Here is a 57,086-nt window from a genome sequence, read left to right as displayed (position 1 = left end):
TTTGGCTCTACCGGCTTGTTATCGGCACACGGCAGATCTTCACCATATGGGTGGGGGATCGGGTCGATTTTGCCCGGCATATCGATGATGCGGGAATCCACCCCGCTCCAGCCTGGCAGCGCCTCTTTCACCATGATCGCGGTATTGCGCACGTCGCGGATGCTGCTCACCGGCTCGCCCTGCGACAGACGGTGCGCCACTTCCACCAGCGGACGCTCACCGTTACCGTAAATCAGCATGTCGGCTTTGGAATCCACCAGCACCGAACGGCGCACGGTATCTGACCAGTAGTCGTAGTGCGCGGTGCGGCGCAGGCTCGCCTCGATGCCGCCCAGGATCACCGGCACGTCTTTCCAGGCTTCTTTGCAGCGCTGGGTATAGACCAGCGTGGCACGGTCAGGACGTTTACCCGCTACGTTATCCGGGGTGTAGGCATCGTCATGACGCAGCTTACGGTCGGCGGTATAGCGGTTAATCATCGAGTCCATGTTGCCTGCGGTCACGCCGAAGAACAGGTTGGGTTTACCCAGACGCATAAAGTCGTCTTTGCTGTTCCAGTCAGGCTGGGAGATGATCCCCACGCGGAAGCCCTGCGCTTCAAGCATACGGCCGCAGATGGCCATGCCGAAGCTCGGGTGGTCAACGTAGGCATCGCCCGTGACCAGAATGATATCGCAGCTGTCCCAGCCCAGTTGGTCCATCTCTTCCCGGGACATCGGCAGGAACGGCGCCGGTCCAAAGCAGGCCGCCCAGTACTGGGGCCAGGAGAAGAGGTCACGATCCGGCTGGATCAGGGAAATTGCGCTCATAATGCTTCCGAAGAAAAAATAGACAAAAGGAGCCGGATTATACGCTGTTCATCCGCCAGATTTGAAGAAAAGGATGCAGCAAGCAGGCAGATATTCGCAGAAGTCGTTAAAATACGCCGCCCTGATAATTTTGAATCATAATATTCACTATATTTTCCGGTGATTTGCCCCGGAATACGTGTTTGCGCGGAGCTCACCTGTGAAGCCCAACGATTCGTTACATGTCTCCCAACTGCGGGTGGTCCTTCACCTCTGTGGTTTTCTGGTGCTGCTGTACAGCCTCTCCATGCTGCCGCCGATGGTGATCGCTCTGCTGAACAAAGAGCGAACCTACTTTGCGTTTTTGACCACCTTTTTGACCTTTTTCAGCCTCGGTGGGATGGCCTGGCGGGCCACCCGTCACGCCGGTATACAGCTGCGTACCCGCGACGGTTTTGTCATTATCGTCCTGTTCTGGCTGCTGTTCTCATTCATTAGCGCCATGCCGTTATGGATGGATGACGGCCTGCAGCTCTCCTTTGCTGACGCGCTCTTTGAAGGGGTTTCCGGGATCACCACCACGGGCGCCACGGTCATCGGGGACGTTAGCGCCCTGCCTAAGTCCTACCTTTATTACCGCGCACAGCTCAATTTCATAGGCGGGTTAGGCGTTATTGTGCTGGCCGTCGCGGTTCTGCCGCTGCTGGGCATCGGTGGCATGAAGCTGTACCAGTCAGAAATGCCGGGGCCGTTTAAAGAGGAACGCCTGACGCCCCGGCTCGCCGATACCGCACGCACGCTGTGGGTAACGTACTTAGCGCTGGGGGTGGCCTGTACCCTGGCCTACTGGCTGGCGGGAATGTCCTTTTTTGACGCAGTCTGTCACGGGCTTTCAACCGTATCGTTGGGGGGATTTTCAACCCGCAGCGAAAGCATCGGTTTTTATGACAGCCACGCGATTGAGCTGGTCGCCGGTGCGTTTTCCTTGCTCTCCGCCTTCAACTTCACGCTCTGGTATGTTGCTATTGCCAGACGCACGCTTAAGCCGATTCGTCGCAGCCCGGAGGTCAAATTCTTTCTGAGCAGCGCTGGGGTGATTATTCTTATCACCGCCTGGCAAGTCTGGCACGCCGGGATGTATGGCGCCACGGATAGCCTGGTGCACGCCTTCTTCCTTGCCAGTTCGATGATGACCGATAACGGCCTTTCAACAGCGGATTATGCCCACTGGCCTGCGCACACCATTTTCCTGCTATTGAGCGCCAGCTTTTTTGGCGGCTGCGTAGGCTCGACCTGCGGCGGGATCAAGGCCCTGCGTTTTCTGATTATGTTCAAACAGAGCATTCAGGAGATGAATCAGCTGGCGCATCCGCGGGCGCTGCTGAGCATCAAGGTTGGCAACAGCGTAGTGAATGAGCGCGTCCTGAGATCGGTATGGAGCTTCTTCTTTCTCTACGTGATGATTACGGGCTTTTTCGTCTGGGCACTCAATCTCATGGGCTACGACCTGTTTACGTCATTCGCGACGGTTGCCGCCTGTATCAACAACATGGGGTTGGGCTTTGGCGAAACAGCCTCAACCTTTGGGACGTTAACAGAAGGGGCTAAGCTGTTGATGTGCGCGGCGATGATCTTAGGACGTCTGGAAATTTATCCGGTGCTGATTCTGTTTTCGCGCTTTTTCTGGCGGGCTTAAAACATTCCCGGCGAACCGGGAATGTCAGAGGTTATGGCGCAGGATTGATCAGCATTTGCCCCACGGAGCCCCTGTCCATCATCTCCAGCGTCTGGCTGTGGAACAGGAACGGGAAGTGCGGCCACGAAGGCTGACCATAGTAGACGAGCAGTTCAACCTGACCATCCACCCAGACGGTATCTTTCCAGCCGCGGTCTTCCGGGAACGGCATCGCACCGTTCACGTTGCGGATCAGGAATGACACGCCTTCAATATGGAACGACTGCGGCATGTCCGAGCGAACAATCCAGCGCTCCCAGGTGCCCTGCTGCGCGGTAATGTCGATACGGTTGACGTCCCACAGCGCGCCGTTGATGCCCGGATCGTCGCCCAGGCTGATATCCCGGCTGCGCACCGGCGAACCGCTCATGATCTCCTGCGGCAGCAGGCGCATGGGCAGGCTGTCGGTCACCAGCGGCAGCAGGCCGGTTGGGCGCAGGGTCAGCACCAGGGTGGAAACCAGAATACTCGACGGCTCAAAGAACCCGCGAATACGGTCCACAATGCTCGCCGCTTCGCCGCAGGTGACAGAAACTTCATCCCCGTTGGTCATATCAATGAGGATTTCGCGGCGCTCACCCGGCGAGAGGGCCAGCTGTTTAACGGACACCGGTGCCGGTAAAAAGCCCTGATCGCCGGAGATGACGTGCAGCGGACGGCCATCGCTCATCTGGAGCTGATAGCGGCGCGAGTTAGAAGCGTTGAGCAGACGCAGGCGTACCCAGCCGCGCGAGACTTCTACGTAAGGGCTTTGTGCGCCGTTGACCAGCAGCGTATCGCCCACAAAGCCACCGCTGCCCGGCTCGCTGTATTCCGGCGTACCGAAGTTATCCAGACGTTTGTCCTGGATAATAATCGGGAAGTCGTCCACACCGTAGTGGTTCGGGATCGGCAGAGATTTACTGACCTCATCTTCCACCAGCCACATACCGGCCAGGCCGTTATAGACCTGCTGCGCCGTACGGTTAGGGGTGTTGGCGTGGTACCACAGGGTGGCCGCGCTCTGACGGATCGGCAGCACCGGCGCCCAGTCGGCGTTAGGCGACATCATGCGCGCCGCGCCGCCAATCAACGGACCCGGAACCTGTAAACCGCTGATGGTCATGGCGACATTTTCAGACGTACGGTTGCTGTAGATGAGCTTAACGTCATCGCCATTCCAAACGCGGATGGTCGGCCCAAGGTAACGTCCGTTAATGCCCCAGACCGGCGCGCGGGTTCCCTGGGTAAAGGACCAGTGGCTGCGCTGCAGCGTCAGGAAAAGCGGCTGACCGCGACGGGATTCAATCAACGGCGGAATGGGCAGCGGCGGCTGCTGCCCGGCGGCGCTGGCTGTCAGCGGCATCGCACCCGCACAAAGGGCGATCCCCGAAGCCTGAATAAACTGACGCCGACTGAGTGACATATAAGCTCCATCTGAAACGACTAACAACGCGGGAATTCGTTTTCCCTTCAACGCCGGGTTAAATCTTACCGGCGGCTTCTCTCTCTGCGACTTCTTTGTCGAGCAGCGCAATATGCTGAGCCATCAGCTCGCGGCAGTGTGCTGCCAGCTCGCGCACCTGATCTTTACCGTATTTGCTGGTATCAACGGGTGGCAACATCTCGACAATCACCAGCCCGTTATTCAGGCGGTTAAGATTAATCTTATTAGAAGTATTGGAAACGCACACAGGAATAATTGGAACACCTGCCGCAATTGCGGCATGAAACGCCCCGGTTTTAAACGGCAGCAGGCCACGGCCGCGGCTGCGCGTTCCTTCCGGGAACATCCAGATTGAGATTTTGCGCTTTTTAAAATGGTTCACCACTTCCGCAATGGTGCTGTGCGCTTTTGCACGGTTATTACGGTCGATCAGCAGGTTGCCGGTAAGCCAGTACAGCTGACCGAAAAACGGGATCCACAGCAGGCTTTTTTTCCCCACCGTCACGGTCGGCGGAAGGACAATATTGGAGGCCGTCACCATATCGTAGTTGTTCTGATGGTTAGCGATATAGATGGCGTTACCGAAATTCTCCGCCCCTTCAGGCAGACGTTTTTCAACCTTCAGACCGAACAGTGGCGCCAGACGACCGAACATATGACCAAAAGTGGCAACATGCTTCGGATTACGCGGGCTGAACAGGCAATAAACAGAGCCGAAAACACAGACCAGAATGCAGTAGATAACGGTAAGAATGAGACGAACAATGTATAGCATAGCGACCTCTGAAGCCCTGACAGCTGACAATTATACTTCACCTGTGGCCAGGTAAGGACTTTATTACGAGCGCGTATTGTTAATCGCAACGCACGAATTAACAACGATTTTACGGGAAATTTTATTGAAATTCCCCCTCCGGACAGAGGGGGATATCACGACATCACTCTTCGCTGTCACCCGCGGAGCTGCGTGCAGGAGAGTCAATCTCCACGCGGTCGATACGCTGCAGGCCGCGCATCAGCGAGCCGCGGCGACCGCGCTCACCCACCACTTTCTGCAGCTCTTCCGGACGAAGTTTGATTTTACGCTTGCCGACATGGATGGTCAGCGTGCTCTGCGGCGGCAGAAGGAAGAGGTGCGCCAGGCCATCTGCGCCTTTCGCGGCTTCCGCCGACGGGATGTTGATGATCTTGTTGCCCTTGCCTTTTGACAGCTCCGGCAGATCGCTGACCGGGAACATCAGCATTCGTCCGGCGGTGGTGATCGCCAGCAGCATATCGCTTTCGTTTTCGATCACCAGCGGCGGCATCACGTGAGCGTTGTCCGGCAGGCTAATCAGCGCCTTACCGGCACGGTTACGCGAGACCAGATCGTTAAAGGTACAGATAAAGCCGTAACCCGCATCAGAGGCCAGCAGCAGTTTCTGGTCATCGGCTTCCATCAGCATATGGTCAACCGTCGCCCCCGGCGGCAGCGTCAGCTTACCGGTCAGCGGTTCGCCCTGCCCGCGCGCGGATGGCAGCGTAATCGGGTCGATGGCGTAGCTGCGACCGGTGGAGTCGATAAACGCCACCGGCTGGTTGCTCTTACCTTTCACCGCCGCTTTGAAGCTGTCGCCCGCCTTGTAGCTGAGCCCCGGCGCGTCGATATCGTGCCCCTTGGCGCTGCGCACCCAGCCGCTCTGCGACAGGACAATGGTCACCGGCTCGGACGGCTGCATGTCGTGCTCGTTCATCGCCTTCGCTTCTTCGCGCTCGTGCAGCGGAGAACGGCGGTCGTCACCAAACGCGTCGGCATCGGCCTGCAGCTCTTTTTTCAGCAGGGTATTCATCTTGCGTTCGGACGCGAGGATCGCCTGCAGCTGATCGCGCTCTTTTTCCAGCTCGTTCTGCTCACCGCGGATCTTCATCTCTTCCAGTCTGGCGAGATGGCGCAGCTTCAGTTCGAGGATCGCTTCGGCCTGGGTTTCGCTGATGCCAAAACGCGACATCAGGGCAGGTTTCGGTTCGTCCTCGGTACGGATGATCTCAATCACCTCGTCGATATTGAGGAACGCCACCAGCAAACCTTCGAGGATATGCAGGCGTTTAAGCACTTTCTCCAGACGATGGTTCAGACGACGGCGAACCGTATCGCGGCGGAACGTCAGCCATTCGGTGAGGATCTCCAGCAGGTTTTTCACCGCCGGGCGTCCGTCGAGGCCAATCATGTTCAGGTTGATGCGGTAGCTTTTTTCCAGATCGGTGGTGGCAAACAGGTGGTTCATCACCTGCTCCATGTCCACACGGTTAGAGCGCGGCACAATCACCAGACGGGTCGGGTTTTCGTGGTCGGACTCGTCGCGCAGATCATCCACCATCGGCAGCTTTTTGTTGCGCATCTGGGCGGCGATCTGCTCCAGCACTTTAGCACCGGAGACCTGATGCGGCAGCGCGGTGATCACCACGGCGCCGTCCTCTTTGGTCCACACCGCGCGCATGCGCACGGAGCCGCGACCGTTCTGGTAAATTTTACGGATTTCCGCGCGTGAGGTGATGATCTCGGCTTCGGTCGGGAAGTCCGGCCCCTGCACGATATCCAGCAGCTCATCCAGCGAGGTTTTCGGTTGCTCAATCAGGGTGATGGCGGCATTCGCCACTTCACGCAGGTTGTGCGGCGGAATGTCCGTCGCCATACCAACGGCGATACCGGTGGTCCCGTTCAGCAGGATGTTCGGCAGACGCGCAGGCAGCATCTTCGGCTCCTGCAGCGTGCCGTCGAAGTTTGGCACCCAGTCAACGGTACCCTGCCCCAGCTCGCCCAGCAGCACTTCGGCATATTTAGACAGACGGGATTCGGTATAACGCATCGCCGCGAAGGATTTCGGATCGTCCGGCGCCCCCCAGTTCCCCTGACCATCCACCAGCGGATAGCGGTACGAGAACGGCTGGGCCATCAGCACCATTGCTTCATAACAGGCGCTGTCACCGTGCGGATGGTATTTACCCAGCACGTCACCGACGGTACGGGCGGATTTCTTGAACTTGGCGGTAGCATTCAGCCCCAGTTCGGACATCGCATACACGATGCGGCGCTGTACGGGCTTCAGGCCATCCCCGATAAACGGCAACGCCCTGTCCATGATGACGTACATGGAGTAGTTCAGGTAGGCGTTTTCCGTGAATTCATGTAGCGCGAGGCGCTCTGCCATATCGCTCATTACGTGTGATTCCTCAACTCAGAAACCGATGGGTTTCAGGCAATATTGCCGCAGATACTACCCTATCTGACGAGTTGAGTCACAAAGAAAAAGGGCCGCTCAGGCGGCCCTTTCCGGGTTATTTGTTCAGCTTAATGATCTGCTTCACGTCGATTTCAAAATCGTTCCACTCTTTATCGACCTTGCCCTGGATTTCAACTTTATCCTGCGGGGTGACGGTCACGCCGTTCCAGCGCTTGTGGTCAATCTCCACGTTTACCGTGCCGGTCTCATCGCGGAAGGTGTAGCGGTCGTCGGACAGACGCTGGGTAATGTTCCCGCGCAGCTTCACCCAGCTGTCATCTTTCATCTCTTTAACCTTCACCGCGGTGGTGAGGTTCGCGTCATTATCAACAAACCCGCCTGTCTGCGCGTGAGTTTGAGTTTGCGTGGCTGACGGGCCGTTAAATCCGCCCTGGGCAGCAAAAACAGGGGCAGTGGTCATCATCATGATGGCAGCAATCGCAGCGAATTTTTTCATATTAACTCTCCCTTTAATCTGGTTTCGCAAACCATTTAACAGGGTAATCCTTAACAACTTCTTAAGGGGAAAATTTATTTATTTTTACTGTACAGCAGGCGGATTCAGAGGGTTTACTGACGGCATCAAGGAGGGAATATGCGCATTTTACTGGTAGAAGACGACAAGCTCATTGGCGACGGCATCAAAACGGGCTTAAGCAAAATGGGCTTTAGCGTGGACTGGTTTACCGATGGAAAAACCGGCCAGGCCGCACTCTACTCTGCACCTTACGATGCCGTGGTGCTGGACCTGACGCTGCCGGAAATCGACGGTCTTCAGATCCTGCGCGCATGGCGAGAAAGCGGCCGCAGCGAACCGGTATTGATCCTGACCGCGCGGGATGCGCTTAACCAGCGCGTCGAAGGGTTGCGCCTGGGCGCGGATGATTATCTCTGTAAGCCGTTCGCGCTGATCGAGGTGGGTGCCCGCCTCGAAGCGCTGGTCCGCCGCAGCCACGGCCAGACGCGCAGCGAGCTGCGCCACGGTAAGGTCACTCTCGACCCGACAAGCCTCGTCGCCACGCTGGAGGGGGAAACGCTGACGCTCAAGCCCAAAGAGTTCGCCCTGCTGGAATTGCTGATGCGCAATGCAGGCCGCGTGCTGCCGCGCAAAGCGATCGAAGAGAAGCTCTACACCTGGGACGACGACGTCTCCAGCAATGCGGTGGAAGTCCATGTCCACCATCTGCGCCGCAAGCTTGGCAGCGAATTTATCCGCACCGTGCACGGCATCGGCTATACCCTGGGTGACGCATGAAACTGACGCAACGCCTGAGCCTGAAGCTGCGCCTGACGCTCCTCTTTTTAGCGCTCTCCCTGACAGCATGGTTTGCCGCCAGTCTGGTGGCCTGGCAGCAGACGACCCACAAGCTGGATAAGCTGTTTGATACCCAGCAGATGCTGTTCGCCAAACGGCTGCTGACGATGGATCTGGACGAGATCCGTGCCCCTGAGCGCATGCGCGAGATCCCGAAAAAAGTGAAACATGGTCGTCTGGATGACGACGCGCTGGCTTTCGCCATTTATGCCGTCGACGGCAAAATGATCCTCAACGACGGCGAAAACGGGCGCGATATCCCGTATCACTATCGTCGCGACGGGTTTGCTAACGGAAGGCTTAAAGACGATAACGATGAATGGCGTTTCTTATGGTTAACGTCACCCGACGGGAAATACCGCGTGGTGATCGGCCAGGAGTGGGAGTACCGTCAGGAGATGGCGCTGGACGTGGTCAGTTCACAGCTCACGCCCTGGCTGGTGGCGCTGCCGGTGATGCTGCTGTTGCTGATTGTCCTCCTGAGCCGGGAACTGAAGCCGCTGAAAAAGCTGGCGCAGACCCTGCGCGTCCGCTCCCCGGATGCCACCGATACTCTGCCGACGCAGGGTGTCCCTGCGGAAGTGCGCCCCCTGCTTGACGCGCTGAATCATCTCTTCGCACGTACCCAGGAGATGATGACCCGCGAGCGTCGTTTTACCTCCGATGCCGCTCACGAGCTGCGCAGCCCACTGGCGGCCCTGAAAGTGCAAACTGACGTGGCGCAACTCTCTCTGGATGACCCGCAGGCGCAGGAAAAAGCGCTTTCGCAGCTTCATGCGGGGATCGACCGCGCCTCCCGGCTGGTGGATCAGCTTCTTACGCTCTCGCGTCTGGATTCGCTGGACAATCTGGAAGATGTCGAACCCATCACGATGGCCGATTTACTGCAGTCAGCGGTGCTGGATATCTGGCATCCGGCTCACCAGGCGGGCACGGATATTCGCCTGAACATTCATGCCCCGGAGGTGACACGCACGGGTCAGCCACTGCTGATGAGCCTGCTGGTACGTAACCTGCTGGATAACGCGATTCGCTACAGCCCGCGCGGCAGCGTGGTGGACGTGACGCTGGACGCCCGGAGCTTCACCGTGCGCGACAACGGCCCGGGGATTTCCCCCGAGGCGCTGGCGCGTATCGGCGAGCGGTTTTATCGCCCGCCCGGCCAGGATGCGACGGGCAGCGGGCTGGGGTTATCCATTGTGAAACGTATTGCTGCGCTACATGGACTGCGTGTCTCGCTGAACAATGCGCCGGAAGGGGGCCTGGAAGTCAGGGTCAGCTGGTAAGGGATTATTGCGTTTAATGCAAAAGACTTTGCACATTTTGCTCATTTTACCGTCCCGCCCTCGCGCGTAGAATACTCGCCATACTCTCATCGACGAGGACAAATAATGAGCAACATTCTGATTATCAACGGCGCGAAAGAGTTCGCGCACTCGAAAGGCCAGCTGAATGACACCCTGACCGAGGTCGCGGACGGTTTCCTGCGCGACGCCGGGCATGATGTTAAGGTCGTGCGCGCGGACAGCGATTACGATGTGAAAGCCGAAGTGCAGAACTTCCTGTGGGCTGACGTGGTGATCTGGCAGATGCCTGGCTGGTGGATGGGTGCGCCGTGGACCGTGAAAAAATACATGGACGATGTCTTCACTGAAGGTCACGGCTCGCTGTATGCCAGCGACGGCCGCACCCGCTCAGATGCGTCTAAAAAATACGGTTCCGGCGGCCTGATTCAGGGCAAAAAATATATGCTGTCGCTCACCTGGAACGCCCCGCTGGAAGCTTTTACAGAGAAAGATCAGTTCTTCGAAGGGGTGGGCGTTGACGGCGCGTACCTGCCGTTCCACAAGGCTAACCAGTTCCTGGGCATGGATCCGCTGCCGACCTTTATCGTCAACGACGTGATTAAAATGCCTGATGTCCCGCGCTATATCGCAGAATATCGCAAGCATCTCGCGGAAATTTTTGCTTAACTGGTAACCTGGAATTAAAGGAGTAGTCACAATGCTTACCGTTATTGCAGAAATCCGTACTCGTCCAGGTCAACATCACCGCCAGGCGGTGCTGGATCAGTTCGCGAAAATTATCCCGACCGTACTGAAAGAAGAAGGCTGCCACGGCTACGCGCCGATGGTGGATGCCGCCACTCACGCCAGCTTCCAGGCGACCGCACCGGACTCGATCATCATGGTTGAGCAGTGGGAAACCGTCGCGCACCTTGAAGCGCATCTGCAGACCGCGCACATGAAAGCGTGGAGTGATGCCGTGAAAGGTGACGTGCTGGAAACCCACATCCGCATTCTGGAGCAAGGGGTTTAAATTTGTGGAATTTGCCGGGTGGCACTGCGTTTACCCGGCCTACAAAACCTGAACCGTAGGCCCGGTTAGCGCCAGCGCCACCGGGCTTTGTTGTTTTTAGCTGCTTTTCTTCCCCGGTTTTAACCCACGGTGTAGCTCGTTAATGCGCTTCATGGACCTGATGGTTCGCTGCGGCTCGGTGGCGGCGACGGATAAAATGAGCATCTCCAGACACAGCAGCACCGTGCCATGGAGCGGAATTTTACCCTTTTCACCGCCGCGCGGGACGTGGATCACTACGCTTGCCTCTTTACTGAAACGTGAATCCAGCGCGTTGGTCAGCAAAATGGTGGGGATGCCCAGACGTTTCGCTTCACGCAGCGTAGTTTGCCCTTCCCGGTGCGCGGATTTCTGCGCCATCATCACCAGCACGTCGCCGCGCTGAAGCGCTATCAGCTGTTCAGCAAGGCCTATTCCGGTGCGATTAAGCGGCGTGGCGGGCAGCCCCATCCGGCTGAACAACCTGGCGGTGTACTCGGCCAGAATGCCGGAGGCGCCAATCCCAAACAGGGCGACCTGCCTCGCCTGTGCCAGCAGTGAGACCGCCTGGGCCATCGCGTATCGGTTGTGCGGTTGCGACAACACCTCGCAGGTGTGCTGGTGCCCTTCCAGCACAAAATCGATACTCGCATTCACGTCGCTGGTGAGCGTATTGACCGTAGACGAGATTTTTTCGCTCGAGGTCACCACCGGACCAAACCACTGCTCCAGGGTCTGCTTGAGATCGCGCAGTCCGGCAAAGCCCAGCGCCTGGATCGCGCGGACCACCGTGGCGTCTGACGTTTTAAGCTGCGTGGCGATCTCCATTGCCGTCTGTTCCATCACCGCTTCGCGATTGTCATGAATATAGCGGGCGACCTGCAGCAGACGCGGTGTCAGCTGATGCGCCCGCGCGCGAAAACGTTCGCCATAAACATCCACGCGACCTTTCTCTTTGCGGATCACCGTAATGCCTCCGGCAGCGGACGCCCGGCAATCTGCGACTGCACCTGCGCGGCCATCAGCCCTAACGAGGCGAACGAATTCGAGATGGCCTCCTCGCGCGAGATCAGCACGTAGTGTCCGGTCCGGCAGGCATTCAGGAACTGGCACCAGCCCGGCATCACGGCATCCATTGCCGCCAGCTCATCCTGGGGTTTTCCGCCGGTGTCCCCGCGCCAGGTAGCAAAGACAAAATCGGCATCCAGCTCCGGCAGGCGCTCGGCGCTGACGTCAATGCGCCCTCCGTCCGGAATGCTCTCAATCAACGGCGGGAATGTGAATCCTGCGTCGCGCAGCACGCGTCCAAGCGAGTGGTAGCTGTGCATGGCGTTAATTTTCCCCTGGTTGGCCTGAATGACCGACACGGTGATATGGCGGGTGTCGAGGGTTGCCTTCAGCGCTTTGATTTGTTCCTGATAACGGCGCTCCAGGATTTTCAGCCGCGCCTGCGTACCGGTAAGCTGCGCCAGCTTGCGGTAGATTTCCGGCGCACCGCCGTCGAGGTGATCGATACTCACCGTCGGGGCAATTTTCGCAAGCTGTTCCACTGGGGTATTACGGGTCGGCTCGGTAATGATCAGGTCAGGTTTGGCGGCGGCAATGGCTTCAATGTCGATATCGGCCGTGCCGATAAATTTGATGTCGGAGTTATCGAAATCGACACCCGTTAACATGCCGCTGGAGCGCAGAAAGTGGCTACCGTCCGGGCGCGTGCGGCCATGGCTTGCGACCGGTGGCACGCCAAGCTCAATCAGCGGAATGGTGATATCCAGGTCATGCAGCGAGACGATCCGCTTTGGGTGAAGCGGCACAACAGCCTTACGTCCCAAATCGTCGGTAAATGTTTGAGTCGGCTCCGCCGCACTCACTGCAAACCCCACCAGCAACAGCATCGAAAAAAATACGCGCATTATCGTCCTCTAAAATCTGTCCCGGCGCTGCCAGAGCAGCAGCAGGAAAAAAGGTCCGCCAATTAATGAAATGACAATGCCTGCCGGCAGCTGCAGCGGGAGGAATGCCAGCCGTCCAATGTTATCCGCCAGCAGCACCAGCAGCGCTCCCAGCACGGCACTACCCGTCAGGAGCGCGGTTTGACCACCGCGCAGCAGCAGGCGTGCCATGTGCGGGGCAATCAGCCCCACGAAGCCAATACTGCCCACGCAGGAGACGCAGGCCGCCGTCAGCACCACCGGGGCGAGAACCCGCACCAGCGCCAGCCGGGTGGTGCGCACGCCAAGGCCCGCTGCGGCCTGATCGCCGAGCAGCGCCACGTCCGCGGCCCGGGCGGTAAAGAGCAGCAGCGCAAACGCGGGGGCAGCCCAGAGCGCGGCCAGCCCCACCAGCGTCCAGTTTGCCGCATGCAGGCTTCCCGCCAGCCACAGCATCGCCGTCTGCACGTCGCGCACGTCAGCGGTGGTGATAAAAACCCCCATTGCCGCGGCAAAGGCCCACGACACGCCAATACCGATCAGGATAAATCGCGGGCGCGAGATATCCCGCGCCAGGGCTATCACCAGCAGCGCGGTGAGCAGCCCACCGGCCATCCCGACCAGCGGACGCCAGGCCAGGCTTAGCGCCGGGAACTGAAAAATCAGCAGCAGTACCGCTGCGCTACAGCCCTCTTTCACGCCGATCAGTCCCGGATCGGCCAGGCCATTGCGGGTGATGGACTGCATGGCTGCCCCTGCCATACCGAGCATTGCGCCGCACAGGATCGCCATCAGCAGACGCGGCAGGCGGATGTCCATCACGATGTAGCGCGTCTCTGTCGTCAGACTTTCAGGCAAAAACAGCGCGCGTCCGATGGCGGAGCTGGGAATGGGCAGGGAACCGTGCGTCAGGCCAAAACCGGCCAGCAGGCAGGCGGCCAGCGCCAGGATGGCAAGACACGCCAGCGCCTTTGGACGAACCAGCGCTGAGAAGGTGCCAACGCGCAACGCACGCAGTCCGGCGCGGTTCATTTAAACATCCTCGACGCCATGAAGATAAAGACCGGGGCGCCCACCAGGGCGGTCATGATGCCGGTTGCCAGCTCCCAGGGCGTAAACAGCGTCCGGGCCGCAAGATCCGCCAGCAGCAGAACCAGCGCGCCGCACAGCGCAGACAGCGGCACCATCACCCGCAGATCGACCGACACCAGACGGCGAATAAGCTGCGGCACCACAAGGCCAATAAAGCCAATCGGCCCGGCAATGGAGACGGCCGCGCCGCAGAGCAGCGCGATAGCCAGCAGAGCGAGCAGACGGGTTTTCAGCAGCGATACGCCGAGCCCCTGCGCCATGTTGTCGCCAAGCGCCAGCATATTGAGCGAAGGCGACAGCGCAAGAGCGAGAACAAAACCGGCGGTGGCGGCCCACAGGGCGCTCTGCAGCGTCTGTGCGTTAACCCCGGCGACATCACCCGCCAGCCAGGTGCGCAGGGAGAGCAGCGTCTGTTCGTCCAGAATCAGCACGGCGGCGGTCACTGACGAGGCAAAGGCCGACATCGCGACGCCGCACAGGGTGACTTTCATCGGCGTGAGTCCGGTCCGCCCGGAAGAGGAGAACACCAGTACCAGCAAAAACAGCGTGGCGGCACCGGCAGCGGCAATAAGCGGCTGCCCCACTGGCAGGGTCAGGCCCAGCGCGCTCGTCAGCACCACCGCCAGCGCCGCCCCGGCATTGAGCCCCAGAATATGCGGCTCAGCCAGCGGGTTGCGGATGACCGACTGTAATAATACCCCCGCCACGCCCAGCGCCGCGCCAACGATCGTGGCCGCCATCAGGCGTAACAGGCGCAGCCTGATGATGATGTTATGGTCGAAATTGTGCGGGTCGAAAGCGAAAAAGGCCTGGGCCACTGTCCAGGGCGGAATAACGCGCGCGCCAGTTCCCAGATGGGCAATCGCGCCCGCCGTCAGCAGTAACGCAAAAAGGATAAACGCCAGAGAGGTGCGGATCATTTTTCAGCGACCTGGCGAAACGGCATAAAGAACGGTTTGCCGGTCAACGGGTTGATGGACATATGCACGTCGACATCGAACACCGCTTTAATAAGCTCTGGCGTACAGACGTCCCCCTCATGCAATACCCCCTCCACCTTTCCCTGGCGTAAAAAGACCAGCGTATCGCCATAGTTCACGGCGAAGTTAAGGTCGTGCAATACCACCAGCACGGTACGCCCGTGCTCACGCGTCAGCGTATGCAGCAGTTCGAGGATCTCCACCTGGTAGCGAAGATCGAGAAAGGTGGTGGGTTCATCCAGCAGGATATACGGCGTTTGCTGCGCCAGCGCCATCGCGATCCAGCAGCGCTGTCGCTGACCGCCGGACAGGCTTTCTACCGGCATATGGGCAAACGCTGCCGTGCCGGTCAGGTGCAGGGCCTCTTCCACCGCCAGTTCGTCCTCTTCGCTCCACTGGCGCATAACGTTTTGCCAGGGATAACGCCCGCGCGAGACCAGTTCAAAAACGGTTAACCCTTCCGGCAACAGCGGGGACTGCGGCAGAATGCCAAGCTGACGGGCGACCGCTTTGGTCGGCTGCTCATGAATGGCTTTGCCGTCCAGCAGCGCAGTCCCCCCAAGTGGCCGCAGCAGCCGCGCGATAGTGCTCAACAGCGTGGATTTCCCGCAGCCGTTCGCTCCTACCAGCACCGTCATTTTCTGCTGAGGGATCGCAAGGGAGAGCCCATCAATGATGATTTTTTTCTGATACCCCGCAGAGAGGTTCTTCAGAACCAGTCCCGGTTTGTTTGTGTTGTGAGCCACGTGAACGCCAACGTAATGAAAAGCCAATAAATAAAAATAAAACTCATTCTCTTTTGAGAGTTTGACGCTGCGCCCTGTAGTAGTCAAGCGAAGAAACACCCTGTAAAAACCAGGGGAAAACGGAAAAATAAGCGAGCTCTGAGAGCTTTATATCAACTTTATTTTCAATAAATTAACTCTGTCTCCGTTACGCTTTATCGCCTTATTTCTTGCTGTAGTCGATTTATGCTTTTTTCCATTTACTACTACATCTGCTCATGATTGAATGATTCTCAATTACATGTCCGATGCCAGTTCTGGCTAACGGGCAGACCGTAAGGGGCAATGACTCACACATTCTTCCGCGAAACGTCTTTTGCGGAATATTTTGGGATAACAGATGTAATGGCTACGTTCACACCTTCACTCTCTGGGGTAAAAGGGCGCGCGCTCTTTTCACTGCTGTTTATGGCGCCGCTGGTGCAGGCAGCAGACACCACCACGGCTAAAGACGGCGAAACGCTGACCGTCACCGCCGATCCAAATACGACGGCGGAGGCCACCAATGGCTATCAGCCGCTGAATACCTCCACCGCCACGCTAACCAACATGCCGATGCTGGATATCCCGCAGGTGGTGAATACCGTCAGCGATAAGGTGCTCCAGGATCAACACGCCACCACGCTGGATGAAGCGCTCTACAACGTCAGCAACGTGGTGCAGACCAACACGCTGGGCGGCACGCAGGATGCGTTTGTACGCCGCGGGTTTGGCGCGAACCGCGACGGCTCGGTCATGACCAACGGTCTGCGCACCGTGCTGCCACGCAGCTTCAATGCCGCAACCGAGCGCGTGGAAGTGCTGAAAGGCCCGGCCTCAACGCTTTATGGCATTCTCGATCCCGGCGGCCTGATTAACGTGGTCACCAAACGCCCGGAGAAGACCTTCGGCGGGTCGATTTCTGCCACCTCTTCCAGCTTTGGCGGCGGCACCGGACAGGTTGACGTCACCGGCCCGATTGACGGCACGCGGCTGGCGTATCGCCTCACAGGGGAATATCAGGACGAGGATTACTGGCGTAATTTTGGTAACGAACGCAGCACCTTTATCGCTCCGTCGCTCACCTGGTTTGGTGACGATGCCACCGTGACCTTGCTCTATTCCCATCGCGACTATAAGACGCCGTTCGATCGCGGGACGATCTTCGATCTCAACACCAAACAGCCGGTAAACGTGGATCGTAAAACCCGCTTTGACGAGCCGTTTAATATCACTGACGGGCAGTCGGACCTCGCCCAGCTCAACGCGGAATATCGTCTCAACAGCCAGTGGACCGCAAAGTTCGACTACAGCTACAGTCAGGATAAATACAGCGATAATCAGGCCCGCGTGATGGCCTATGATTCAAAAACCGGCAACCTGACCCGCCGCGTGGATGCCACCCAGGGCTCGACCCAGCGCATGCACAGCACCCGTGCAGACCTTCAGGGGAATGTGGATATTGCCGGTTTTTACAATGAGATCCTGACCGGCGTGTCGTATGAAAATTACGATCTGCTGCGCACGGACATGATGCGCTGTAAAAACGTGAAAGATTTCAACATCTACCACCCGACGTATGGCAACCTCGGCAAATGCACCACCGTGTCGGCGTCCGACAGCGACCAGACGCTCAAGCAGGAGAGCTACTCGGCCTACGCGCAGGATGCCCTGTACCTGACCGACAACTGGATCGCCGTAGCAGGCATGCGCTACCAGTATTACACCCAGTACGCAGGCAAAGGTCGTCCGTTCAACGTCAACACCGACAGCCGCGACGAGCAGTGGACGCCAAAGCTGGGGCTGGTTTACAAGCTCACGCCATCCGTCTCGCTGTTTGCCAACTACTCACAAACGTTTATGCCGCAGTCGTCGATTGCGAGCTATATCGGTGACCTGCCGCCGGAAACGTCGAATGCCTATGAAGTGGGTGCAAAATTCGATCTGTTCGACGGGATTACCGCCAATATCGCGCTGTTTGATATTCACAAGCGCAACGTGCTGTACACCGAGAGCATTGGCGGGGAAACCATCGCCAAAACCGCGGGACGCGTGCGCTCTCAGGGCGTGGAGGTGGATCTTGCCGGGTCGCTGACCGAGAACACCAATATCATCGCCAGCTATGGCTATACCGACGCGAAAGTGCTGGAAGATCCGGACTATGCGGGCAAACCGCTGCCGAACGTGCCGCGCCATACCGGCTCCCTGTTCCTGACCTACGATATTCACAATGCGTTTGCCGGGAATACCCTGACGCTGGGCGGCGGCGGGCATGGCGTGAGCCGTCGTTCCGCAACCAACGGAGCAGATTATTATCTGCCGGGCTATTTCGTGGCGGATGCGTTTGCGGCGTATAAGATAAAGCTGCAGTATCCGGTGACGCTGCAGGTGAACGTCAAAAATCTGTTTGATAAGACCTACTACACCTCGTCTATCGCCACCAACAATCTGGGTAACCAGATAGGCGACCCGCGCGAAGTGCAGTTTACGGTGAAGATGGAGTTTTGATGTAAAAAAGCCCGGTGGCGCTAATGCTTACCGGGCCTACGATCCATTCCCTCTCCCTGTGGGAGAGAGTTAGGGTGAGGGCATCAGGCCTCAATATCCGCCATATCGCCTTTCTCCTGCAGCCAGTTACGTCGGTCTTCCGAACGTTTTTTAGCGAGGAGCATATCCATCATGGCGTTGGTTTGCTGTTCGTCTTCGTCGCTGATCGTCAGCTGTACCAGACGGCGGGTGTTCGGATCCAGCGTCGTTTCGCGCAGCTGCATCGGGTTCATCTCGCCCAGCCCTTTAAAGCGCTGTACGTTTGGTTTGCCCTTCTTACGCTTAAGCTGTTCCAGCACGCCCGCTTTCTCTTCTTCCGTCAGCGCGTAGTACACCTCTTTGCCGAGATCGATACGGTATAGCGGCGGCAGCGCCACGTAGACATGACCGTTTTTCACCAGCGTGCGGAAGTGTTTCACAAACAACGCGCACAGCAGCGTAGCGATGTGCAGACCATCGGAGTCTGCATCCGCGAGGATACAGATCTTGCCGTAGCGCAGCTGGCTCAGATCGTCACTGTCAGGATCGATGCCGATCGCCACCGAGATATCGTGCACTTCCTGCGAGGCCAGCACTTCATCAGACGAGACCTCCCAGGTGTTCAGGATCTTACCCTTGAGCGGCATGATCGCCTGATATTCGCGATCGCGCGCCTGCTTGGCCGATCCCCCTGCCGAGTCCCCTTCCACGAGGAACAGTTCGGTACGGTTGAGATCCTGCGCGGTACAGTCCGCCAGCTTGCCCGGCAGCGCAGGGCCGCTGGTCAGCTTTTTACGCACCACTTTCTTGGCAGCACGCAGACGACGCTGGGCGCTGGAGATGGCCATTTCGGCCAGCATCTCCGCCGCCTGCACGTTCTGGTTCAGCCACAGGGTAAACGCATCTTTCACCACACCGGAGACAAAGGCCGCGCACTGACGTGAAGAGAGGCGCTCTTTGGTCTGCCCGGCAAACTGCGGATCCTGCATCTTCACGGAGAGCACATAGGCGCAGCGATCCCAGATATCTTCCGCCGAGAGCTTCACGCCGCGCGGCAGGATATTGCGGTATTCGCAGAACTCGCGCATCGCATCCAGCAGACCCTGACGCAGGCCGTTGACGTGGGTCCCGCCAAGCATGGTGGGGATCAGGTTAACGTAGCTTTCGGTCAGCAGTTCGCCACCTTCCGGCAGCCAGAGCAGCGCCCAGTCCACCGCTTCGGTGTCACCGGTGAAATTACCGACGAACGGTTTTTCCGGCAGCGTCGGCAGGCCGTTTACCGCTTCGCACAGATAGTCATTAAGGCCATCTTCGTAGTGCCAGCTCTGCTCGGTGTTGTTAACGTGGTCTTTGAAGGTGATTTCCACGCCAGGGCAAAGCACCGCTTTGGCTTTCAGCAGGTGCGTCAGGCGGGAAACAGAAAAGCGCGGGCTGTCGAAGAAGCTTTCGTCAGGCCAGAAGTGGACGCTGGTGCCGGTGTTGCGTTTACCGCACGTGCCAACAACCTGCAGATCCTGCACCTTCTCGCCGTTCTCAAACGCGATGTTATACACCTGACCGTCGCGACGAACGTTAACTTCCACGCGTTTCGACAGGGCGTTGACGACGGAAATACCCACGCCGTGCAGACCACCGGAGAACTGGTAGTTTTTGTTGGAGAACTTACCGCCCGCGTGCAGACGACAGAGGATCAGCTCGACGGCAGGCACCCCCTCTTCCGGGTGGATATCCACCGGCATGCCGCGCCCGTCGTCGATAACTTCCAGCGACTGATCGGCATGCAGGATGACGTCAACGCGTTTGGCATGACCCGCCAGCGCTTCGTCCACACTGTTATCAATAACTTCCTGGCCCAGATGGTTTGGGCGCGTCGTATCGGTGTACATCCCCGGGCGGCGGCGAACCGGCTCTAGCCCGGTGAGGACCTCAATGGCATCTGCGTTATAGGTTTGCGTCATGATTTAAACTAGCAATTCGCATTGATTGTCAGTGGCTGTGCAGTCCAAGAAAATCGACAATCTGGGTGAAATGATTCTCAAAGCCCGTGAAAGCATGATTTCCGCCCTCTTCTATAGTCTGGCGGCAGGATGCGTAATACGCCACTGCCTGGCGGTAATCCAGCACTTCATCTCCCGTCTGTTGCAGCAGCCAGATGAGATCCGGCGCTTCAAGCGGGTCGACCTGCATAACTTTGAGATCGTAAATATGGCGTGACTCTAGCACATATTGCTGGCCTGTGTAGGGGTTCTCGTTTTCACCAAGAAAGTCCCGCAGCAGCTCAAATGGCCGTACCGCCGGATTGACCACAACGGCCGGCAGCATGAAGCATTGCGACAGCCAGGTGGCGTAGTACCCGCCCAGCGATGAGCCGACCACACCGAATGACTCGCCGCCGTGTTCGAGCACAATAGATTCCAGCATCTCCGCGGCCTCCGCAGGATAGGGCGGCAGCTGCGGGATGATCATCTCAACGTCGGGGTGATGCTCGCTCAGCCAGTGGCGAAACTGTGTCGCTTTTGCGGAGCGCGGCGAGCTGTTGAATCCGTGCAGATAAAGGAGCGTAGACATCAGTAGCCTTCAGAAGCGGTATCCGGGCGGAATTTTGCGCCGGTCAGACGACAGACTTCCGTGGTCAGCGTGCCATCGGCATGCAGGTCCAGCCAGCGCCAGCCTGGTGCGATGGTATCCAGCGTAAAGTTGGCGCAGTGCGGTTTAAACTGCACGCAGGTCGACGGCGTCGCCAGCATACGGCGTCCATTCCAGTCGAGATCCTGTTCCTGATGAATATGTCCGCACAGCAGGTTTTTTACCCGCGGGAACTTCGCCAGTACGTGATCCAGCGCCGCAGAGTTGCGCAGGCTGTGTTGATCGAGCCAGCTGCACCCCGCCGGCAGAGGATGATGATGAAGCAACAGCAGCGTATGACGTTCAGGCTCAGCAGCCAGTTTGGTCTCCAGCCAGTCGAGTTGAAACTCGCTTAACTCACCGTGCGGAACGCCGAATACCTGGCTGTCCAGCAGCAGGATCTGCCACTGTTCACCCGCAAAAACACATTTCGCCGGAGAAATGCCCGCATCCTGAAGAGAACTGTACATCGCCGGCTGGAAATCATGGTTTCCAGGCAGCCAGACGCAAGGCACGCTAAAGCTCGCGATGCCTTCAGCGAAATGCTGGTAGGCCGCGGAGGATTGATCCTGCGCCAGATCGCCGGTTGCGACAATCAGATCGCATGCACGATTTTCAGCGTGAATGGCGCTAAGTACCGCCTGATAACTCTCCCAGGTATTGACCCCCAGCAGCGTCTCATGCTTTTCGGCAAAAAGGTGGGTATCGGTGATTTGTAATATCCTGACTGGCGCCCCACCAGCAACAGTCAGGTTCAACAGGCTTTCCAAATGGTGTCCTTAGGTAGGTTTATGACGCTAACAAACCGGAATCGCCATTGCTCCATGTGCTAAACAATACCTTAGCCAGTCGGCTAAAAACTGGTTAATTTGATGCTTTTCGTCGCGTTGATGCAACTTTTTATTCGGATAATCATACCGCGCCTTGAAGCGAAAGATCTGCTGACTTGAACACACTTCAGCGACCATCGCGTCGTGATAGAGGCGCACCGTCATCGACGGCAGGCTCCAGTAACTGATGCTGGGGGCCGTTTGCTCAATCTCCACCAGCGTAGTGTAGCGCGTTGATTCTGTTATCGTTAACCGATACTGCGCATTGCTCACCTGATAGCTTACCGTTTCGCCGGGTGCGTCGTTTCTCGGCAGCAGGCGGCGCAATTGTGCGAAATTGGTTTCGCACAGGCGCATCATTTCTGGGAAGTCAGGCGTATAGCGCTTCATTTTTTCCACTCGTTTCGTAATGTCTGATAATGCAGCTGTAGCCATTGCAGGGCGATGACAGACGCTGCGTTGTCGATTTTCCCCTCTTCTACCCACTGATAAGCCTGTTCCCGGCTCACCACATGAACCCGAATATCTTCGTTTTCATCTGCCAGACCGTGGATCCCTTCCGCCGTCGTGGCGTCCACTTCGCCAACCATAATGGACAAGCGCTCGCTGGTGCCCCCCGGGCTTGCCAGATAGCTCAACACCGGTTTGGTGCGGCCCACCACCAGCCCCGCCTCTTCCAGCGCCTCGCGCCGGGCGACGTCCTCGACCGACTCACCTTCTTCGATCATCCCGGCCACCATTTCCAGCAGCCACGGGCTTTCACTGACGTCATAAGCGGCGATGCGGATCTGCTCCACCAGTACAACTTCGTCACGCACTGGGTCAAAGGGTAGCAAGACTGCCGCATGGCCGCGCTCAAAAATTTCGCGTCGAATTTCGCCGCTCATTTCACCGTTAAACAGGCGATGCCGGAAACGGTAAAGTTCCATCGAAAAAAAACCGCTATAAAGCGTTTCTCGTGCAATAATTTCTACATCGTTTTTGGCGAATGTCACGGGCAACTTTTCTGGTTTTTGCATGAGTCGGGTCCTGGTAGCAATAGTGATGAAATGATGAATTTCAAGGCTGTTTGGCTGCCGTTTGTAAGGCTCTATGGTAGATTGGTGCAAATTACCGCCAGATGGCACGTAACGCCAACCTTTTGGTGTGGATGATTCTGTTAGAATCGGCAATTATTTTTTAATTAGATCAGCGCTAATACTGCTTCACAACAAGGAATGCAAATGAAGAAATTGCTCCCCATCCTTATCGGCCTGAGCCTGACGGGCTTCAGTGCAATGAGCCAGGCGGAAAACCTGTTACAGGTCTACCAGCAGGCACGTCTGGGCAACCCTGATTTACGTAAATCAGCGGCCGATCGTGATGCTGCGTTTGAAAAGATTAACGAAGCACGTAGCCCACTGCTGCCGCAGTTAGGCTTAGGTGCAGATTATACCTACAGCAACGGTTTCCGCGACGCTAACGGCGTTAACTCCAATGCTACCAGCGCCTCACTGCAATTGACACAAACGCTGTTTGATATGTCCAAATGGCGCGCCCTGAGCCTGCAGGAAAAGAGCGCGGGCATTCAGGATGTGACCTATCAGACCGACCAGCAAACGCTGATCCTGAACACGGCCACAGCTTACTTTAACGTGCTGAGCGCGATCGACGCGCTCTCCTACACCGAAGCGCAGAAACAGGCCATTTACCGCCAGTTAGATCAAACCACCCAGCGTTTCAACGTGGGTCTGGTGGCGATCACCGACGTGCAGAACGCCCGTTCACAGTACGACACCGTGCTGGCTAACGAAGTGACCGCGCGTAACAACCTCGATAACGCGCTGGAATCCCTGCGTCAGGTCACCGGGAATTACTATCCGGAACTGGCCTCCCTGAACGTGGACAACTTCAAAACGGACAAACCGCAGGCGGTTAACGCCCTGCTGAAAGAGGCGGAAAACCGCAACCTGACGTTGCTGCAGGCGCGTCTGAGCCAGGACCTTGCCCGCGAGCAGATTCGTCAGGCACAGGACGGCCACCTGCCAACCCTGAGCCTGACCGCGTCTACCGGTGTATCGGATACCAGCTATAGCGGTTCCAAAACCCACGGAGCCAGCGCTTCAGCGTATGACGATAAAAATAATGGAGAGAACCAGGTTGGCCTGAGCTTCTCCCTGCCGCTGTATCAGGGCGGTCAGGTCAACTCTCAGGTGAAACAGGCGCAGTACAACTTTGTGGGCGCGAGCGAGCAGCTGGAAAGCGCGCACCGCAACGTGGTGCAGACCGTGCGTTCTTCCTTCAACAACGTGAACGCGTCGATCAGCAGCATCAACGCCTATAAACAGGCCGTGGTGTCTGCACAGAGCTCCCTGGATGCGATGGAAGCGGGTTACTCCGTCGGTACACGTACTATCGTTGACGTGCTGGACGCGACCACCACGCTGTACAACGCCAAACAGCAGCTCTCCAGCGCTCGTTACCAGTACCTGATTAACCAGCTGAACATCAAACAGGCTCTGGGTACGCTGAACGAGCAGGATCTGCAGATGCTGAACAGCGCGCTGGGCAAACCGGTCTCAACTTCTCCGGACAGTGTTGCACCGGAGAACCCGGAGCAGGTAGCCGCAGTTGATAACTTCAACGCTGACAGCAGCGCGCCTGCTGCACAGCCAGCCGCTGCGCGTACCACGACGTCCGCCAGCAAAGGCAATAATCCGTTCCGTAACTAAGCATTGCCCGATGGCGCTTCGCTTATCGGGCCTACTGAATCGTAGGCCGGGTCAGCGCAGCGCCACCCGGCGCAAAATCACGCCCGAACGTAAGCCAACGTAAAGATCCCCCTGATTCCGCCCCTCTTCGCTTCATTTTCAACCACTCATCCTCTATCCTGAGCGTTATTACCACTGGGTCCTGGAAGACAAACATGAAACGGACAAAATCCATTAATCACGCGTCGTTCCGCAAAAGCTGGAACGCCCGTCATCTCACCCCTGTTGCGCTGGCGGTCACCGCTGTCTTTATGCTGGCAGGCTGTGAGAAAAACGACGAAACGGTTTCGCTGTATCAAAACGCAGACGACTGCTCTGCGGCAACCGGTAAAGCCGCCGAATGTAAGACGGCCTACACCAATGCCCTGAAAGAAGCGGAACGTACCGCGCCGAAATATGCCTCACGCGAAGACTGCGTGGCCGAATTCGGTGAAGGTCAGTGCCAGCAGACGCCTGCTCAGGCGGGCACGGCGCCAGAAAATCAGGCGCAGGCGCAGTCCAGCGGCAGCTTCTGGATGCCGCTGATGGCTGGCTACATGATGGGCCGCCTGATGGGTGGCGGTGCGGGTTATCAGCAGCAGCCGCTGTTTAGCTCGAAAAATCCGGCCAGCCCGGCATACGGCCAATACACCGATGCCAGCGGTAAAGGCTACGGCGCAGCCACCCCGGGCCGCACCGTGACCGTACCGAAAACGGCAATGGCACCGAAACCGGCTACCACCAGCACCATCACCCGCGGCGGGTTTGGTGAGTCTGTGGCGAAACAGACCAGCATGCAGCGTAGCGCGACAGGTACCTCTTCTCGCTCAATGGGCGGCTGATCATGGAACGAGTCAGTATTACCGAGCGCCCGGACTGGCGCGAAAAAGCCACCGAATACGGTTTTAACTTCCACACCATGTACGGTGAGCCATACTGGTGTGAAGACGCCTATTACAGGCTGTCGCTGGCCCAGGTTGAAAAACTGGAAGCGGTGACGGCCGAGCTGCACCAGATGTGCCTGAAGGTCGTGGAAAAGGTTATCGACAGCGACGCGCTGATGACAAAGTTCCGCATTCCAAAGCACACCTGGGGCTTTGTACGTCAGTCGTGGAAAACGAATCAGCCTTCGCTTTACTCTCGTCTTGATCTGGCATGGGACGGCGTGGGTGAACCTAAGCTGCTGGAAAACAACGCCGATACGCCGACCTCCCTGTACGAAGCGGCGTTCTTCCAGTGGATTTGGCTGGAAGACCAGATGAACGCCGGAAACCTGCCGGAAGGCAGCGACCAGTTCAACAGCCTGCAGGAAAAGCTGATCGAGCGTTTTGCCGAGCTGCGTGAACAGCATGGCTTCAACCTGCTGCATCTCGCATGCTGCCGCGACACGGAAGAAGACCGTGGCACGGTTCAGTATCTGCAGGACTGTGCGGCCGAAGCGGAAGTGGCGACCGAGTTCCTCTATATCGAGGATATCGGCCTGGGTGAGAAAGGCCAGTTTACCGACATGCAGGACCAGGTGATCAGTAACCTGTTCAAACTCTACCCGTGGGAATACATGCTGCGTGAGATGTTCTCCACCAAGCTGGAAGATGCGGGCGTACGCTGGCTGGAACCGGCCTGGAAGAGCATTATCTCCAACAAGGCCCTGCTGCCGATGCTGTGGGAGATGTTCCCGAACCACCCGAACCTGCTGCCGGCCTATTTTGCGGAAGATGATTACCCGCAAATGGAAAAATATGTCGTGAAGCCTATCTTCTCTCGCGAGGGGGCAAACGTCTCCATTATTGAAAACGGTAAAACGCTGGAAGCGGTTGAAGGGCCTTACGGCGAAGAAGGGATGATCGTCCAGGAATTCTATCAACTGCCGAAATTTGGCGACAGTTATACGCTGATTGGCAGCTGGCTCATCAACGATCAACCTGCCGGAATTGGCATCCGCGAAGATCGCGCGCTGATCACGCAGGATCTGTCACGGTTTTATCCGCACATCTTCGTCGAATAAGGCTCGCCCGGTGGCGCTACGCTTACCGGGCCTACGCTCGATATGTAGGCCGGGTAAGGCGAAGCCGCCACCCGGCATGTTTTTTACCCCACCTGCACCGACAGCATACTCAAACTTCCCATCTCAATACCGTCGACCGGGATCGTAATCGGCTCTTGTCCATCCCATGCGCCAAGAACGTACAGCAGCGGCAGGAAATGCTCCGGCGTCGGGTTAGAGAGCGAACCGCCCTCGTGATCCAGATAGTTCACCAGCGGATGCTCCTCCACCGGGCCCTGCCAGGACAGGTTCGCTTTTACAAAGTCGTTAAACGATGTTGCCCACGGGTACGGGGTATTTTCACCGTGCCAGCGTGCCGTGCGAAGGTTATGCACCACGTTGCCGCTCGCCACCAGCATGATGCCTTCATCACGAAGCGAAGCCAGCTTGCGCCCCATCTCCATGTGCCAGGCGGCCGGTTTGGTGCTGTCGATGCTCAGCTGCACCATCGGGATATCCGCATCAGGGTACATTTTGATCAGCACACCCCACGAGCCATGGTCAAAGCCCCAGGCTTCTTTATCCAGCGCGACCGGGACAGGTGCCAGCAAATCAACCAGCTTCTGTGCCAGCTCAGGCGAGCCGGGGGCCGGATAATGTGTGTCATACAGCGCCTGCGGGAAGCCACCGAAATCATGAATGGTTTTTGGCGTTTCCATGGCGGTCACGCCCGTCCCACGGGTAAACCAGTGTGCAGACACCACCACAATCGCTTTTGGACGCGGCAACGTTTCGCCCAGATGATGCCATGCGCGGGTATAGACGTTATCTTCCAGCACGTTCATGGGGCTACCGTGGCCTAAAAACAGGGCTGGCATACGGGAAGTAGTCATGGTGATATCCTTACAGAAGGTGTCAATTTAATGGTGCTACATTACGCGCAATCGGGCCAGGATGAACGCTGATAAGCGTGAAGATCATCATCAGGAAATTTGAATGTAAGGAATGTGTAAAACAGCGTTCCCTCTCTCGCTTTACGCGTAGTGAATCATTAGGATTAATGAGAATCATTATCATAAGGAGCAATGCATGTCAGTCCCCTTGATCCTGACCATCCTGGCGGGCGCCGCAACCTTTATCGGTGCACTCCTCGGCGTGCTTGGCCAGAAGCCGTCTAACCGCGTACTGGCCTTTTCACTGGGCTTTGCTGCCGGGATCATGCTGCTTATCTCCCTGATGGAGATGCTCCCCGCCGCGTTGGGCACAGAGGGCATGTCTCCGCTGCTGGGTTACGGTATGTTTGTCTTTGGCCTGCTGGGGTACTTTGCTCTTGACCGTATGCTACCGCACGCGCATCCGCAGGATTTAATGCAGAAAAACATTACCCCCATGCCGCGGAATATTAAGCGCACGGCGATTCTGCTGACGCTGGGCATCAGCCTGCATAACTTCCCGGAAGGGGTCGCCACCTATGTGACGGCCAGCAGTAATCTTGAGATGGGCTTCGGCATCGCGCTGGCGGTCGCCTTACACAATATTCCTGAAGGACTGGCCGTTGCCGGGCCGGTTTATGCCGCCACGGGTTCAAAGCGGACGGCCGTGTTTTGGGCAGGGATATCCGGCATGGCAGAAATTCTTGGCGGCGTGCTGGCCTGGCTGATCCTCGGCAGCCTGGTCTCGCCTGTTGTGATGGCGGCCATCATGGCAGCGGTGGCCGGGATTATGGTCGCGCTTTCGGTGGATGAACTGATGCCGCTGGCGAAAGAGATTGACCCGAACAACAACCCCAGTTACGGCGTGCTGTGCGGAATGTCGGTGATGGGGTTCAGCCTGGTATTGCTGCAGACGGCAGGAATTGGGTAAAAAAACGCCGGGATGTCCCGGCGTTTTATCATCAGCTGGCTTTGCGCTCGTGCGCCTGCCGATACTCGATCAGATCTTCAATCGTCACGACCGGCATGTTGTGCAGACGTGCGAAGGTGATGCACTCTGGCGCACGCGCCATGGTGCCGTCGTCGTTGGTCAGTTCACACAGCACGCCAGCGGGTTTGAAGCCTGCCAGCGTCACCAGATCGATGGTCGCTTCGGTGTGACCACCGCGGGTCAGCACGCCACCCGCCTGCGCACGCAGTGGGAAGACGTGGCCAGGACGGTGCAGATCGGAAGGTTTTGCGTCATCGGCAATGGCGGCACGGACGGTGGTCAGACGGTCAGCCGCCGATACACCGGTAGTCACGCCATGCGCGGCTTCGATGGTCACGGTAAAACCGGTTCCGAAGGCGCTGGTGTTGTTCTCAACCATCATTGGCAGCTCAAGCTGCTTACGACGGTCTTCAGTAATACACAGGCATACGATGCCGCTGCCATGACGGATGGTCAGCGCCATCTGTTCAACGGTCATGTTTTCGGCGGCGAAAATCATGTCGCCTTCGTTTTCACGGTTTTCATCGTCAAGCACCATCACACCGCGACCTTCGCGCAGCGCATCCAGTGCATGTTCAACACGTTGAGTTGAAGTGCCAAAAGAGGAAAGTAGCGTCTGATTCATGGTAAAAAAACCTCATTAACATTATGGTTACCAGAATCAGGGCAGTCTTAGGAGCGCCGTATTATAAGCGGCAAAAAGATAACGTGAGCGGGCCCATGCCCGACTGGATCGTTACTCTCTCCCATCCGGACTCTAACCGTCGGCCCCGGAATTACACCGGATCTGCTGACCTTTGAGAATGCACCCAAAGCGCTCGCGGGCTTTCAGCGTTACGCTGATTTACCGCCGGTGGGGAATTTCGCCCCGCCCTGAGAATAAGCGAGATAACTATAACGCTATTGATTAACCTGGGCAATGCATAAGCATCAAACAATTTTGTTTACCCCGGGCATGACGCGCTACAATGGACACTAACACCTTTCCATCAAGGGAAACGACAATGATTGACCCGAAAAAAATTGAGCAGATCGCGCGTCAGGTTCATGAATCCATGCCAAAAGGCATTCGTGAATTTGGTGATGACGTTGAGAAGAAAATCCGCCAGACGCTGCAGGCGCAGTTGGTTCGCCTTGATTTAGTCAGCCGCGAAGAGTTTGACGTGCAGACGCAGGTGCTGCTGCGCACCCGCGAGAAGCTGGCGCTGCTGGAACAGCGTCTGACCGAGCTGGAAAACCGTAATACGCCGGAAGAAGTGAAGCCGGCCCCGGCGATTCCGCCGGTGGATGACCAGGCCTAAAATCAATGCAAAACGGCAACCTCGGTTGCCGTTTTTTAGGTTTGCGCCCTCTCCCGGTGGGAGAGGGTTGGGGTGAGGGCATCAGCCCGCACGGACTACTGACTGTCTTTCTGGATCTTCTTAATGATGTTGGTGGTTGAACACCCGTCTTCAAAGTTCAGCACCATCACTTCGCCGCCGTTGGCCCAGACCTCTTCGCTGCCCGCGATTTGCTCCGGTTTGTAATCCCCACCTTTCACCAGCAGATCCGGCAGAATTCCGGCAATCAGGCGCTGCGGTGTGTCTTCCTCAAATGACACCACCCAGTCCACCGCTTCCAGCGCGCCGAGGACGATCATGCGCTGTTCCAGCGGGTTCACCGGGCGCGTTTCGCCCTTCAGACGTTTCGTCGAGGCATCGCTGTTCACCGCCACAATCAGGCGATCGCCCAGCTTACGCGCATTCGCCAGATAAGAGACATGGCCCGCGTGCAGGATGTCGAACACACCGTTGGTCATCACCACTTTCTCACCGCGCTTGCGCGCAGCGGCGACGGCCACTTTCAGCTCGTCTTCGCTCATGACGCCAAAACCGGTATCGGCACGACCGCGTACCGCGTTTTCCAGCTCGATGGGCGAAACGGTAGAAGTACCGAGTTTCCCGACGACTACGCCTGCCGCCGCGTTGGCAAAATAGCACGCCTCTTCCAGAGAGTTACCCGCGGCCAGGGTTGCCGCCAGCACGCCAATCACTGTATCACCGGCACCGGTCACGTCGTACACTTCCTGCGCCTGAGTCGGCATATGCAGCGGCGCTTTACCCGGTTGCAGCAGGGTCATCCCCTGCTCGGAGCGGGTGACCAGCAGCGCAGAGAGTTCGAAGTCAGCAATGATTTTCATGCCGCGCTCGACGATCTCGGCTTCGGTCTTGCATTTGCCCGCCACCGCTTCAAACTCAGAGAGGTTAGGCGTCAGCAACGTTGCGCCACGGTAACGCTCAAAATCGGTCCCTTTCGGGTCGATCAGCACCGGCACATTGGCTTTGCGCGCCAGCTGGATCATCGTCTGCACGCTCGCCAGCGCGCCTTTGGCGTAGTCGGACAGCACCAGTGCGCCGATATTGCCCAGCGCCTGGTTGATGCGCTCGTGCAGCGGCTCAGGATCAACCCCTTCGAACCCTTCTTCAAAGTCGAGACGGATCAGCTGCTGGTTACGCGACAATACGCGCAGCTTGGTAATGGTCGGGTGTGTCGGAACAGAAACGAAGTCGCACTTCACGTTCACGTCCGCCAGCGACTTGCTCAGCGCACGCGCCGCATCGTCAATGCCGGTCAGGCCCACCAGACGCGAATGCGCGCCCAGAGAAGCAATGTTCATCGCCACGTTTGCCGCGCCGCCGGGACGCTCTTCAATGGTGTCGACCTTAACCACCGGTACCGGTGCTTCCGGAGAGATGCGGCTGGTCGGCCCATACCAGTAGCGATCCAGCATCACATCCCCAACAACCATTACTCCAGCACGTTCAAACTCTGGCAGTGTTACTTTCATTCCTGACTCCAGAAAGATTCACAATTTGCGCGCGATAATATCACACTTGTTTTGTTACGCACGGTTCCACCAGCCACTTCTGCCAGCTGGCCGTTACCTGAGCGCGTTCAGCGGTGAAACAGTCCAGCGCCACATGCCCTGGCTGCTCCTGCAACGCCAGATGATGAAGTTCATCGCGCAGCGTGGTGTAGGCGCGGGTTAAGGCCAGCGCCTCCTGCTCGTCCATGATGTCGTTTTGCGCCAGCAGTTCCAGAATGCGCACGTTATCCGACCAGCGCGTCAGCTTCGGCTTGTCGTGCGCGTGGAGCAGCACCAGATACTGGGTAATAAACTCGATATCGGTAATACCGCCCTCGTCGGCTTTGATATCAAAGCGATCGCGGTGTTTATTGCCCAGATGCGCGCGCATTTTTTCACGCATCTCACGCACTTCGGTCTGCAGCGTACTGCCCTCACGCGGGGTGGTCATGACCTCCTTACGGATAGCATCGAACTGCGTTTTGAGCTGCGGATCGCCATACACCACGCGGGCGCGCACCAGCGCCTGATGCTCCCACGTCCAGGCTTCATTCTTCTGATAATCGGCGAAGGATTCCGTCGAGGTGACCAGCATCCCCGCCGCACCGGACGGGCGCAGGCGGGCATCCACTTCATACAAAATGCCCGACGAGGTGCGGGTACTGAACAGATGCATGATGCGCTGCGCCAGACGCAGGTAGAACTGACGCCCGTCAATCTCGCGCTCGCCGTCGGTCATCACGTCGACCGGGCAGTCGTGCAGGAAGATCAAATCCAGATCGGAGCTATAGCCCAGTTCCCAGCCGCCGAGCTTGCCGTAGCCTACCACCGCGAAGCCGCGACCTTCACGATCGGCCAGATGTTTCGGCTGGCCGTAGCGCGCCACCATCTGCACCCATGCCTGCTGCACCACCGCGTCGATGATCGCTTCCGCAAGCCAGGTTAAGTGATCGCTCACTTTCATCACCGGCAGCGTCCCGGCGATATCCGCCGCCGCCACGCGCAGCATCTGCGCCTGCTTAAACTGACGCAGCGCCTCCAGCTGTTGCTCCTCGTCCTCTTCCGGCACGCGGAGCAGATACTGACGCAGCTCGTCCCGGTATGCATCGGTTGCCGTCGGCTGATAGAGGGTATTTGGATCGAGTAGCTCATCCAGCAGCAGCGGGTAACGCGCCAGCTTGTTAGCCACCATCGGCGACGCGGCGCAGAGCGTAATCAGGTGCTTCAGCGCGCCGGGGAACTCGCTTAGCAGTTCAAGATAGGTGGTGCGCGTGATAATGCCACTCAGCAGCGGCATCATGCGTGACAGGGGCACCGGCGCATCAGCCCGCGAACAGACCTCGCTCAGCAGGTGCGGCATCAGGTGATCCAGCACCTGACGTCCGCGCGGCCCAATGGCGCGTTTGTTCAGTTCGAGACGGAAATCGGCAATCAGCGCCACCACGCGATGGCGCGCGTCGTCGGTTAAGTGCGTCAACACCGGCGTGGTGTCATCTTCCTGGAGCGCGTCCTGCCACAGCTCGCGCCAGTGTTCGGAAAGCGCATCGTCCTGCGATTCGCTTTCATCATCACCGATCAGCTCGTTAAAGATTCGGCGCACGCCTGCCATATGAGCATCGAGCCGTTCGGTCAGCGTTGACCAGTCGTCCACGCGCATTCCCCACGCCAGACGCGCCCGGTTAAGGTCATCGCCCGGCAGGGTCTGGGTCTGTTCGTCATTGATGCTTTGCAGCAGGTTTTCCAGACGACGCAGGAACAGGTAGGCCTCGCGCAGGGTGTGCGCATCGCCGTCCGGCAGAAGGTGCAGTTGCTCAATCGCTGACAGCGTCGGCAGCAGCGAGCGGGACTGTAGCGACGGCTCGCGTCCGCCGCGAATAAGCTGGAAGACCTGAACAATAAATTCAATTTCGCGGATGCCGCCAGCGCCAAGCTTGATATTGTCCTTCAGGCCGCGACGGCGCACCTCACGGGCGATCATCCCTTTCATATTACGCAGGGACTGGATGACGCTGAAATCGATATAACGACGGAAGACAAACGGGCGCAGCATGGCGCGCAGCTCATTGGCATAGGCATCGTCGCTGTCGCCCATGATCCGCGCTTTGACCATCGCGTAACGCTCCCAGTCGCGCCCTTGCTCCTGGTAATAATCTTCCAGCGCCGCAAAGCTCAGCACCAGCGGGCCGCTGTCGCCAAACGGACGCAGGCGCATGTCCACACGGTAGACAAACCCGTCCTGGGTGGGTTGATCCAGCGCCTTAATCAGACGCTGACCGAGACGGGTAAAGAACTGGGCATTGTCCAGCTCGCGACGCCCGCCGCGCGTAGAGCCGTTCTCCGGCCAGGCAAAAATCAGGTCGATATCGGAGGAGAAGTTCAGTTCGCAGCCGCCCAGCTTGCCCATCCCCAGGATCAACAGTGGCTGAGGAACCCCTTCCTCGCTGCACGGCGTGCCCCACTCTTTACAGCAGGCAGCGTAGAGCCAGTCTCGCGCGGCGACAATCAGCGTTTGCGCCAGCTCGCTTAACTGCTGCAGCGTGCTCTCTTCGCTCACGATTTCCAGCGCCTGCGCCCAGGCAATGCGCACCATCACCCGACGGCGGAACTGGCGCAGGACGCGCATCAACGCGGCCTCATCCGCAATGTCTTCGAGTGCAGTCTGCAGCCAGCCAGCATAGTGCCGCCACTCATCTGCCTGCGGCGGTGCGGTTTCAAGTTCCGCCAGCCAGTCCGGATTGGCGGTGATACTTTCCTGCACAAAGTCACTGAAAGCGAGCACGCTCTTCGCCTGTTCGCTTAACGATGACGCCGGTAATGACTCAGGCAGACGTTCGCAAACGGTCTGCCACTGCTGCTGTAACTGCGAAGAAAGCGGCATTTTAGGGGTTCCTTGCCAGAGTTAACGTTTTCCGCTGTGCAGCCAGAACGGCTCCTGCGAAATGGCCTCGTTACGGAAATGCTCTATCTCAATATGCTGACGGGTTTCAATGGCATGCTTCAGCCCCTGCCAGTTTTCCAGCCACGCCTGCGCCTTTGGACCGTCGTAAGCGCCGGAGAGGAGCAGCATGCTGTCGATGTTGCGCGAAAGACGAGGAAGCTGATCGCCATACCGATCGCCCAGCGGATAGGCAAAGGTGTTTTTCAGCTCGGCGGCATGACGGGAGAGATGGATATCCGCAAAACGCTTAAAGTTTTCCGCGATTTTGGCCTGCGCTTTCGCATCCAGGAAAGCGCGCCAGCCGCGCGTCACCAGGAACTCGGTCAGTGCGAGTTTTGCCGTTGCGGTTTGCGGGCTGTAGATCGCCGTTTGCGCCGAGACGTCGGAAAGCATCAGCGTTTCGGTTTGCGTCAGCAGATCACGTAAGTGAGCGCTCGCTTTTCGAGGAACGATGCCGCCGAAGAGCGCCAGGGTATGGCGCACCAGGGCAATAGCCGCCAGCACGTGGTATTTGGCATGTTTCACATTTCGCACCCACAGCTCTTCATGGTACTGCCACTGAGAAAGTGCCAGTTCCAGTGCGGCTTCCAGTCCCTGCTCAACGCTGGCTTTCGGCGCAACGTGCAAAATGGTTGTCTCTTTCAGCGCGCGTGGCGCATTCCCGGCGGCCAGATGGTAGCCCCGCGCGGCTTTGCTCAGGCTCCCCTGGCGCAATCCGGACTGGTTCACCAGCTTGCGCGCCAGCTTCAGCACATCGTTCGCATCCCCTTCCAGCAGCTCAAGCTCCAGTTCGCAAATCGGCTCCTGGAACTCACCCGCCTTCACGTCACCCAAATCCAGGGCGATTTCAATGCGGCTTTTGCCTTCTGCCACCAGCCATTTTTCGCGCCAGAAATCGGTGCTGAACAGCGGCTGCACCTGTTCCGCGAGGGTGGAAGTCAACGCACCTTCCGGCCAGACTTCGGCCGGGAAACGTTCCAGCTCAAGTTCTGGCTTATTGATGTCGATATTATATTCCGGACGCTGATGTAACCCGCCGACCACGCGGCCGGCAATTTTCATCGTCATCTCGTAGCGTCCGCTTGCGCCGCGGATGCGCAGCCCCATATCGTGGCGGCGCAGCCAGTTGTCTGGCGTTTCGTAATAGATATTAAGCAGTTGTACCGGTGCATGGTGTTCGCCGGAAAGCGTATGCAGATGCTGGCGGAGTGCGTCAACGCTGTCTTTTTCGACGATAAATTTTAATTCGATTTCCTGAGCCATAGCCTTGTACTTTTGCGGGCGTCACAGACGCGTCAATGAGGGCGAACTTCCTCGCCATTTATTTGTCAGTACATAGTATTTTGCGCCAAATTGCCATGCAATGAGCAATTTGACGGGCGTAAATGTGTAGAGTCGTGACACAGATGATTCTGATTGCTGACGAATGCTTTGCGTAGAGACACTGTTGCCACTACTATCGTTCCACTTTTTATGAAAATAACGACTAATGATGCTTAAATTACGCCTGATTGGACTTACTTTACTCGCTTTTAGCGCCGCAACCGCCGTGCACGCTGAAGAGAAGCGTTACGTTTCTGACGAACTGAACACCTGGGTACGCAGTGGCCCCGGAGATAATTATCGCCTCGTGGGCACGGTAAATGCCGGCGAGGAAGTGACGCTGTTACAAACCAACGCGGAGACCAATTACGGTCAGGTTCGCGACAGTTCCGGCCGTACGTCCTGGATCCCGCTGAAAGAGCTGAGCACCGTGCCAAGCCTGCGCACCCGCGTGCCGGACCTGGAAAACCAGGTAAAAACCCTGACCGACAAGCTGAACAACATCGACGGCACCTGGAACCAGCGCACCGCTGAAATGCAGCAGAAAGTGGCGCAGAGCGACGGGGTGATTAACGGTCTGAAAGAAGAGAACCAGAAACTGAAAAACGAGCTGATTGTCGCGCAGAAGAAAGTGAATGCCGCCAATCTGCAGCTCGATGACAAACAGCGCACCATCATCATGCAGTGGTTTATGTATGGCGGCGGCGTGCTGGGCGTAGGTCTGGTGCTGGGTCTGGTTCTGCCGCATCTGATCCCAAGCCGTAAGCGTAAAGACCGCTGGATGAACTAATTCGTCTTCTCTGCCAGACTTACGTATTATCCTGGAAAAGAGAAAACAGGAGTGTAAGGCGTGAAGAGTTATCTGGTCGGTGGTGCGGTACGTGATGCGTTGTTAGGTCTGCCGGTCAAAGATAAAGACTGGGTGGTGGTAGGCGCCACCCCGGAAGAGATGCTCGACGCGGGCTACCAGCAGGTAGGCCGCGATTTTCCCGTGTTTCTGCACCCGCAAAGCCGCGAAGAGTACGCCCTGGCGCGTACCGAGCGGAAATCGGGCTCGGGCTATACCGGCTTCACCTGCTATGCCGCGCCGGACGTGACGCTGGAGCAAGACCTTCTGCGTCGCGATCTCACCATCAACGCGCTGGCGCAGGACGAGAACGGCCAGATCGTTGACGCCTATGGCGGCCAGGACGATCTGCGAAACCGTCTTTTACGTCACGTCTCCCCGGCGTTTTCTGAAGATCCGCTGCGCGTGCTGCGCGTGGCGCGCTTTGCCGCACGGTACGCTCATCTCAGCTTCCGGATTGCCGATGAGACAATGGCGCTGATGACCGCCATGACCGAAGCCGGCGAGCTTGCACACCTGACGCCAGAGCGCGTCTGGAAAGAGACGGAAAATGCCCTCACCACCCGCAACCCGCAGGTCTTTTTCCAGGTTCTGCGCGATTGTGGCGCGCTGAAGGTGCTGTTCCCGGAAATAGATGCGCTGTTTGGCGTCCCCGCGCCAGCGAAATGGCACCCGGAAATTGATACCGGCGTGCATACGCTGATGACGCTCAGCATGGCGGCCATGCTGAGCCCGGACGTGGACGTGCGCTTTTCCACCCTGTGCCACGATCTGGGCAAAGGCTTAACGCCAAAAGAATTCTGGCCTCGCCATCACGGTCATGGCCCGGCGGGGGTGAAGCTGGTCGAAGGGCTGTGCCAGCGTCTGCGCGTCCCGAACGAGATCCGCGATCTGGCGAAACTGGTGGCCGAGTTTCACGACCTGATTCACACCTTCCCGATCCTGAAACCGGCCACCATCGTCAAGCTGTTCGATAACATCGACGCCTGGCGCAAACCCCAGCGCGTGGAACAGATCGCGCTCACCAGCGAGGCTGACGTGCGCGGGCGCACCGGGTTTGAAGCCTGTGACTATCCGCAAGGGCGCTTGCTGCGGGCGGCGTGGAACGTGGCAAAAGCCGTGCCGACGAAAGACGTTGTCGAGGCGGGATTCAAAGGACCGGAGATTCGGGAAGAGCTGACAAAACGGCGAATTCAGGCGGTATCAGACTGGAAGGAAAAGCATTGCCCTCAGCCAAAAGACTGAGGGCAGTCGGTCAGAAGAAGACCACGTACACCGCAGCCGCGACGATAAAGCGATAGATCGCGAACGGAATAAACGAGATACGCTTAATCAGCTGCAGGAAGGTTTTGATGGCAATCAGCGCCACGATAAACGCGGTGATGAAGCCAACGGCGAACATCGGAATGTCGCCGGTGGTCAGGAAACCAATGCTTTTATAGAGGTCAAGCGCGGTGGCGCCCATCATCATCGGCACGGCCAGCAGGAACGAAAACTCTGACGCGGCGTAACGGCTCACGCCCATCAGCATCCCGCCGGAAATGGTGGCACCAGAACGCGAGAAGCCCGGCCACAGCGCCAGACACTGGAAGCAGCCAATGATAAACGCCTGACGATACGTCATATCATCCAGACCTTCCGCGCGCGGCGTTTTTGGCTTCAGCACTTCCGCGGCGATCAGCAGGAAGCCCCCTACCACCAGCGCGTACATCACGTTAATCGGGTTGAACAGTGATTTAATGGTGTCGTGGAATACCAGCCCCAGCACTACCGCCGGGAGCATGCCGAGCAGAATATGGATAAGCGTCAGACGGCCGGTACCTTCACCTTCGCGCTGAGGGAGACGACCAAAGTGGATCCCGATCAGGCCAAACAGGCGACGCCAGAACATAACCACCACGGCCAGAATAGAACCCAGTTGAATGACCACTTCGAAGGTTTTTGCGGTATCGCCTTCAAAGCCCAGCAGATGGCCAACGATAATCATATGGCCGGTACTGGAAACCGGTAAAAACTCCGTCAATCCTTCGACCACACCCAGTATTGCCGCCACCAGCAGCGAGTGCATATCGCTCATCTATAAACCCCTAAAAAGATATAAAAAAACGGTGCCCCATACGGACAACCGATTAAAGATACAGTCCTGAGACCGGTATAACCTAAAATGGTTTAGCTATTATGACGTTAAATCTTCCCTTTCAGATTTGTGCCACGCTCGATGATGACACCCACATTGGCGGCACGCGCCACCGCGCCCGGCTTGCTCAGTTTGATACGCACCCACGGTGAGTTGAATTTGCTCAGCAGCAGTTCCGCCACCTCTTCCGCCACCCGCTCGACCAGCGCAAAACGTTGCCCTTCAACGTGGGCGATGACCGTTTCACTGATGTCGGCATAGCTCAGACAGTCATTCACGTCATCACTTTTTGCCGACTTGCGGTTATCCCAGCCCATTTCGATATCGAACACCAGCTTCTGCTCGATGGTCTGTTCCCAGTCGTAAACACCAATTGTGGTGATTACCGAAAGTTGCTCTATAAATACAATATCCATCACGACCTGCCTGCTTTTTGGCTAAACCGGATACCACTTCCGGCGAATTATGCGTATTATCCACAGATGCTGAGAATACAGATACATTTTCAAAACGGAACAGCGTTATGAGTGCAATCGCGCCTGGAATGATCCTCCTCGCCTACCTTTGCGGCTCAATCTCCAGCGCCATTCTGGTCTGCCGCATCGCCGGGTTACCTGACCCGCGTGAAAGTGGTTCCGGGAACCCGGGAGCGACCAACGTACTACGAATTGGCGGCAAGGGAGCAGCCGTAGCGGTTTTGATTTTTGATGTTCTGAAAGGGATGCTACCCGTCTGGGGCGCGTATGCGCTGGGCGTCACGCCGTTCTGGCTGGGGCTGATTGCGATTGCCGCCTGCGTTGGCCACATCTGGCCCGTATTCTTCGGCTTTAAAGGCGGTAAAGGCGTGGCGACGGCCTTTGGTGCCATTGCGCCTATCGGTTGGGACCTGACCGGCGTGATGGCAGGCACCTGGCTGTTGACCATTCTTCTCAGCGGCTATTCGTCGCTGGGTGCCATCGTCAGCGCGCTGATCGCGCCGTTCTACGTCTGGTGGTTCAAACCGCAATTTACCTTCCCGGTGTCGATGCTCTCCTGCCTTATCCTGCTGCGCCATCACGATAATATTCAGCGCCTGTGGCGTCGTCAGGAGACCAAAATCTGGACGAAGCTCAAGAGGAAGAAAAAAGACGCTCAATAAGGTTAGTTATGCCTTATAGCCAAATGTGATTTTGGTCACCTTCTGCCTGTGGTAACTGTTAGAGACACAACACAACCACATCAGAAGAAAATGGCAGACATTACAGACTCCACTCCTCTTTCAACACCACGCCACGCAGCGGATGGCGATATCCAGTGGGTGCGCAGCGCCGCTGACGTTTCGCGGCTGGTCAATCACGGTTCGCAGGGACGGGCCAATGCACGCATCGTTATCGGCATCGCATTGGGCGGTATTTTTCTCGACGCCTACGACCTTGGTGCGCTGGCGTTCGGTATCAAAGACATCACCCGCGAATTTAACCTCACGCCAGCAGGCACCGGCATGGTGGCCTCAGCCATTACCTTTGGCGCCATTGTCGGGGCGCTGCTTGGCGGTTATCTTACGGACAAAATTGGCCGCTACCGGGTCTTTATGGCCGACATGCTCTTCTTCGTGGTAGCCGCTATTGCCTGCGCGCTGGCACCTAACGAATACGTGCTGGCGGGCGCCCGGTTTGTAATGGGGCTTGGGGTCGGGATCGACCTGCCCGTGGCGATGGCCTTTTTAAGCGAGTTTGCCAGGCTGAAAGGCCCGGGAAACAAAGCCTCCAGCGTCGCGATGTGGTGCCCCACCTGGTATGCCGCCATCAGCGTCTCCTATCTGCTGGTGCTCTTCTTCTACGCCGTGCTGCCGGAAAGCCACAGCGACTGGCTATGGCGCCTGATCCTCGGTTTTGGCGCGGTGCCGGCGCTGGTGATTATTGCTATTCGTAGCCGCTATATGAGCGAATCGCCGGTCTGGGCGGCGAATCAGGGCAACCTGAAAGAGGCGGCGTCGATTTTACGCCAGTCGTATAACATCAATGCCCACGTACCGCAGGACGCGCTCAGCCAGCCAGCACCTGTCGTCAATAAAGCAAAATGGGCAAACTACCTGAACCTGTTTCGCGGCATCTATTTACGCCGTACGACGCTCGCCACGCTGCTGTCTGTGGTCTCCTCCTTCGCCTACAACGCCGTGGCGTTTGGTCTGCCGGTGATCATCTCCAGTTTCTTTGTTCAGTCGATGCTGACGACCATTCTGATTTCCCTGGTGCTTAACCTGCTGTTTGCCTTCGTCGGCGGGCTGCTGGCGGTACGCTACGTGCCGCGCTTCGGTGCCTGGCGGATGTCGCTTGCGGGCTACGCCTGCCAGCTGGTCGCGCTGCTCGGGCTGGCACTGGTGGGGCGGCCTGAAGGCGCAACGGAAGGTGTGGTCGCCGTCGGCATGCTGGCCCTGTTCCTGTTCGGCCAGGGCTTTGGTCCGGGTGCGCATACCATGACGTTTGCCTCCCTGAGCTACCCGACCTCGCTGCGCGGCGTCGGCGTGGGTCTCAACCAGACGCTGATGCGCAGCAGTTCCACGCTGTCGCTGTTCCTTTTCCCGCTGCTGGTCGCATCCCTTGATACCGCCGTGTTCTGGGTGATTGCGCTGGCGCCGTTTATCGGCCTGGCCTCGCTGCTGGCGATCCACTGGGAGCCGTCCGGGTATGACGTGGATGCGGAGGATTACCGCTAGTCTCATCGCCTTTCTTGCCGGGTGGCGCTGCGCTTACCCGGCCTGCATTAATCACATGAACCGGTTTTTATCCATAAGCGACTCATATGACAGCCTTCAATTCTGCCAGGGCATACTGAAACGACCCCGATGATGAGCAGATGGATGCAGCATGTTAGCAGCTCAGGTCACTGATAATACGTATAAAGGCTGGCAGGCGTCGCTTGCCCTGCAGTTTTGTCACACCCCTGAGAAAACCCTCCTGCACTCCGCTCATCACCTCGGGCCGCTAACCGTTCAGCGGCCGTTTTATCCTGAAGGTGAAACCTGCCACCTCTATCTGTTGCACCCACCTGGTGGCGTTGTGGGTGGTGATACGCTGGATATTTCTGTCCGGCTGGACGCCAATAGCCACGCGCTCATCACCATGCCCGGCGCCAGCAAGTTCTATCGCAGCAGCGGCCCACAGGCCCGTCTGAACCAACACTTTTATCTTGATGAAGACGCCACGCTGGAGTGGCTGCCGCAGGACACCATTATCTTTCCCGGCGCCAATGCCGCGCTGCGTTCCGTCTTCCACCTCAAGGCCTCCAGTACGCTACTGGCGTGGGAGTTGTACTGCCTGGGGCGTCCGGTGATCGGTGAGACCTTTAGCCACGGCACGCTGGAGAGCCGCCTTGAGGTGTGGGTCGACGACGAACCGCGCCTGATTGAGCGTCAGCATCTCAGCAACGGCGATCTCACGCCCGTTGCCGGGCAACCGTGGCTCGGCACGCTGCTGTTCTATCCGGCCAGAGAAGAACATCTCGACGCGGCGCGGGTGCTGCTCGCCCCGCTGGATACGTTTGCGGGCGCCACGCTCACGGACGATCTCATGTCGGTGCGTTTTCTCTCCCACGACAACCTGATTTGCCAGCGGGTGATGCGCGACATCTGGCAGTCGCTTCGCCCGCTTCTCACCACCAAAACCGCCTGTTCGCCGCGTATCTGGCAGACATAAGAGAAACGTTATGGAACTGACCCCCAGAGAAAAAGACAAGCTGTTGCTGTTCACCGCCGCGCTGGTTGCCGAACGCCGCCTTGCGCGTGGAGTAAAGCTCAATTACCCGGAATCGGTCGCGCTGATTAGCGCCTTCATCATGGAAGGCGCGCGCGATGGCGAAACCGTCGCTGCACTGATGGAGGCTGGCCGCCACGTCCTGAGACGTGATCAGGTGATGGAGGGCGTACCGGAGATGATCCCGGATATTCAGGTGGAGGCCACCTTCCCGGACGGATCCAAGCTCGTCACCGTCCATAACCCGATCGTCTAAGGAGCGCGTGATGATCCCAGGTGAATACCAGATCAAGCCCGGTAATATCGCCCTCAACGTCGGGCGAGACACCCGGCGTGTCATCGTCGAAAACCACGGCGACAGGCCGATCCAGGTCGGGTCGCACTACCACTTTTACGAGGTCAACCCGGCGCTGAAGTTTGACCGGGAGGCCGCCCGCGGCTACCGACTGAACATCCCGGCGGGTACCGCCGTGCGCTTCGAGCCCGGCCAGAAGCGTGAAGTGACGCTGGTGCAGGTGACAGGCGCGCAGCGCATAGTCGGTTTTCGCGGCGAGGTAATGGGAGAGGTGAAAAATGGCTGAAATTTCGCGCCAGGCTTACGCCGATATGTTCGGCCCTACCACCGGCGATAAAGTGCGGATGGCCGACAGCGAGTTGTGGATCGAAGTGGAAGACGATCTCACCGTCTACGGCGAAGAGGTCAAGTTCGGCGGCGGGAAGGTGATCCGCGACGGCATGGGCCAGGGGCAGATGACCGCAGACGACTGCGTGGATCTGGTGCTGACCAACGCGCTGATTGTCGATCACTGGGGGATCGTGAAAGCCGACATCGGCGTGAAGAACGGGCGGATCTTTGCCGTCGGCAAAGCCGGCAACCCGGACATTCAGCCCGGCGTAACGATCCCGATTGGCGCCGCGACGGAAGTGATCGCTGCCGAAGGGAAGATCGTCACCGCCGGCGGGATCGACACTCACATCCACTGGATCTGTCCGCAGCAGGCGGAAGAGGCGCTGGTCTCCGGCGTCACCACCATGATCGGCGGCGGCACCGGGCCCGCGGCGGGCACCAACGCCACCACCTGCACGCCCGGCCCGTGGTATATCGCCCGCATGCTGCAGGCTGCGGACACTCTGCCGGTAAACATCGGTCTGCTCGGCAAGGGCAACGGTTCAAACCCCGACGCGCTGCGCGAGCAAATCACAGCTGGCGCCATTGGGCTTAAGATCCACGAGGACTGGGGCGCGACGCCTGCGGCGATCAACTGCTCGCTTGAGGTGGCTGAAGAGATGGATATTCAGGTGGCGCTGCACAGCGATACGCTGAACGAGTCCGGCTTTGTGGAAGACACGCTGGCCGCCATTGGCGGGCGAACTATCCACACCTTCCACACCGAAGGGGCAGGTGGCGGCCATGCGCCGGATATTATCACCGCCTGCGCGCACCCGAATATTCTGCCCTCCTCCACCAACCCAACGCTGCCCTACACGGTGAATACCATCGACGAGCATCTCGACATGCTGATGGTGTGTCACCACCTCGATCCGGATATCGCCGAGGACGTCGCCTTTGCCGAGTCGCGCATTCGCCGGGAGACCATCGCCGCCGAAGACGTGCTGCACGATATCGGCGCGTTTTCTCTCACTTCGTCAGACTCTCAGGCCATGGGCCGCGTGGGAGAAGTGATTATCCGCACCTGGCAGGTGGCGCACCGCATGAAGGTCCAGCGCGGCGCCCTGCCGGAAGAAAGCGGCGATAACGACAACTTCCGCGTGAAGCGCTATGTCGCCAAATACACCATTAACCCGGCTCTGACCCACGGTATCGCCCATGAGGTGGGTTCGATTGAGGCGGGCAAGCTGGCCGATTTAGTGGTCTGGTCCCCGGCGTTCTTCGGCGTAAAACCCGCCACCATCGTCAAGGGCGGAATGATCGCCTGCGCGCCGATGGGCGATATCAACGCCTCCATACCCACCCCGCAACCGGTCCATTACCGCCCGATGTTTGGCGCGCTGGGTGCCGCGCGCCACGCCACGCGGCTGACGTTTGTCTCGCAAGCCGCTGACGCGCTGGGCATCCCGCAGCAGCTCAACCTGCAGAGCACCACCGCGGTGGTGAAAGGCTGCAGGACGGTGAAAAAGGCAGACATGATCCACAACGGCCTGCAGCCAAATATCACCGTCGATTCGCAAACCTATGAAGTGCGCGTTGACGGTGAACTGATTACCAGCGAACCGGCTGAGGTTCTGCCGATGGCGCAACGCTATTTCCTGTTTTGAGGAGTGATGATGATCTATTTAACCCAACGCCTGGACCATGCACACCCGATTACCGCCAGCGTCACGCTGCCGATTGACGTGCGGGTGAAAAGCCGCGCCCGCGTGGCGCTGAACGACGGACGCGAAGCCGGACTGATGCTGCCGCGCGGTTTACTGCTGCGCGGCGGCGACCTGCTCAGCAACGACGACGGCAGCGAGGTGATCGAAGTGATCGCCGCCCCGGAGTCCGTCTCCGTGGTGCGCTGCGCCGATCCGTTCCTGCTCGCCCGCGCCTGCTACCACCTTGGCAACCGCCACGTGCCGCTGCAGGTGATGCCCGGCGAGCTGCGCTATCACCACGATCATGTTCTCGACGACATGCTGCGCCAGTTCGGGCTGGAGGTGACGTACGCCACTCTGCCGTTTGAACCGGAAGCGGGCGCGTATGCCAGCGATGCCCACAGTCATAGCCACTCTCACGCCCATTCACACTGAGGATTACTCATGCGCACGTTACTTCCCCTGTTACTGCTGGCCTTTTCGGTTCCCGCGCTCGCCCATCCTGGCCACGGCGCCGACAGCTTTCAGGCTGGTTTCTTCCACCCGCTGACCGGGCTCGATCACTTGCTGATGCTGGCGGGCGCAGGCGTGCTCTCGGCGCTGAGCGGCCGCAAACTGCTGCTGCCGTTTGCCACCCTCGGGATGATGCTTGTCGGCGCCGTGGCGGGTAGCCTGCTCGGCGGCTTTAGCGGCATGGAGATGCTGATTATCGCCTCGCTGGCGGTCTGCGGCGTGATGATGTTTAAAACCGAAAACCGCCTGCTGCTGGCGGTACCAGCCCTGGCGATGTTTCACGGCTGGGCGCACGGCGTGGAGATGTCCGGCCATAGCTTCTGGCTCTTCACCAGCGGGTTTATGTTCGCCAGCGCTACCGTACTGTGCGCCAGTTTCGCCGCAGGCTTGCTGCTGCGCCGACACGACAGCCTGCGCAAAACCTTCGGCGGCGGGCTGATCGTTTCTGCCCTGCTGGCGCTGATGAGCTGATGGAGCATTCCCGCCAGTGGCTGCGCCTGATGCAGCTCTCCAGCAGCAGCCTGCCGGTCGGGTCATTTACCTGGTCGCAGGGGCTGGAGTGGGCCGTGGAAGCAGGCTGGATCACAGATGCCGACGCCTTTAAACGCTGGCAAACGCTACAGATGGAGCAGAGCTTTTTCTGCGTTGACCTGCCGCTGTTTGTCCGGCTGTACCGGGCCTGTGAACAAGGCGACCTTGCGGCAGCAAAACGCTGGACGGCTTACCTTCTCGCCTGCCGGGAAACCCGTGAACTGCGGGAAGAAGAGCGCAATCGCGGTGCCGCCTTTACGCGTCTCATTAAAAGCTGGGAGCCGGACTGCCCGGCCCGATGGCAGACGCTGTTTATGCAGAGCCAGCTCTGTGGCATGGCGTGGCTCGGCGTACGCTGGGGCATTGGCGTGCGCGAGCTGGCCCTGAGTCTCGGCTATAGCTGGATTGAGAGCGCGGTAATGGCGGGCGTCAAGCTGGTGCCGTTTGGGCAACAGGCCGCGCAGCAGCTGATCATCGCGCTGAGCGACCATTTTGCGGCCGGGCTTGAACAGGCTTTTTTACGTGGCGACGACGAGCTGGGCGCGGCAACGCCGCTTTCCGCCATCGCTTCTGCCCGCCACGAAACACAATATTCACGACTTTTCCGTTCCTGAGGAAGCAACATGGCTGATTACAAACATCCCCTGCGCGTGGGCGTAGGCGGCCCGGTGGGGTCGGGCAAAACCGCGCTGCTGGAAGCACTCTGCAAGGCGATGCGCGACACGTATCACCTGGCGGTGGTGACGAATGATATCTACACCAAAGAGGATCAGCGCATCCTGACCGAAGCTGGCGCCCTTGAGCCGGAGCGCATCGTCGGCGTGGAGACTGGCGGCTGTCCGCACACCGCCATCCGCGAAGATGCTTCGATGAACCTGGCAGCCGTTGAAGCGCTGAGCGAAAAATTCGGCAATCTGGATCTGATCTTCGTTGAAAGCGGCGGCGACAACCTGAGCGCGACCTTCAGCCCCGAGCTGGCTGACCTGACGATCTACGTCATCGACGTGGCCGAAGGTGAGAAGATCCCCCGCAAGGGCGGGCCGGGGATCACCAAATCCGATTTTCTGGTGATCAACAAAACCGATCTCGCGCCGTACGTGGGGGCTTCGCTGGAGGTGATGGAGCGTGACACCAACCGCATGCGCGGCGAACGTCCGTGGACCTTTACCAACCTGAAAGCGGGTGACGGTCTGGCGACGATCGTTGCGTTTCTGGAAGAGAAAGGGATGTTGCGGATCTAAAAAAGGCCTGGCATAACGCCAGGCCGTGAGGGTTATTTACAGCTGTTATTAGAAGAACCCTGTTCGCGCCATGCGCCCCACTGGCCGCCGGTTCCCGGCGTTTCCTGGCCCGGGTTGACATACCACTGGTTAAACCAGATTTTACCGTCGTACGAGACTTTGGTGCATTTGGTTGGATAGGCAATTTTGGCGTTGTAGGCCGGCGCCGCAGGTTTTACCGGTGTGTCATCTTTCGCTGGCGTATCGTCCTTCGGCGGCACCACGGGCTTACTGACCTTAATGGTCATGCTGTCGGTCGCGGTACGCCCATCCGCGCCGGTGGTGGTCAGGGTGTAGGTCGCCTCTCCCTCGCTGTTGGCAGGAATGACGGCATAGGCATGCGCGCTATCCACACTCTTGACCAGCGTGCCGTTCAGTTTTTCTTCCAGCGAGAAGGTTTCCGCCCCTTTCGTCACGCTCCAGTTAAAGGATACGGCATTCAGGCTCTTGCTGCCGTCCAGCGGATAGGTACTTACGCCAGTCGTCGGGGAGACCATCGTATAATCTGCTCCCGCGGCGGCAGTTGGCGCCGGAGCGGCAGGCGTGCCGCCGTCTTTCAACGCCATAATACGGGCAACCGCACGCTCCATCTCCGGGAAGGTGCCAATCTTTGCCGAATCCCCGTTTGCCAGCGGCGTCCCGGTTTCCTGCAGAATCTGACGCATCTGCTTCGGCGTAACAGTAATCCCGTGCGCTTTTGCAATCCCTGACAGGCTCGCCACCACCCCTGCAATGATGGGGTTAGCGGAGGACGTACCGGCAAATGAACGGGTGTAGTTATTGACGCCGTCTCTGTACAAATCGCCACTGCCGGTGGTCACCACGTCCCAGCAGCCCCACGCCGCGCTGGTCACACGTGAGCCATAGCTGCTGAAGTACGCTTTTTTGCCATCACTCGCACACATTGCGCCAACAATAATCGCGCCGGAATCCTTCACTGACAGATCAAATTTGCCGTTGTAAGCCGGATCGTCAAGGCTGAGGCCACCATTACCTGCGGCAGCGATGACATATACCCCTTTATCGGTCAGCGCCTTAGTGATATCAAAGAAGGCTGGCTGCGCCTCCCATGGGTTATAACACTCTTTCGTGCAGCCAGCAGGTTTGGCGCTTTCGGCCTGCATACCCACCTGCACCACGTCACCCGCTTTCAGCAGGGGGATCATGTTATAAAGATTGTTCGTCTGCCAGGCGGCATAACCCACCTTGCTGTTCCAGGCAAAGCCGCGAATACCGCTGCCGATATCTTTCCCTGCCATAATCCCCACGGAAGAGGAGTCATGATCGCCACAGCCGGGTTTCCAGGTGCGGTCGCCCTGGCTCAGGGCCATCGCCGGTAAGTTAACGTGGCTGGTGTTCCAGGCGCAGTTTTCGGTGGAGATAATGGTAACGCCAGTCCCATCGCTACCGGCATAACCGCTAACGCCGTCGCGGTTAACCCCACCCATATAATAACCCGGGCGTTTTTCCGCAGAGGATTTTAAATAATCCTGCAGATTACGGAAATCAGGAACGGCAGTGGCAGTCAGCGTCGCATTTCCGGCGAACTGGCGTAAAAGCGGCGCCGTGGTATTATCATGTTGATATTCATCCAGCGAAACCGGCATGGCTTCCGCATACACTAATTCAACTTTTGGATTTTGTTCCAGCTCGGCAATCGCGTGGTTAATAAAGGCTTTATCCTGACTTTTGTTTTCAGGAATATCTATCCGCATATAGCGATCAAACCCGTAGGTAGCATCCAGTTTAGTTAATTCATCCGACTGGGTGCTACGAAGTTTATTGGAGCGAAACATTTTATTCGCCACTAAAGAGGGATCGCCGAGCGTGAGCTCCTCTGGCGCCGTCGTGGTGGCGGTGTTTGTAGCTTTCAGCAGGGGCTTGCCGGGCTTAAGTTTTACGACGATAGCCGTATACGTGACGCCCTCCTGAGCGAACTCTACCTTTGTCGCTGCTTCAGCATACGCAGAGCTGATTACCGCTGCGCAAATTAACAGTGAGAGAATACTTTTTTTCATTTGAGCCATTGTTCCTTTATGACATGTATACGCTTAATTGCTTTATTCAAACTGTATTAATGCGCATCACGGAACAATGAGAACCCTCTATTTAACGCTGAGAATTTTCTTTATAAAGCGTCACAAAAAAGAGATAAAATAAGTCAACCAGTCATGCAAACAAAATTACTTAAAAACAAATAACGACAATAAAAATATCTTCCTGCATGTTTTACAGATAAAACCATCTCTCAGGTAAAATAATTTCAACCAGGACATATACGCGTATAACGCAAGAGGAACCTCCGTGACCGTCAAATTTGCCATTGCTGATGAAAACCCTATTTTTCGGCGTGGACTGTACGCCATTATTGTGGATCAGCTGGCAACTAATCTGAGTCTTCACTCGCTTTCCTTTACGTTGGCGGGGGAAGCGGATGCAACATCAGCCCTGGTGGAGATGCTCGCGCAAGAAACGCCTGACATTTTGCTGCTGGGCTACCACCTGCGCACATCGCAGGGGCCACATCCTGCTAGCGGAATGGACGGTCTGGCGCTGCTGAAGTGGATCACCCGTCAATATCCGCTGCTGAAGGTTATTATGGTTTCCCCCTACAGCAACCCACAGCTGATCCGCGCGGCGCTGAAAGCGGGCGCCCACGGCTACATTACCCGCAATGTCAGTGAAAAGCGGCTCATTCAGGCCCTGGTTACCGTGGCTGGCGGGGAGATGTATATTGAGCGCTCAACAATGAACGCCTTTTTCCAGTCAGGAAAGCAGAGCGCAGACGAGCTGTCGCCGCGTGAGATGGATGTGCTGCGCCTGCTGTGCAGAGGGTTACCGCTGGTGGCAATCGCGAGGCAGATGCATCTGAGCATCAAAACCGTCAGCGCACATAAACTTCGGGCGATGGAGAAATTACATGTCGCCAGCGACTGCCATCTTTATTGTCTGCTCGCCACAACCCGGATGTTTGATATCGCCATCTGACATCCGGGTTTAGCGCCTTCAGGCCTCGGGCAGTTCCGCCAGCGGCCAGCGCGGACGTACGGAGACGCTGAGATCGGCGGTCGCTCCCGCGTTCAGACGCACCATCCCGGCGTAGGCGATCATCGCCCCGTTATCGGTACAGAATTCCGGACGCGCATAGAACACTTCCCCGCGGCGTTTTTGCATCATCTCGGCCAGCTTCGCGCGCAGCGTACGGTTGGCGCTGACGCCACCGGCCATCACCAGACGCTTAAAGCCGGTCTGATCCAGCGCGCGCTTGCACTTGATCATCAGCGTATCGACCACCGCATCTTCGAACGCGCGGGCAATATCGGCCCGGGTCTGCTCGCTGTCATCATTATTGCGGATAGTGTTGGCCGCGAAGGTTTTCAGCCCGGAGAAGCTGAAATCCAGCCCTGGCCGGTCGGTCATCGGGCGCGGGAAGACAAAGCGCCCTTCCGTTCCCTGCGACGCCATTCTGGAGAGCATCGGGCCGCCCGGGTAATCGAGACCCAACAGCTTGGCGGTTTTGTCGAACGCTTCACCGGCGGCGTCGTCGATCGACTCACCCAGCAGTTCATACTTGCCAATGCCCGTCACGCTGATCAGCTGGGTATGCCCACCTGAGACCAGCAGCGCCACAAACGGAAACTCAGGCGGATTCTCTTCCAGCATCGGTGCCAGAAGATGCCCTTCCATATGGTGCACCGGAATGGCCGGCACATCCCACGCGAACGCCAGCGAACGTCCCACCGTGGCGCCAACCAGCAGCGCGCCAACCAGCCCCGGGCCTGCGGTATAGGCCACGGCATCAATATCGTTTGAACGCAACCCGGCCTCTTTCAGCGCCGCCTGAATCAGGGGAACCGTTTTACGCACGTGGTCACGAGAGGCCAGTTCAGGTACGACGCCGCCGTAGTCAGCGTGCAATTTCACCTGACTATACAGTTGGTTGGCCAGAAGCCCTTTTTCGTCGTCGTAAATGGCGATGCCGGTTTCATCGCAGGATGTTTCAATACCCAGTACACGCATGACTTGTTTTACCTCGCTTCAATACCGCGCAGTGTAGGGCGAATGCGGGTTGATGTAAAACTTTGTTCGCCCCAGGACATCCGCTCGTGTATACTCTTCCCCCTTATAAAAGTCCCTTTCAAAATCGCTTCGGTGCTTTACAAAGCAGCAGCATTTGCAGTAAAATTCCGCACCATTTTGAAATAAGCTGGCGCTGATGCCAGCGGCAAACCGAATTTATTAAAGGTGAGAGTTACATGCCGGTAATTAAAGTACGTGAAAACGAGCCGTTCGACGTAGCACTGCGTCGCTTCAAACGTTCATGCGAGAAAGCAGGTGTTCTGGCTGAAGTTCGTCGTCGTGAGTTTTATGAAAAACCAACGACCGAACGTAAGCGCGCTAAAGCTTCCGCTGTGAAACGTCACGCGAAGAAACTGGCTCGCGAAAACGCACGCCGTACTCGTCTGTACTAATTGATTGAGGGCCAACGCCCTCAATTGACAGACAGAGTAATAGTCGTAAGGCCGTGCTTCCGGAAGGAATGCGCGGCTTGTTTTCGTTTATAAGTCGCTTAAATTTTGGGGCATATGGCCGGAAGAATCCCACGCGTTTTCATCAATGACCTGCTCGCCAGAACCGACATCGTCGATCTCATCGACGCGCGGGTAAAGCTGAAAAAGCAGGGCAAGAATTACCATGCGTGCTGTCCGTTCCATAACGAAAAAACCCCCTCCTTCACCGTAAACGGTGAAAAGCAGTTTTACCATTGCTTCGGCTGTGGTGCTCACGGTAATGCCGTTGATTTTTTAATGAACTACGACAAGCTCGAGTTCGTTGAAACCGTCGAAGAGCTGGCGGCGATGCATAACCTTGAAGTGCCGTATGAAGCAGGCAGTGGCCCAAGTCAGATCGAGCGCCATCAACGGCAAACGCTGTATCAACTGATGGATGGCCTGAATTCGTTTTACCAACAGTCTCTTAAGCACTCTGCGGCTGAGCCTGCGCGTCAGTATCTGAACAAGCGCGGACTGAGCGATGAGGTCATTGCGCGTTTCGCTATTGGTTACGCCCCGCCCGGCTGGGACAACGTGTTAAAGCGTTTTGGCGGCAATAGCGAAGATCGTAAGTCTCTTATCGATGCAGGCATGCTGGTCACCAACGACCAGGGACGTAGCTACGACCGCTTCCGTGAACGGGTGATGTTCCCGATCCGCGACAAGCGTGGCCGGGTGATTGGTTTTGGTGGTCGCGTGCTGGGTGATGCCCTGCCGAAGTACCTCAACTCCCCGGAAACCGATATTTTCCATAAGGGCCGCCAACTGTATGGCCTTTATGAGGCGCAACAAAACAATGCGGAACCTCCGCGTCTTCTGGTCGTCGAAGGGTATATGGACGTTGTTGCGCTGGCGCAGTACGACATTAACTACGCGGTAGCGTCGTTAGGAACGTCCACGACGGCGGATCATATCCAGCTGCTGTTCCGCGTGACCAACAACGTAATTTGTTGTTACGACGGTGACCGCGCAGGACGTGACGCCGCCTGGCGCGCACTGGAAACCGCGCTACCCTACATGACCGACGGCCGACAGTTGCGCTTTATGTTTCTGCCTGACGGTGAAGACCCGGATACGCTGGTGCGTAAAGAGGGCAAAGCGGCGTTTGAAGCGCGGATGGAGCAGGCTCAGCCGCTCTCCACGTTTCTATTTAACAGCCTGATGCCGCAGGTCGATTTGAGTACCCCTGACGGGCGCGCGCAGCTCAGTACGCTGGCGCTGCCGTTAATCAGCCAGGTGCCCGGCGAAACGCTGCGTATCTATCTGCGTCAGGAGTTAGGCAACAAGCTCGGCATTCTGGATGACAGCCAGCTTGAACGTTTAATGCCTAAACAGGCTGAAAACGGCACGGTTCGCGCCGCGCCTCAGCTAAAACGCACAACCATGCGTATACTGATAGGGTTGCTGGTTCAAAACCCCGAGCTTGCGCCGCAAGTGCCGTCGCTGGCGGGTTTGGACCACGAAAAATTGCCCGGACTTGGCTTATTTTCAGAACTGGTCAACACTTGTTTGTCTCAGCCAGGTCTGACCACCGGACAACTTTTAGAGCATTATCGCGGTACAAAAGAGGCCGCTACCCTTGAAAAATTGTCGATGTGGGACGATATAGCTGATAAGGACATTGCAGAAAAAACGTTCACCGACTCACTCAACCATATGTTTGATTCGATGCTTGAGCTGCGCCAGGAAGAGTTGATTGCTCGCGAGCGCACACACGGTTTGAGCAGCGAAGAACGCCGGGAGCTCTGGATGATTAACCAGGAACTGGCGAAGAAATAAGTCAAAGACAAAAGTATTTAACGGCTTAAGTGCCGAATATCGATCGGGAAGCCCCCGGCAGCCGCACTGAGAGGCAGCGGCAAAAATATAAGTACGCCCTCGCTTTAAAGGTTGGCAGCCCCATCGCCGACACCAATCAAACGAATTAAGTGTGGATACCGTCTTATGGAGCAAAACCCGCAGTCACAGCTGAAACTTCTTGTCCAACGTGGTAAGGAGCAAGGCTATCTGACCTATGCCGAGGTCAATGACCATCTGCCGGAAGATATCGTCGATTCAGATCAAATCGAAGATATCATCCAAATGATCAATGACATGGGCATTCAGGTGATGGAAGAAGCACCGGATGCCGATGATCTGTTGCTGGCTGAAACCTCCAACAACACTGACGAAGATGCGGAAGAAGCTGCTGCACAGGTACTGTCCAGCGTGGAATCTGAAATCGGGCGTACTACTGACCCGGTCCGCATGTATATGCGCGAAATGGGCACCGTTGAACTGTTGACCCGCGAAGGCGAAATTGACATCGCAAAACGCATCGAAGACGGGATCAACCAGGTTCAGTGCTCTGTAGCTGAGTACCCGGAAGCGATCACCTATCTGCTGGAGCAGTACGATCGCGTTGAAGCGGAAGAAGCGCGCCTGTCTGACCTGATCACCGGTTTTGTCGACCCGAACGCTGAAGAAGATATGGCGCCAACCGCCACTCACGTCGGTTCTGAACTGTCTCAGGAAGAGATGGATGATGACGAAGACGAAGATGAGGAAGAGAGCGACGACGACACCGCGGATGATGACAACAGCATCGACCCGGAACTGGCACGTGAGAAATTTGCCGAGCTGCGTACTCAGTACGAAGTGACGCGTGACACCATCAAAGCGAAAGGCCGCAGCCATGCCGCCGCTCAGGAAGAGATCCTGAAACTGTCTGAAGTGTTCAAACAGTTCCGCCTGGTGCCAAAACAGTTCGACTACCTGGTGAACAGCATGCGCGTGATGATGGATCGCGTACGTACCCAGGAACGCATCATCATGAAACTGTGCGTTGAGCAGTGCAAAATGCCGAAGAAGAACTTCATCACCCTCTTCACCGGCAACGAAACCAGCGAAACCTGGTTCAACGCAGCTATCGCGATGAACAAGCCGTGGTCTGAAAAACTGCACGACGTGAAAGAAGACGTGTATCGCGGCCTGCAGAAACTGCAGCAGATTGAAGAAGAGACTGGCCTGACCATCGAGCAGGTTAAAGACATCAACCGTCGTATGTCCATTGGTGAAGCGAAAGCCCGCCGTGCGAAGAAAGAGATGGTTGAAGCAAACTTACGTCTGGTTATCTCTATCGCCAAGAAATACACCAACCGTGGTCTGCAGTTCCTGGATCTGATTCAGGAAGGCAACATCGGTCTGATGAAGGCGGTAGATAAGTTCGAATACCGTCGTGGTTACAAGTTCTCCACCTACGCAACCTGGTGGATCCGTCAGGCTATCACCCGCTCTATCGCGGATCAGGCGCGCACCATTCGTATTCCGGTGCATATGATTGAGACCATCAACAAGCTCAACCGTATTTCCCGCCAGATGCTGCAGGAGATGGGTCGTGAGCCGACGCCGGAAGAGCTGGCCGAGCGCATGCTGATGCCGGAGGACAAGATCCGTAAAGTGCTGAAGATCGCCAAAGAGCCAATCTCCATGGAAACACCTATCGGTGATGATGAAGATTCGCATCTGGGAGATTTCATCGAGGATACCACCCTCGAGCTGCCGCTGGACTCTGCCACCACCGAGAGCCTGCGTGCCGCCACGCACGACGTGCTGGCCGGCCTGACCGCCCGTGAAGCCAAAGTGCTGCGTATGCGTTTCGGTATCGATATGAACACCGACCACACGCTGGAAGAAGTGGGTAAACAGTTCGACGTAACCCGCGAACGTATCCGTCAGATCGAAGCGAAGGCGCTGCGTAAGCTGCGTCACCCAAGCCGCTCTGAAGTGCTGCGTAGCTTCCTGGACGACTAACCCAGGTAAACAGCAAAAAGCTCCCAATCGGGAGCTTTTTTTTTGTTTATTTCCTCTCCCAGGGTGAGGGCATCAGGCCGCAGAGAATTAAAGCCCCCGCACCATCAGCGCCTCATCCAGTTCCCGATAGGCCTCTACCAGCTTGTCCAGCGTCGCCCTGTTCAGCCCGCTCGGATTCGGCAGCACCCACACCTGCGTCACACCGATGGTGATAGCCTGCTTGCCCCACTGCGCCCCACGCTGGCTGAATGCCTGCTCGTAGGCCTGTTTACCGAGGATCGCCAGCGCGGCGGGCTGATAATCTTCAATCTTCTTGATCAGCTCCCGGCCGCCACTGCGCAACTCATGCAGGTTGACTTCGCTCGCCTGTACCGTCGGGCGCTCAACCAGCATTGTAATGCCGCAGCGCGTATCCAGCAGGTGCTGTTCCTCTTCAGGCCTGAGTAACCTGTCGGTAAACCCGGCCTGATAGATCACCTTCCAGAAGCGATTTCCCGGATGGGCAAAGTGAAAACCGGTGTGCGCCGAGGACTTGCCCGGGTTAATGCCGCAGAACACCACCCGCAGTCCTGGGGCCAGAATATCGTTGATCATCGTTACTCCCGCTCAATACATCGTCAGGGAAGTATAAAGGATTGATTATGCGTTGTTTATAAAAACAGCAGGCAGGTGTGAATGGCTGGATTGCTGAGGGGAGTTACTTTATAATTCACCGCCACGGCCCCTTAGCTCAGTGGTTAGAGCAGGCGACTCATAATCGCTTGGTCGCTGGTTCAAGTCCAGCAGGGGCCACCAGACATATCAAGGACTTAGATGAGAAATCATCTAAGTCCTTTTTCTTTGCGTCGGATTTGGATCTGGGAATGGGTAAGTCCAGCTATAGGGCAGGATCGTCTACCGGGGGGTTAGTCCATAAATGGCTCTGAGCAGTCTGTTAAACCCGTGCCGATTCAATATAAAGCGTTAAAGTGGAATTAAGGCATTTTACTCTTTAAACAAGAATGCTTTTTCACAGTGCTAAGCTTTGTTATTTTGATGGCTTCTTTCTCAAGAAGACAAAGGCTTACTGAGCAAATTTTAAAGTAATCATTACCAGTGAATGGCTCTGAATGAGAATAACTGCGTTCATTATTTACCGAAGAACAGCCAGCGGAATGCAGACAAGTTGAATTTGTAAGGTCCAGTTCACTGCTTACCTCACTTCTTTTAAGCAAATTTAAAACATAGCCTTCAGGATTTGCTTTTAGCCAGTATTTATATTGTATTTCGCTGTTGTGAATTTCTTCACTGTGGAATCGCACAACAGATGCATTCTGCTCAGTAATATATTTCATTGCTGCCAACAAATAGGAGGCTTTGAAAGTCACATCCTGATAGTCTTTTGCTAACAAACTTTCACTTTCTTCAAACCGCTCAACAAACGCTGCAACTTCTTTAGGATCGATACGGCTGATATTATCTTTTCCATTTCGGACAAACAGCTTTGTTTCTTCAGCATAGAGAGTAAAAGGTACATTTCTTGAGCCAGTGAATAGCTCAACTGGTTGGGAAAATGACTCCAACAGTAAATGATAGAAATCTTTATAGAGCATGATTACTTCTCCCTCGCCATTCTAACTTTCTAGAAGTGAATGGCTTATTCATAAGCCGTTGCAGGATCATCACCCGGAAAGCAGCGGAACGAATCCCGCCATTCACCTTTTACTAATCCCCCCGATTCAAGGTCAAAGGGCACGCACCACAGAGATAAATCTTCATCGAAACGGAACACCGGTAGCGGTTCAGCAAAGTACTGATGCCGCGGATAAATCAACATCATATTTCCTTGCCCATGGAGATACTTCTGCCCATAGGCAAACATCTGATAGAGGTCAGCCTGGCTGATTTCATACTTCCTTAGGCTGTCACCGGCTCTGCTATCTAATAGTTTCCATTTAGCATCGAGGACCAACGTCTGCCCACCGATGATAAGAAAGTCCGGTTTAAGCATAAACCATCGTTGAGATGACTTTTCGCTAACAGGAACATGCTCTAG

Annotated in this window: 54 protein-coding genes, 1 tRNA gene and 1 riboswitch (1 of these 56 running past the window's edge); of the genes, 28 read left to right on the top strand and 27 right to left on the bottom strand. The window is 57.2% G+C overall.

What is annotated here, in order from left to right; genetic code table 11:
• A protein-coding gene (locus C5687_RS07350; RefSeq protein ID WP_045285898.1) for a YgiQ family radical SAM protein crosses the window boundary here: on the bottom strand, positions 1-809 show its start. 1,366 nt of this gene lie to the left of the window's left edge; only the first 809 of its 2,175 coding nucleotides appear in the window; its start codon is at positions 807-809; its stop codon lies off the left edge, out of view.
• Between the two features lie 199 nt (positions 810-1,008).
• Between C5687_RS07350 and C5687_RS07345 the strand changes: the two genes are divergently transcribed.
• Entirely contained in the window at positions 1,009-2,484 is a 1,476-nt protein-coding gene (locus C5687_RS07345; protein ID WP_104556663.1) for a TrkH family potassium uptake protein, read from the top strand.
• Between the two features lie 31 nt (positions 2,485-2,515).
• Here C5687_RS07345 and ftsP read toward each other — a convergent pair whose 3' ends face one another.
• From ftsP to C5687_RS07325, 4 genes are all read right to left on the bottom strand, one after another.
• Positions 2,516-3,928 carry a cell division protein FtsP gene (gene ftsP, locus C5687_RS07340; RefSeq protein WP_104556662.1) on the bottom strand — a complete coding sequence of 471 codons (1,413 nt, stop codon included), beginning with the start codon at positions 3,926-3,928 and terminating at the stop codon, positions 2,516-2,518.
• A gap of 58 nt (positions 3,929-3,986) precedes the next feature.
• Positions 3,987-4,724, bottom strand: a complete 738-nt coding sequence (gene plsC / locus C5687_RS07335; RefSeq protein WP_025758488.1) for a 1-acylglycerol-3-phosphate O-acyltransferase — start codon at positions 4,722-4,724, stop codon at positions 3,987-3,989.
• A 163-nt stretch (positions 4,725-4,887) separates the two neighbouring features.
• Positions 4,888-7,146: a DNA topoisomerase IV subunit A gene (gene parC, locus C5687_RS07330; protein ID WP_104556661.1), complete on the bottom strand. Its 2,259-nt coding sequence runs from the start codon at positions 7,144-7,146 to the stop codon at positions 4,888-4,890.
• 118 nt (positions 7,147-7,264) lie between these two features.
• Positions 7,265-7,666, bottom strand: coding sequence for a YgiW/YdeI family stress tolerance OB fold protein (locus tag C5687_RS07325; RefSeq protein WP_025758490.1), 402 nt, complete (start codon positions 7,664-7,666; stop codon positions 7,265-7,267).
• Between the two features lie 138 nt (positions 7,667-7,804).
• Between C5687_RS07325 and qseB the strand changes: the two genes are divergently transcribed.
• The 4 genes from qseB (at position 7,805) to C5687_RS07305 (ending at position 10,843) form a co-directional block, all read left to right on the top strand.
• Entirely contained in the window at positions 7,805-8,464 is a 660-nt protein-coding gene (gene qseB / locus C5687_RS07320) for a quorum sensing response regulator transcription factor QseB (RefSeq protein WP_045285903.1), read from the top strand.
• Positions 8,461-9,810 (top strand): quorum sensing histidine kinase QseC, encoded by a 1,350-nt coding sequence (gene qseC / locus C5687_RS07315; RefSeq protein WP_104556660.1) that lies wholly within the window; start codon positions 8,461-8,463, stop codon positions 9,808-9,810. The genes qseB and qseC overlap by 4 nt, the downstream gene beginning before the upstream one ends.
• A gap of 105 nt (positions 9,811-9,915) precedes the next feature.
• Positions 9,916-10,497 (top strand): NAD(P)H-dependent oxidoreductase, encoded by a 582-nt coding sequence (locus C5687_RS07310; RefSeq protein WP_008502985.1) that lies wholly within the window; start codon positions 9,916-9,918, stop codon positions 10,495-10,497.
• 31 nt (positions 10,498-10,528) lie between these two features.
• Entirely contained in the window at positions 10,529-10,843 is a 315-nt protein-coding gene (locus tag C5687_RS07305) for a putative quinol monooxygenase (RefSeq protein WP_025758496.1), read from the top strand.
• Between the two features lie 96 nt (positions 10,844-10,939).
• Here C5687_RS07305 and C5687_RS07300 read toward each other — a convergent pair whose 3' ends face one another.
• From C5687_RS07300 to C5687_RS07280, 5 genes are read right to left on the bottom strand one after another with little or no spacing between them, the layout of a single operon-like run.
• Entirely contained in the window at positions 10,940-11,827 is an 888-nt protein-coding gene (locus C5687_RS07300; RefSeq protein WP_047959473.1) for a MurR/RpiR family transcriptional regulator, read from the bottom strand.
• Positions 11,824-12,774 carry an iron-siderophore ABC transporter substrate-binding protein gene (locus tag C5687_RS07295; RefSeq protein WP_104556659.1) on the bottom strand — a complete coding sequence of 317 codons (951 nt, stop codon included), beginning with the start codon at positions 12,772-12,774 and terminating at the stop codon, positions 11,824-11,826. The genes C5687_RS07300 and C5687_RS07295 overlap by 4 nt, the downstream gene beginning before the upstream one ends.
• 9 nt (positions 12,775-12,783) lie before the next feature.
• Positions 12,784-13,824, bottom strand: a complete 1,041-nt coding sequence (locus C5687_RS07290) for a FecCD family ABC transporter permease (RefSeq protein WP_104556658.1) — start codon at positions 13,822-13,824, stop codon at positions 12,784-12,786.
• Positions 13,821-14,804: a FecCD family ABC transporter permease gene (locus C5687_RS07285; protein WP_104556657.1), complete on the bottom strand. Its 984-nt coding sequence runs from the start codon at positions 14,802-14,804 to the stop codon at positions 13,821-13,823. The genes C5687_RS07290 and C5687_RS07285 overlap by 4 nt, the downstream gene beginning before the upstream one ends.
• Positions 14,801-15,610 (bottom strand): ABC transporter ATP-binding protein, encoded by an 810-nt coding sequence (locus tag C5687_RS07280; protein WP_094918816.1) that lies wholly within the window; start codon positions 15,608-15,610, stop codon positions 14,801-14,803. The genes C5687_RS07285 and C5687_RS07280 overlap by 4 nt, the downstream gene beginning before the upstream one ends.
• A 384-nt stretch (positions 15,611-15,994) precedes the next feature.
• Here C5687_RS07280 and C5687_RS07275 point away from each other — a divergent pair, with 384 nt between their 5' ends.
• Complete coding sequence (locus C5687_RS07275) at positions 15,995-18,136, top strand: TonB-dependent siderophore receptor (RefSeq protein ID WP_104556656.1); 2,142 nt, start codon at positions 15,995-15,997, stop codon at positions 18,134-18,136.
• An 83-nt stretch (positions 18,137-18,219) separates the two neighbouring features.
• Here the strand turns inward: C5687_RS07275 and parE are convergent, their stop codons facing one another.
• From parE to nudF, 5 genes are read right to left on the bottom strand one after another with little or no spacing between them, the layout of a single operon-like run.
• On the bottom strand, positions 18,220-20,112 hold the full coding sequence (gene parE / locus C5687_RS07270) for a DNA topoisomerase IV subunit B (protein ID WP_025758507.1): 1,893 nt from the start codon (positions 20,110-20,112) through the stop codon (positions 18,220-18,222).
• 28 nt (positions 20,113-20,140) lie between these two features.
• Positions 20,141-20,722, bottom strand: coding sequence for an esterase YqiA (gene yqiA / locus C5687_RS07265; protein ID WP_045285909.1), 582 nt, complete (start codon positions 20,720-20,722; stop codon positions 20,141-20,143).
• On the bottom strand, positions 20,722-21,549 hold the full coding sequence (gene cpdA, locus C5687_RS07260; protein ID WP_045285910.1) for a 3',5'-cyclic-AMP phosphodiesterase: 828 nt from the start codon (positions 21,547-21,549) through the stop codon (positions 20,722-20,724). Before cpdA ends, yqiA begins: the two co-directional genes overlap by 1 nt.
• Positions 21,550-21,576: 27 nt before the next feature.
• Positions 21,577-21,999, bottom strand: a complete 423-nt coding sequence (locus C5687_RS07255; RefSeq protein WP_003862516.1) for a DUF1249 family protein — start codon at positions 21,997-21,999, stop codon at positions 21,577-21,579.
• Positions 21,996-22,628 carry an ADP-ribose diphosphatase gene (gene nudF, locus C5687_RS07250; RefSeq protein ID WP_025758512.1) on the bottom strand — a complete coding sequence of 211 codons (633 nt, stop codon included), beginning with the start codon at positions 22,626-22,628 and terminating at the stop codon, positions 21,996-21,998. Before nudF ends, C5687_RS07255 begins: the two co-directional genes overlap by 4 nt.
• Before the next feature lie 204 nt (positions 22,629-22,832).
• Between nudF and tolC the strand changes: the two genes are divergently transcribed.
• From tolC to C5687_RS07235, 3 genes are all read left to right on the top strand, one after another.
• Positions 22,833-24,320, top strand: coding sequence for an outer membrane channel protein TolC (gene tolC / locus C5687_RS07245; protein WP_104556655.1), 1,488 nt, complete (start codon positions 22,833-22,835; stop codon positions 24,318-24,320).
• A 194-nt stretch (positions 24,321-24,514) separates the two neighbouring features.
• Positions 24,515-25,180, top strand: a complete 666-nt coding sequence (locus C5687_RS07240; RefSeq protein ID WP_025758515.1) for a DUF1190 family protein — start codon at positions 24,515-24,517, stop codon at positions 25,178-25,180.
• Between the two features lie 2 nt (positions 25,181-25,182).
• Complete coding sequence (locus C5687_RS07235) at positions 25,183-26,343, top strand: glutathionylspermidine synthase family protein (RefSeq protein WP_095441938.1); 1,161 nt, start codon at positions 25,183-25,185, stop codon at positions 26,341-26,343.
• Between the two features lie 83 nt (positions 26,344-26,426).
• Here the strand turns inward: C5687_RS07235 and ygiD are convergent, their stop codons facing one another.
• Positions 26,427-27,215, bottom strand: coding sequence for a 4,5-DOPA-extradiol-dioxygenase (ygiD, locus tag C5687_RS07230; protein WP_025758517.1), 789 nt, complete (start codon positions 27,213-27,215; stop codon positions 26,427-26,429).
• 196 nt (positions 27,216-27,411) lie between these two features.
• Here ygiD and zupT point away from each other — a divergent pair, with 196 nt between their 5' ends.
• The gene (gene zupT / locus C5687_RS07225; RefSeq protein ID WP_025758519.1) at positions 27,412-28,185 is read left to right on the top strand and encodes a zinc transporter ZupT; all 774 of its coding nucleotides are present in this window, start codon (positions 27,412-27,414) and stop codon (positions 28,183-28,185) included.
• A 31-nt stretch (positions 28,186-28,216) separates the two neighbouring features.
• Here the strand turns inward: zupT and ribB are convergent, their stop codons facing one another.
• Positions 28,217-28,870 carry a 3,4-dihydroxy-2-butanone-4-phosphate synthase gene (gene ribB / locus C5687_RS07220; protein WP_008502964.1) on the bottom strand — a complete coding sequence of 218 codons (654 nt, stop codon included), beginning with the start codon at positions 28,868-28,870 and terminating at the stop codon, positions 28,217-28,219.
• Positions 28,871-28,979: 109 nt separating this feature from the next.
• Positions 28,980-29,130: riboswitch (FMN riboswitch) on the bottom strand.
• 119 nt (positions 29,131-29,249) lie between these two features.
• On the opposite strand from ribB, the gene ubiK reads away from it, so the two are divergent.
• Positions 29,250-29,546 carry a ubiquinone biosynthesis accessory factor UbiK gene (gene ubiK, locus C5687_RS07215; RefSeq protein WP_013098757.1) on the top strand — a complete coding sequence of 99 codons (297 nt, stop codon included), beginning with the start codon at positions 29,250-29,252 and terminating at the stop codon, positions 29,544-29,546.
• Between the two features lie 95 nt (positions 29,547-29,641).
• Here the strand turns inward: ubiK and hldE are convergent, their stop codons facing one another.
• Genes hldE through C5687_RS07200 form a run of 3 tightly spaced genes read right to left on the bottom strand, consistent with a single transcriptional unit; the run spans position 29,642 to position 35,291 of the window.
• Positions 29,642-31,072 carry a bifunctional D-glycero-beta-D-manno-heptose-7-phosphate kinase/D-glycero-beta-D-manno-heptose 1-phosphate adenylyltransferase HldE gene (hldE, locus tag C5687_RS07210; protein WP_045285913.1) on the bottom strand — a complete coding sequence of 477 codons (1,431 nt, stop codon included), beginning with the start codon at positions 31,070-31,072 and terminating at the stop codon, positions 29,642-29,644.
• 40 nt (positions 31,073-31,112) lie between these two features.
• Positions 31,113-33,968, bottom strand: coding sequence for a bifunctional [glutamate--ammonia ligase]-adenylyl-L-tyrosine phosphorylase/[glutamate--ammonia-ligase] adenylyltransferase (gene glnE, locus C5687_RS07205; RefSeq protein WP_104556654.1), 2,856 nt, complete (start codon positions 33,966-33,968; stop codon positions 31,113-31,115).
• 21 nt (positions 33,969-33,989) lie between these two features.
• Entirely contained in the window at positions 33,990-35,291 is a 1,302-nt protein-coding gene (locus C5687_RS07200; RefSeq protein ID WP_104556653.1) for a CYTH domain-containing protein, read from the bottom strand.
• Between the two features lie 229 nt (positions 35,292-35,520).
• On the opposite strand from C5687_RS07200, the gene C5687_RS07195 reads away from it, so the two are divergent.
• Together C5687_RS07195 and C5687_RS07190 are read left to right on the top strand one after the other, a co-directional pair.
• Positions 35,521-36,141, top strand: a complete 621-nt coding sequence (locus C5687_RS07195; protein ID WP_025758524.1) for a TIGR04211 family SH3 domain-containing protein — start codon at positions 35,521-35,523, stop codon at positions 36,139-36,141.
• A gap of 60 nt (positions 36,142-36,201) precedes the next feature.
• On the top strand, positions 36,202-37,443 hold the full coding sequence (locus C5687_RS07190) for a multifunctional CCA addition/repair protein (protein ID WP_045285915.1): 1,242 nt from the start codon (positions 36,202-36,204) through the stop codon (positions 37,441-37,443).
• 10 nt (positions 37,444-37,453) lie between these two features.
• Here C5687_RS07190 and bacA read toward each other — a convergent pair whose 3' ends face one another.
• Together bacA and folB are read right to left on the bottom strand one after the other, a co-directional pair.
• Positions 37,454-38,275, bottom strand: coding sequence for an undecaprenyl-diphosphate phosphatase (gene bacA / locus C5687_RS07185; protein WP_045285916.1), 822 nt, complete (start codon positions 38,273-38,275; stop codon positions 37,454-37,456).
• 107 nt (positions 38,276-38,382) lie between these two features.
• Positions 38,383-38,751, bottom strand: a complete 369-nt coding sequence (gene folB, locus C5687_RS07180; protein WP_025758528.1) for a bifunctional dihydroneopterin aldolase/7,8-dihydroneopterin epimerase — start codon at positions 38,749-38,751, stop codon at positions 38,383-38,385.
• A gap of 107 nt (positions 38,752-38,858) precedes the next feature.
• On the opposite strand from folB, the gene plsY reads away from it, so the two are divergent.
• The 10 genes from plsY (at position 38,859) to ureG (ending at position 46,667) form a co-directional block, all read left to right on the top strand.
• On the top strand, positions 38,859-39,473 hold the full coding sequence (plsY, locus tag C5687_RS07175; protein WP_045285917.1) for a glycerol-3-phosphate 1-O-acyltransferase PlsY: 615 nt from the start codon (positions 38,859-38,861) through the stop codon (positions 39,471-39,473).
• Positions 39,474-39,563: 90 nt separating this feature from the next.
• Positions 39,564-41,030, top strand: coding sequence for an MFS transporter (locus C5687_RS07170; RefSeq protein ID WP_104556652.1), 1,467 nt, complete (start codon positions 39,564-39,566; stop codon positions 41,028-41,030).
• A gap of 151 nt (positions 41,031-41,181) precedes the next feature.
• Positions 41,182-42,009, top strand: a complete 828-nt coding sequence (locus C5687_RS07165; RefSeq protein WP_025758532.1) for an urease accessory protein UreD — start codon at positions 41,182-41,184, stop codon at positions 42,007-42,009.
• Between the two features lie 10 nt (positions 42,010-42,019).
• Positions 42,020-42,322 carry an urease subunit gamma gene (locus C5687_RS07160; protein ID WP_025758533.1) on the top strand — a complete coding sequence of 101 codons (303 nt, stop codon included), beginning with the start codon at positions 42,020-42,022 and terminating at the stop codon, positions 42,320-42,322.
• Positions 42,323-42,332: 10 nt separating this feature from the next.
• On the top strand, positions 42,333-42,647 hold the full coding sequence (locus C5687_RS07155) for an urease subunit beta (RefSeq protein WP_104556651.1): 315 nt from the start codon (positions 42,333-42,335) through the stop codon (positions 42,645-42,647).
• Positions 42,640-44,343 (top strand): urease subunit alpha, encoded by a 1,704-nt coding sequence (gene ureC, locus C5687_RS07150; RefSeq protein WP_104556650.1) that lies wholly within the window; start codon positions 42,640-42,642, stop codon positions 44,341-44,343. The genes C5687_RS07155 and ureC overlap by 8 nt, the downstream gene beginning before the upstream one ends.
• 9 nt (positions 44,344-44,352) lie before the next feature.
• Positions 44,353-44,817 (top strand): urease accessory protein UreE, encoded by a 465-nt coding sequence (gene ureE / locus C5687_RS07145; protein ID WP_025758536.1) that lies wholly within the window; start codon positions 44,353-44,355, stop codon positions 44,815-44,817.
• Between the two features lie 9 nt (positions 44,818-44,826).
• On the top strand, positions 44,827-45,366 hold the full coding sequence (locus tag C5687_RS07140; RefSeq protein ID WP_104556649.1) for a HupE/UreJ family protein: 540 nt from the start codon (positions 44,827-44,829) through the stop codon (positions 45,364-45,366).
• Positions 45,366-46,040, top strand: coding sequence for an urease accessory protein UreF (locus C5687_RS07135; protein WP_047959488.1), 675 nt, complete (start codon positions 45,366-45,368; stop codon positions 46,038-46,040). Before C5687_RS07140 ends, C5687_RS07135 begins: the two co-directional genes overlap by 1 nt.
• Before the next feature lie 9 nt (positions 46,041-46,049).
• Entirely contained in the window at positions 46,050-46,667 is a 618-nt protein-coding gene (gene ureG, locus C5687_RS07130) for an urease accessory protein UreG (protein WP_047959489.1), read from the top strand.
• A gap of 32 nt (positions 46,668-46,699) precedes the next feature.
• Here ureG and C5687_RS07125 read toward each other — a convergent pair whose 3' ends face one another.
• Positions 46,700-48,724, bottom strand: a complete 2,025-nt coding sequence (locus tag C5687_RS07125) for a S8 family serine peptidase (RefSeq protein WP_104556648.1) — start codon at positions 48,722-48,724, stop codon at positions 46,700-46,702.
• Positions 48,725-49,010: 286 nt separating this feature from the next.
• Between C5687_RS07125 and C5687_RS07120 the strand changes: the two genes are divergently transcribed.
• Positions 49,011-49,694 carry a response regulator transcription factor gene (locus C5687_RS07120; RefSeq protein WP_104556647.1) on the top strand — a complete coding sequence of 228 codons (684 nt, stop codon included), beginning with the start codon at positions 49,011-49,013 and terminating at the stop codon, positions 49,692-49,694.
• An 18-nt stretch (positions 49,695-49,712) separates the two neighbouring features.
• Here C5687_RS07120 and tsaD read toward each other — a convergent pair whose 3' ends face one another.
• On the bottom strand, positions 49,713-50,726 hold the full coding sequence (tsaD, locus tag C5687_RS07115; protein ID WP_025758545.1) for a tRNA (adenosine(37)-N6)-threonylcarbamoyltransferase complex transferase subunit TsaD: 1,014 nt from the start codon (positions 50,724-50,726) through the stop codon (positions 49,713-49,715).
• Positions 50,727-50,962: 236 nt separating this feature from the next.
• Here tsaD and rpsU point away from each other — a divergent pair, with 236 nt between their 5' ends.
• From rpsU to rpoD, 3 genes are all read left to right on the top strand, one after another.
• The gene (gene rpsU / locus C5687_RS07105; RefSeq protein WP_001144069.1) at positions 50,963-51,178 is read left to right on the top strand and encodes a 30S ribosomal protein S21; all 216 of its coding nucleotides are present in this window, start codon (positions 50,963-50,965) and stop codon (positions 51,176-51,178) included.
• A gap of 114 nt (positions 51,179-51,292) precedes the next feature.
• Positions 51,293-53,038 (top strand): DNA primase, encoded by a 1,746-nt coding sequence (dnaG, locus tag C5687_RS07100; RefSeq protein ID WP_025758547.1) that lies wholly within the window; start codon positions 51,293-51,295, stop codon positions 53,036-53,038.
• Between the two features lie 165 nt (positions 53,039-53,203).
• Complete coding sequence (gene rpoD / locus C5687_RS07090; protein ID WP_025758549.1) at positions 53,204-55,051, top strand: RNA polymerase sigma factor RpoD; 1,848 nt, start codon at positions 53,204-53,206, stop codon at positions 55,049-55,051.
• Between the two features lie 87 nt (positions 55,052-55,138).
• Here rpoD and mug read toward each other — a convergent pair whose 3' ends face one another.
• On the bottom strand, positions 55,139-55,645 hold the full coding sequence (gene mug, locus C5687_RS07085; protein WP_094918768.1) for a G/U mismatch-specific DNA glycosylase: 507 nt from the start codon (positions 55,643-55,645) through the stop codon (positions 55,139-55,141).
• Between the two features lie 125 nt (positions 55,646-55,770).
• Between mug and C5687_RS07080 the strand changes: the two genes are divergently transcribed.
• Positions 55,771-55,846 (top strand) — tRNA-Ile (locus C5687_RS07080).
• Positions 55,847-56,025: 179 nt separating this feature from the next.
• On the opposite strand, the gene C5687_RS07075 is transcribed toward C5687_RS07080, so the two are convergent.
• Together C5687_RS07075 and C5687_RS07070 are read right to left on the bottom strand one after the other, a co-directional pair.
• A complete protein-coding gene (locus C5687_RS07075; protein ID WP_104556646.1) occupies positions 56,026-56,643 on the bottom strand; it encodes a hypothetical protein in 618 nt (205 codons plus the stop codon).
• A 44-nt stretch (positions 56,644-56,687) separates the two neighbouring features.
• Positions 56,688-57,086 (bottom strand): McrC family protein (locus tag C5687_RS07070; protein ID WP_238380452.1); only part of this gene is annotated, 399 nt, incomplete at its 5' end.

Source organism: Enterobacter sichuanensis, from assembly GCF_002939185.1.
In the GTDB taxonomy this organism is placed as follows: domain Bacteria; phylum Pseudomonadota; class Gammaproteobacteria; order Enterobacterales; family Enterobacteriaceae; genus Enterobacter; species Enterobacter sichuanensis.
This window is presented reverse-complemented; position numbering and strand designations above follow the sequence as displayed.

What these genes read in the sequence shown, in the direction of transcription:
- ureC (WP_104556650.1), top strand. Translation starts at nt 42,640, where the DNA reads ATGGCTGAAATTTCGCGCCAGGCTTACGCCGATATGTTCGGCCCTACC.
- C5687_RS07325 (WP_025758490.1), bottom strand. Translation starts at nt 7,666, where the DNA reads ATGAAAAAATTCGCTGCGATTGCTGCCATCATGATGATGACCACTGCC.
- hldE (WP_045285913.1), bottom strand. Translation starts at nt 31,072, where the DNA reads ATGAAAGTAACACTGCCAGAGTTTGAACGTGCTGGAGTAATGGTTGTT.
- C5687_RS07295 (WP_104556659.1), bottom strand. Translation starts at nt 12,774, where the DNA reads ATGCGCGTATTTTTTTCGATGCTGTTGCTGGTGGGGTTTGCAGTGAGT.
- C5687_RS07235 (WP_095441938.1), top strand. Translation starts at nt 25,183, where the DNA reads ATGGAACGAGTCAGTATTACCGAGCGCCCGGACTGGCGCGAAAAAGCC.
- C5687_RS07240 (WP_025758515.1), top strand. Translation starts at nt 24,515, where the DNA reads ATGAAACGGACAAAATCCATTAATCACGCGTCGTTCCGCAAAAGCTGG.
- zupT (WP_025758519.1), top strand. Translation starts at nt 27,412, where the DNA reads ATGTCAGTCCCCTTGATCCTGACCATCCTGGCGGGCGCCGCAACCTTT.
- bacA (WP_045285916.1), bottom strand. Translation starts at nt 38,275, where the DNA reads ATGAGCGATATGCACTCGCTGCTGGTGGCGGCAATACTGGGTGTGGTC.
- tsaD (WP_025758545.1), bottom strand. Translation starts at nt 50,726, where the DNA reads ATGCGTGTACTGGGTATTGAAACATCCTGCGATGAAACCGGCATCGCC.
- qseB (WP_045285903.1), top strand. Translation starts at nt 7,805, where the DNA reads ATGCGCATTTTACTGGTAGAAGACGACAAGCTCATTGGCGACGGCATC.
- C5687_RS07140 (WP_104556649.1), top strand. Translation starts at nt 44,827, where the DNA reads ATGCGCACGTTACTTCCCCTGTTACTGCTGGCCTTTTCGGTTCCCGCG.
- C5687_RS07310 (WP_008502985.1), top strand. Translation starts at nt 9,916, where the DNA reads ATGAGCAACATTCTGATTATCAACGGCGCGAAAGAGTTCGCGCACTCG.
- dnaG (WP_025758547.1), top strand. Translation starts at nt 51,293, where the DNA reads ATGGCCGGAAGAATCCCACGCGTTTTCATCAATGACCTGCTCGCCAGA.
- C5687_RS07255 (WP_003862516.1), bottom strand. Translation starts at nt 21,999, where the DNA reads ATGAAGCGCTATACGCCTGACTTCCCAGAAATGATGCGCCTGTGCGAA.
- ubiK (WP_013098757.1), top strand. Translation starts at nt 29,250, where the DNA reads ATGATTGACCCGAAAAAAATTGAGCAGATCGCGCGTCAGGTTCATGAA.
- C5687_RS07195 (WP_025758524.1), top strand. Translation starts at nt 35,521, where the DNA reads ATGCTTAAATTACGCCTGATTGGACTTACTTTACTCGCTTTTAGCGCC.
- C5687_RS07170 (WP_104556652.1), top strand. Translation starts at nt 39,564, where the DNA reads ATGGCAGACATTACAGACTCCACTCCTCTTTCAACACCACGCCACGCA.
- nudF (WP_025758512.1), bottom strand. Translation starts at nt 22,628, where the DNA reads ATGCAAAAACCAGAAAAGTTGCCCGTGACATTCGCCAAAAACGATGTA.
- rpoD (WP_025758549.1), top strand. Translation starts at nt 53,204, where the DNA reads ATGGAGCAAAACCCGCAGTCACAGCTGAAACTTCTTGTCCAACGTGGT.
- parC (WP_104556661.1), bottom strand. Translation starts at nt 7,146, where the DNA reads ATGAGCGATATGGCAGAGCGCCTCGCGCTACATGAATTCACGGAAAAC.
- C5687_RS07125 (WP_104556648.1), bottom strand. Translation starts at nt 48,724, where the DNA reads ATGAAAAAAAGTATTCTCTCACTGTTAATTTGCGCAGCGGTAATCAGC.
- C5687_RS07155 (WP_104556651.1), top strand. Translation starts at nt 42,333, where the DNA reads ATGATCCCAGGTGAATACCAGATCAAGCCCGGTAATATCGCCCTCAAC.
- ribB (WP_008502964.1), bottom strand. Translation starts at nt 28,870, where the DNA reads ATGAATCAGACGCTACTTTCCTCTTTTGGCACTTCAACTCAACGTGTT.
- C5687_RS07290 (WP_104556658.1), bottom strand. Translation starts at nt 13,824, where the DNA reads ATGAACCGCGCCGGACTGCGTGCGTTGCGCGTTGGCACCTTCTCAGCG.
- mug (WP_094918768.1), bottom strand. Translation starts at nt 55,645, where the DNA reads ATGATCAACGATATTCTGGCCCCAGGACTGCGGGTGGTGTTCTGCGGC.
- C5687_RS07135 (WP_047959488.1), top strand. Translation starts at nt 45,366, where the DNA reads ATGGAGCATTCCCGCCAGTGGCTGCGCCTGATGCAGCTCTCCAGCAGC.
- plsY (WP_045285917.1), top strand. Translation starts at nt 38,859, where the DNA reads ATGAGTGCAATCGCGCCTGGAATGATCCTCCTCGCCTACCTTTGCGGC.
- C5687_RS07285 (WP_104556657.1), bottom strand. Translation starts at nt 14,804, where the DNA reads ATGATCCGCACCTCTCTGGCGTTTATCCTTTTTGCGTTACTGCTGACG.
- yqiA (WP_045285909.1), bottom strand. Translation starts at nt 20,722, where the DNA reads ATGTCTACGCTCCTTTATCTGCACGGATTCAACAGCTCGCCGCGCTCC.
- glnE (WP_104556654.1), bottom strand. Translation starts at nt 33,968, where the DNA reads ATGCCGCTTTCTTCGCAGTTACAGCAGCAGTGGCAGACCGTTTGCGAA.
- ureE (WP_025758536.1), top strand. Translation starts at nt 44,353, where the DNA reads ATGATCTATTTAACCCAACGCCTGGACCATGCACACCCGATTACCGCC.
- qseC (WP_104556660.1), top strand. Translation starts at nt 8,461, where the DNA reads ATGAAACTGACGCAACGCCTGAGCCTGAAGCTGCGCCTGACGCTCCTC.
- C5687_RS07305 (WP_025758496.1), top strand. Translation starts at nt 10,529, where the DNA reads ATGCTTACCGTTATTGCAGAAATCCGTACTCGTCCAGGTCAACATCAC.
- C5687_RS07160 (WP_025758533.1), top strand. Translation starts at nt 42,020, where the DNA reads ATGGAACTGACCCCCAGAGAAAAAGACAAGCTGTTGCTGTTCACCGCC.
- tolC (WP_104556655.1), top strand. Translation starts at nt 22,833, where the DNA reads ATGAAGAAATTGCTCCCCATCCTTATCGGCCTGAGCCTGACGGGCTTC.
- C5687_RS07200 (WP_104556653.1), bottom strand. Translation starts at nt 35,291, where the DNA reads ATGGCTCAGGAAATCGAATTAAAATTTATCGTCGAAAAAGACAGCGTT.
- rpsU (WP_001144069.1), top strand. Translation starts at nt 50,963, where the DNA reads ATGCCGGTAATTAAAGTACGTGAAAACGAGCCGTTCGACGTAGCACTG.
- C5687_RS07165 (WP_025758532.1), top strand. Translation starts at nt 41,182, where the DNA reads ATGTTAGCAGCTCAGGTCACTGATAATACGTATAAAGGCTGGCAGGCG.
- ygiD (WP_025758517.1), bottom strand. Translation starts at nt 27,215, where the DNA reads ATGACTACTTCCCGTATGCCAGCCCTGTTTTTAGGCCACGGTAGCCCC.
- plsC (WP_025758488.1), bottom strand. Translation starts at nt 4,724, where the DNA reads ATGCTATACATTGTTCGTCTCATTCTTACCGTTATCTACTGCATTCTG.
- parE (WP_025758507.1), bottom strand. Translation starts at nt 20,112, where the DNA reads ATGACGCAAACCTATAACGCAGATGCCATTGAGGTCCTCACCGGGCTA.
- C5687_RS07275 (WP_104556656.1), top strand. Translation starts at nt 15,995, where the DNA reads ATGGCTACGTTCACACCTTCACTCTCTGGGGTAAAAGGGCGCGCGCTC.
- ftsP (WP_104556662.1), bottom strand. Translation starts at nt 3,928, where the DNA reads ATGTCACTCAGTCGGCGTCAGTTTATTCAGGCTTCGGGGATCGCCCTT.
- folB (WP_025758528.1), bottom strand. Translation starts at nt 38,751, where the DNA reads ATGGATATTGTATTTATAGAGCAACTTTCGGTAATCACCACAATTGGT.
- C5687_RS07075 (WP_104556646.1), bottom strand. Translation starts at nt 56,643, where the DNA reads ATGCTCTATAAAGATTTCTATCATTTACTGTTGGAGTCATTTTCCCAA.
- ureG (WP_047959489.1), top strand. Translation starts at nt 46,050, where the DNA reads ATGGCTGATTACAAACATCCCCTGCGCGTGGGCGTAGGCGGCCCGGTG.